Annotated in this window: 53 protein-coding genes and 1 riboswitch (2 of these 54 cut by a window edge); of the genes, 38 read left to right on the forward strand and 15 right to left on the reverse strand. The window is 45.5% G+C overall.

The genetic code is table 11. The features are described from left to right. Positions 1 to 360, reverse strand: the 5' portion of a protein-coding gene (locus BK127_RS25010) for a LacI family DNA-binding transcriptional regulator (protein ID WP_076234256.1). 666 nt of this gene lie to the left of the window's left edge; only the first 360 of its 1,026 coding nucleotides appear in the window; it begins with the start codon at positions 358 to 360; its stop codon lies beyond the left edge, outside the window. 265 nt (positions 361 to 625) lie between these two features. Here BK127_RS25010 and BK127_RS25015 point away from each other — a divergent pair, with 265 nt between their 5' ends. The 14 genes from BK127_RS25015 (at position 626) to BK127_RS25085 (ending at position 13,444) form a co-directional block, all read left to right on the forward strand. Next, on the forward strand, positions 626 to 1,291 hold the full coding sequence (locus BK127_RS25015) for a TetR/AcrR family transcriptional regulator (RefSeq protein WP_076234257.1): 666 nt from the start codon (positions 626 to 628) through the stop codon (positions 1,289 to 1,291). Between the two features lie 285 nt (positions 1,292 to 1,576). Continuing rightward, positions 1,577 to 2,023, forward strand: coding sequence for a VOC family protein (locus BK127_RS25020; protein ID WP_076234258.1), 447 nt, complete (start codon positions 1,577 to 1,579; stop codon positions 2,021 to 2,023). Positions 2,024 to 2,128: 105 nt separating this feature from the next. After that, positions 2,129 to 2,578: a MarR family winged helix-turn-helix transcriptional regulator gene (locus tag BK127_RS25025; protein ID WP_076234259.1), complete on the forward strand. Its 450-nt coding sequence runs from the start codon at positions 2,129 to 2,131 to the stop codon at positions 2,576 to 2,578. A 51-nt stretch (positions 2,579 to 2,629) separates the two neighbouring features. Continuing rightward, positions 2,630 to 4,021 (forward strand): NAD(P)-binding domain-containing protein, encoded by a 1,392-nt coding sequence (locus BK127_RS25030; protein ID WP_083689561.1) that lies wholly within the window; start codon positions 2,630 to 2,632, stop codon positions 4,019 to 4,021. Positions 4,022 to 4,123: 102 nt separating this feature from the next. Then, entirely contained in the window at positions 4,124 to 4,639 is a 516-nt protein-coding gene (locus tag BK127_RS25035) for a TetR/AcrR family transcriptional regulator (RefSeq protein ID WP_076234260.1), read from the forward strand. A gap of 483 nt (positions 4,640 to 5,122) precedes the next feature. After that, the gene (locus BK127_RS25045; protein ID WP_083689562.1) at positions 5,123 to 5,545 is read left to right on the forward strand and encodes a DUF3995 domain-containing protein; all 423 of its coding nucleotides are present in this window, start codon (positions 5,123 to 5,125) and stop codon (positions 5,543 to 5,545) included. 124 nt (positions 5,546 to 5,669) lie between these two features. Further along, entirely contained in the window at positions 5,670 to 6,527 is an 858-nt protein-coding gene (locus BK127_RS25050; protein WP_076234262.1) for an ankyrin repeat domain-containing protein, read from the forward strand. A gap of 169 nt (positions 6,528 to 6,696) precedes the next feature. Beyond that, a complete protein-coding gene (locus BK127_RS25055; RefSeq protein WP_076234263.1) occupies positions 6,697 to 7,683 on the forward strand; it encodes an aldo/keto reductase in 987 nt (328 codons plus the stop codon). A 14-nt stretch (positions 7,684 to 7,697) separates the two neighbouring features. Further along, positions 7,698 to 9,065: an LLM class flavin-dependent oxidoreductase gene (locus tag BK127_RS25060; RefSeq protein ID WP_076234264.1), complete on the forward strand. Its 1,368-nt coding sequence runs from the start codon at positions 7,698 to 7,700 to the stop codon at positions 9,063 to 9,065. A 71-nt stretch (positions 9,066 to 9,136) separates the two neighbouring features. Then, complete coding sequence (locus BK127_RS25065) at positions 9,137 to 9,913, forward strand: ABC transporter permease (protein WP_076234265.1); 777 nt, start codon at positions 9,137 to 9,139, stop codon at positions 9,911 to 9,913. Between the two features lie 50 nt (positions 9,914 to 9,963). Then, entirely contained in the window at positions 9,964 to 11,004 is a 1,041-nt protein-coding gene (locus BK127_RS25070) for an ABC transporter substrate-binding protein (protein WP_076234266.1), read from the forward strand. Positions 11,005 to 11,025: 21 nt separating this feature from the next. Further along, positions 11,026 to 11,799 carry an ABC transporter ATP-binding protein gene (locus tag BK127_RS25075; protein ID WP_076234267.1) on the forward strand — a complete coding sequence of 258 codons (774 nt, stop codon included), beginning with the start codon at positions 11,026 to 11,028 and terminating at the stop codon, positions 11,797 to 11,799. A 22-nt stretch (positions 11,800 to 11,821) separates the two neighbouring features. Then, positions 11,822 to 12,658, forward strand: coding sequence for a sulfurtransferase (locus BK127_RS25080; protein WP_076234268.1), 837 nt, complete (start codon positions 11,822 to 11,824; stop codon positions 12,656 to 12,658). Between the two features lie 240 nt (positions 12,659 to 12,898). Next, positions 12,899 to 13,444 (forward strand): protein kinase family protein, encoded by a 546-nt coding sequence (locus BK127_RS25085; protein WP_076234269.1) that lies wholly within the window; start codon positions 12,899 to 12,901, stop codon positions 13,442 to 13,444. Between the two features lie 753 nt (positions 13,445 to 14,197). Here BK127_RS25085 and pssA read toward each other — a convergent pair. From pssA to BK127_RS25110, 6 genes are all read right to left on the reverse strand, one after another. Continuing rightward, the gene (gene pssA / locus BK127_RS25090; protein WP_256711437.1) at positions 14,198 to 14,689 is read right to left on the reverse strand and encodes a CDP-diacylglycerol--serine O-phosphatidyltransferase; all 492 of its coding nucleotides are present in this window, start codon (positions 14,687 to 14,689) and stop codon (positions 14,198 to 14,200) included. Between the two features lie 108 nt (positions 14,690 to 14,797). Further along, a complete protein-coding gene (locus tag BK127_RS25095) occupies positions 14,798 to 15,355 on the reverse strand; it encodes a GNAT family N-acetyltransferase (protein ID WP_076234271.1) in 558 nt (185 codons plus the stop codon). A gap of 69 nt (positions 15,356 to 15,424) precedes the next feature. Then, on the reverse strand, positions 15,425 to 16,123 hold the full coding sequence (locus BK127_RS25100; RefSeq protein ID WP_076234272.1) for a TVP38/TMEM64 family protein: 699 nt from the start codon (positions 16,121 to 16,123) through the stop codon (positions 15,425 to 15,427). A 62-nt stretch (positions 16,124 to 16,185) separates the two neighbouring features. Beyond that, positions 16,186 to 16,773: an ABC transporter ATP-binding protein gene (locus tag BK127_RS44910; protein WP_256711443.1), complete on the reverse strand. Its 588-nt coding sequence runs from the start codon at positions 16,771 to 16,773 to the stop codon at positions 16,186 to 16,188. Positions 16,774 to 16,808: 35 nt separating this feature from the next. Then, positions 16,809 to 18,005, reverse strand: a complete 1,197-nt coding sequence (locus tag BK127_RS25105; protein ID WP_256711438.1) for an ABC transporter permease — start codon at positions 18,003 to 18,005, stop codon at positions 16,809 to 16,811. Further along, positions 17,980 to 19,731 (reverse strand): ABC transporter ATP-binding protein, encoded by a 1,752-nt coding sequence (locus BK127_RS25110; RefSeq protein WP_076234273.1) that lies wholly within the window; start codon positions 19,729 to 19,731, stop codon positions 17,980 to 17,982. The genes BK127_RS25105 and BK127_RS25110 overlap by 26 nt, the downstream gene beginning before the upstream one ends. Before the next feature lie 130 nt (positions 19,732 to 19,861). Here BK127_RS25110 and BK127_RS25115 point away from each other — a divergent pair, with 130 nt between their 5' ends. From BK127_RS25115 to BK127_RS25160, 11 genes are all read left to right on the forward strand, one after another. Then, entirely contained in the window at positions 19,862 to 20,689 is an 828-nt protein-coding gene (locus BK127_RS25115) for a MerR family transcriptional regulator (RefSeq protein WP_076234274.1), read from the forward strand. Between the two features lie 455 nt (positions 20,690 to 21,144). Beyond that, positions 21,145 to 22,128, forward strand: coding sequence for an ABC transporter permease (locus tag BK127_RS25120; protein ID WP_076234275.1), 984 nt, complete (start codon positions 21,145 to 21,147; stop codon positions 22,126 to 22,128). Between the two features lie 59 nt (positions 22,129 to 22,187). Next, entirely contained in the window at positions 22,188 to 23,027 is an 840-nt protein-coding gene (locus BK127_RS25125) for a carbohydrate ABC transporter permease (RefSeq protein WP_076234339.1), read from the forward strand. A 65-nt stretch (positions 23,028 to 23,092) separates the two neighbouring features. Continuing rightward, complete coding sequence (locus BK127_RS25130; protein ID WP_076234340.1) at positions 23,093 to 24,667, forward strand: extracellular solute-binding protein; 1,575 nt, start codon at positions 23,093 to 23,095, stop codon at positions 24,665 to 24,667. Positions 24,668 to 24,765: 98 nt separating this feature from the next. Next, positions 24,766 to 26,502 (forward strand): sensor histidine kinase, encoded by a 1,737-nt coding sequence (locus BK127_RS25135; protein ID WP_256711439.1) that lies wholly within the window; start codon positions 24,766 to 24,768, stop codon positions 26,500 to 26,502. Between the two features lie 3 nt (positions 26,503 to 26,505). After that, positions 26,506 to 27,240, forward strand: a complete 735-nt coding sequence (locus BK127_RS25140) for a response regulator transcription factor (RefSeq protein WP_076234276.1) — start codon at positions 26,506 to 26,508, stop codon at positions 27,238 to 27,240. Beyond that, positions 27,237 to 29,231 carry a glycoside hydrolase family 95 protein gene (locus BK127_RS25145; protein WP_305954323.1) on the forward strand — a complete coding sequence of 665 codons (1,995 nt, stop codon included), beginning with the start codon at positions 27,237 to 27,239 and terminating at the stop codon, positions 29,229 to 29,231. Before BK127_RS25140 ends, BK127_RS25145 begins: the two co-directional genes overlap by 4 nt. Positions 29,232 to 29,286: 55 nt before the next feature. Beyond that, a complete protein-coding gene (locus BK127_RS45570) occupies positions 29,287 to 29,565 on the forward strand; it encodes a glycoside hydrolase family 95-like protein (RefSeq protein ID WP_305954324.1) in 279 nt (92 codons plus the stop codon). Between the two features lie 492 nt (positions 29,566 to 30,057). Beyond that, a complete protein-coding gene (locus BK127_RS25150; protein WP_076234277.1) occupies positions 30,058 to 30,339 on the forward strand; it encodes a hypothetical protein in 282 nt (93 codons plus the stop codon). Continuing rightward, positions 30,333 to 30,677, forward strand: coding sequence for a hypothetical protein (locus BK127_RS25155; RefSeq protein WP_076234278.1), 345 nt, complete (start codon positions 30,333 to 30,335; stop codon positions 30,675 to 30,677). The genes BK127_RS25150 and BK127_RS25155 overlap by 7 nt, the downstream gene beginning before the upstream one ends. A 748-nt stretch (positions 30,678 to 31,425) precedes the next feature. After that, complete coding sequence (locus tag BK127_RS25160) at positions 31,426 to 32,478, forward strand: glycoside hydrolase family 88 protein (RefSeq protein ID WP_083689570.1); 1,053 nt, start codon at positions 31,426 to 31,428, stop codon at positions 32,476 to 32,478. Positions 32,479 to 32,613: 135 nt separating this feature from the next. On the opposite strand, the gene BK127_RS25165 is transcribed toward BK127_RS25160, so the two are convergent. Further along, entirely contained in the window at positions 32,614 to 33,666 is a 1,053-nt protein-coding gene (locus BK127_RS25165) for an aromatic ring-hydroxylating oxygenase subunit alpha (RefSeq protein WP_076234279.1), read from the reverse strand. Positions 33,667 to 33,791: 125 nt separating this feature from the next. Beyond that, positions 33,792 to 33,894: riboswitch (purine riboswitch) on the reverse strand. A 310-nt stretch (positions 33,895 to 34,204) separates the two neighbouring features. Here BK127_RS25165 and BK127_RS25170 point away from each other — a divergent pair. Both BK127_RS25170 and purM read left to right on the forward strand, forming a co-directional pair. Further along, entirely contained in the window at positions 34,205 to 35,191 is a 987-nt protein-coding gene (locus tag BK127_RS25170) for a phosphotransferase (protein ID WP_076234342.1), read from the forward strand. A gap of 247 nt (positions 35,192 to 35,438) precedes the next feature. Then, a complete protein-coding gene (gene purM, locus BK127_RS25175; RefSeq protein WP_076234280.1) occupies positions 35,439 to 36,482 on the forward strand; it encodes a phosphoribosylformylglycinamidine cyclo-ligase in 1,044 nt (347 codons plus the stop codon). Positions 36,483 to 36,859: 377 nt separating this feature from the next. Here the strand turns inward: purM and BK127_RS25180 are convergent, their stop codons facing one another. Next, positions 36,860 to 37,714: a helix-turn-helix domain-containing protein gene (locus BK127_RS25180; protein WP_076234281.1), complete on the reverse strand. Its 855-nt coding sequence runs from the start codon at positions 37,712 to 37,714 to the stop codon at positions 36,860 to 36,862. A gap of 186 nt (positions 37,715 to 37,900) precedes the next feature. Here BK127_RS25180 and BK127_RS25185 point away from each other — a divergent pair, with 186 nt between their 5' ends. The 6 genes from BK127_RS25185 to BK127_RS25210 all read left to right on the forward strand — a co-directional run bounded on the left by BK127_RS25185 (position 37,901) and on the right by BK127_RS25210 (position 43,485). Beyond that, the gene (locus BK127_RS25185) at positions 37,901 to 39,088 is read left to right on the forward strand and encodes an epoxide hydrolase family protein (RefSeq protein ID WP_076234282.1); all 1,188 of its coding nucleotides are present in this window, start codon (positions 37,901 to 37,903) and stop codon (positions 39,086 to 39,088) included. A gap of 318 nt (positions 39,089 to 39,406) precedes the next feature. After that, positions 39,407 to 39,616: a hypothetical protein gene (locus tag BK127_RS25190; RefSeq protein ID WP_076234283.1), complete on the forward strand. Its 210-nt coding sequence runs from the start codon at positions 39,407 to 39,409 to the stop codon at positions 39,614 to 39,616. A gap of 215 nt (positions 39,617 to 39,831) precedes the next feature. Next, positions 39,832 to 41,133: a helix-turn-helix domain-containing protein gene (locus BK127_RS25195; RefSeq protein ID WP_076234284.1), complete on the forward strand. Its 1,302-nt coding sequence runs from the start codon at positions 39,832 to 39,834 to the stop codon at positions 41,131 to 41,133. Between the two features lie 225 nt (positions 41,134 to 41,358). Further along, positions 41,359 to 41,772 (forward strand): hypothetical protein, encoded by a 414-nt coding sequence (locus tag BK127_RS25200; protein WP_076234285.1) that lies wholly within the window; start codon positions 41,359 to 41,361, stop codon positions 41,770 to 41,772. 211 nt (positions 41,773 to 41,983) lie between these two features. Continuing rightward, positions 41,984 to 42,214: a tautomerase family protein gene (locus BK127_RS25205; RefSeq protein WP_076234286.1), complete on the forward strand. Its 231-nt coding sequence runs from the start codon at positions 41,984 to 41,986 to the stop codon at positions 42,212 to 42,214. A 74-nt stretch (positions 42,215 to 42,288) separates the two neighbouring features. Next, a complete protein-coding gene (locus tag BK127_RS25210; RefSeq protein WP_076234287.1) occupies positions 42,289 to 43,485 on the forward strand; it encodes an MFS transporter in 1,197 nt (398 codons plus the stop codon). 211 nt (positions 43,486 to 43,696) lie between these two features. Here BK127_RS25210 and BK127_RS25215 read toward each other — a convergent pair whose 3' ends face one another. The 5 genes from BK127_RS25215 to BK127_RS25235 all read right to left on the reverse strand — a co-directional run bounded on the left by BK127_RS25215 (position 43,697) and on the right by BK127_RS25235 (position 49,523). After that, positions 43,697 to 44,512 (reverse strand): sugar phosphate isomerase/epimerase family protein, encoded by an 816-nt coding sequence (locus BK127_RS25215; protein ID WP_076234288.1) that lies wholly within the window; start codon positions 44,510 to 44,512, stop codon positions 43,697 to 43,699. 48 nt (positions 44,513 to 44,560) lie between these two features. Beyond that, positions 44,561 to 45,598 carry a FecCD family ABC transporter permease gene (locus tag BK127_RS25220; protein WP_076234289.1) on the reverse strand — a complete coding sequence of 346 codons (1,038 nt, stop codon included), beginning with the start codon at positions 45,596 to 45,598 and terminating at the stop codon, positions 44,561 to 44,563. After that, positions 45,598 to 46,590: a FecCD family ABC transporter permease gene (locus tag BK127_RS25225; protein WP_076234343.1), complete on the reverse strand. Its 993-nt coding sequence runs from the start codon at positions 46,588 to 46,590 to the stop codon at positions 45,598 to 45,600. The genes BK127_RS25220 and BK127_RS25225 overlap by 1 nt, the downstream gene beginning before the upstream one ends. Before the next feature lie 117 nt (positions 46,591 to 46,707). Then, entirely contained in the window at positions 46,708 to 47,757 is a 1,050-nt protein-coding gene (locus BK127_RS25230; RefSeq protein WP_076234290.1) for an ABC transporter substrate-binding protein, read from the reverse strand. 104 nt (positions 47,758 to 47,861) lie between these two features. Further along, the gene (locus tag BK127_RS25235) at positions 47,862 to 49,523 is read right to left on the reverse strand and encodes an AraC family transcriptional regulator (protein ID WP_076234291.1); all 1,662 of its coding nucleotides are present in this window, start codon (positions 49,521 to 49,523) and stop codon (positions 47,862 to 47,864) included. Positions 49,524 to 49,824: 301 nt separating this feature from the next. Here BK127_RS25235 and BK127_RS25240 point away from each other — a divergent pair, with 301 nt between their 5' ends. From BK127_RS25240 to BK127_RS25260, 5 genes are all read left to right on the forward strand, one after another. Then, entirely contained in the window at positions 49,825 to 50,124 is a 300-nt protein-coding gene (locus tag BK127_RS25240) for a heterocycloanthracin/sonorensin family bacteriocin (RefSeq protein ID WP_076234292.1), read from the forward strand. Positions 50,125 to 50,310: 186 nt separating this feature from the next. Beyond that, complete coding sequence (locus tag BK127_RS25245; protein ID WP_076234293.1) at positions 50,311 to 52,239, forward strand: putative thiazole-containing bacteriocin maturation protein; 1,929 nt, start codon at positions 50,311 to 50,313, stop codon at positions 52,237 to 52,239. Beyond that, positions 52,236 to 54,176 carry a TOMM precursor leader peptide-binding protein gene (locus tag BK127_RS25250; RefSeq protein ID WP_076234294.1) on the forward strand — a complete coding sequence of 647 codons (1,941 nt, stop codon included), beginning with the start codon at positions 52,236 to 52,238 and terminating at the stop codon, positions 54,174 to 54,176. The genes BK127_RS25245 and BK127_RS25250 overlap by 4 nt, the downstream gene beginning before the upstream one ends. A gap of 21 nt (positions 54,177 to 54,197) precedes the next feature. Then, positions 54,198 to 55,775 carry a SagB family peptide dehydrogenase gene (locus tag BK127_RS25255; RefSeq protein ID WP_076234295.1) on the forward strand — a complete coding sequence of 526 codons (1,578 nt, stop codon included), beginning with the start codon at positions 54,198 to 54,200 and terminating at the stop codon, positions 55,773 to 55,775. A 233-nt stretch (positions 55,776 to 56,008) separates the two neighbouring features. Next, positions 56,009 to 56,914, forward strand: a complete 906-nt coding sequence (locus BK127_RS25260; RefSeq protein ID WP_076234296.1) for a hypothetical protein — start codon at positions 56,009 to 56,011, stop codon at positions 56,912 to 56,914. 288 nt (positions 56,915 to 57,202) lie between these two features. On the opposite strand, the gene BK127_RS25265 is transcribed toward BK127_RS25260, so the two are convergent. Then, positions 57,203 to 57,671, reverse strand: the 3' portion of a protein-coding gene (locus BK127_RS25265; RefSeq protein ID WP_076234297.1) for a TetR/AcrR family transcriptional regulator. It continues 152 nt past the right edge of the window; 469 of the gene's 621 nt are visible here — the last part of the coding sequence; the start codon falls outside the window, past its right edge — the gene reads right to left on this strand; its stop codon occupies positions 57,203 to 57,205.

Consider the following 57,671-nt stretch of genomic DNA (forward strand, 5'->3'; position numbering starts at 1 on the left):
ATGCTGAAACCGGTCTTTTAAAATTTCCAACAGGCGCTCATCGTTCGCTTCATTATCATTCGTAGTAACTAATACAATGTTATAACCAAGTTGATTGGCTTCTTCCTCAATGGATTTAATCAATTCGGTATTAATCATGATATGAATATTGGAGATTACCAAGCCAATCAGCTTAATCGAGTTATGGACCAGAGCTCTCGCGAAATTATTAGGGTAATAATCCAATTCCTTAATCGCTTGTTCAATACGCTTGCGTGTTTCATCCGATACATACGGAATATTGTTCAAATATTTAGAAACAGCTGATTTGGAAACACCAGCTAACTTGGCCACATCCGAGATGGTCGATTTCTGTTTCATAGTGTGAACTCCTAATGAAAAAGTATGGAAAACTTAGTTTTAGTATAACGGTTTATGAGTGTTTGACTAAGCTAATTTTAATTGTGTTGTTCATTGAAGTCAAATTATTTCAACCCATCCCGATTCACATATCTCTCCTAATAATAAACCGGTACACGAATACAAATTAATTATTACATACAAATGCAGGGTTTAGTACCAATATCATCATTGAAACTTTCAGCTGATGGTTTACTATTTCAAACGAACATGTTATAAGGGAATTATGAATAATTCAAATCGAACCGTAATCAGTCGTCGTTCGCGGCCAGCCAAGGAGCCGCTCAGCAAAGATCTTATTGTGAAGACAGCCTTGGAATTACTGAAGAACGAAGGCTCGTCCGGGCTGAGCATGCGTAAAATCGCCAAAGCATTGGATACAGGTCCCTCTTCGCTATATGTGTATGTCACGAACCTCCAGGAGCTAAGCGCTTATGTGTTGGACTATGGGCTGGATAAAGTCGTATTGCCGGATGCTCAAGATGGATCCTGGAAAACGAATCTGTTCGATGCTCTGAACTCGTATCTAACGGTTCTATATGAATCTCCGGGTATTGCCGAGCTCGCTCTAACGACGATTCCCGTAGGACCACACTCGTTAGCGCTCATGGAGTATATCCTTGGACGGTTGTATGAAGGAGGAATTCGTTCCACGTCCGCAGCATGGGGAGTGGATTTATTACTTCTCTATGCGACTTCAGTTGCATTCGAACAAGCTTCCCGTGATCAGAAAGGGACAACGCTGAATACAATTTTAACCTCTTATGAATCGTTGGATGTTATGCGATATCCGATGATTGCCAATTTGAGGGACGAGCTACTCTCCTCGGGAGAGCGGTTTCGTTGGGGGCTAGAGGTGATCTTGCAAGGGATTTTACAAAGGCAGGATTAGATTTGTCGGATCATACGTCAGAAATTATGTGCCCATGAGGATTGGGGAAGGGAAAATTGATGAAATGGAAGAAAAGTCGCTTAAATTGCGGCTTTTTTTGTTGTTGGAAAAGGAATGTATTAAAGGAAATAGCACTTCGTCATAGAATACATATTAGGATCATATAAACCCATATTATTCCAATGTAGCATGATGATTACAAGCGATCTCAAGGGATACCGTTGATGTGACACAAGATGTTTGATCCTAAGCTAGAACGAATAAACAATCGAAGGGATGATGTGGATGTCACAAATTTCAAATGTATTTCAAGGAACTGCATTGAAGGGGATATGTTCGGTATATGTGCCTGCTAGCAACCCGATCAAGTCAGCTCAATGGTGGCAGCAACATTTTGGATTGGAATATGCAGTACCTTTCAATCCTGCAGAAGCTCAAGCAATTATGAAGCTTTCTGATGGACAATGGCTGCACTTGGTCGAAACAGAGGGTGAGATCTATAGCCAATTCCCTAATAAGTTGGGTAATGAAATGTTCAGGTTCACCTTTGAGGTGAGTGGCATAGAAGTGCTTCATGACCACCTGAAATCCAGTGGCGTAAGAATTGAACAGCTTCATGACCGTGGTAGTTGCGGCTTCAACTTTGTATTTTTTGATTTGGACGGAAATAAGTTTGACGTCAACGAAGTTGTCCTTGTTCATGGAACACTCGAGGATGAGTTCATTGAATAGAATGTGAGAATGTTCAGAATCCCCTTAACCCGAGGGTTGAGGGGGAATTAAATACTTGCAAAATGCAAATATATATTGTATAACTAATTCATGAGGTGAGCTGCCATGGATAATACTCGCGAACTATTTCAAATCATGACACGTCGTTTTGGTTTTCTCAATAAAAATTGCTGTACTGCCGGTGGTTTTGATATTTCATTAGTTCAAAGTCACATCCTGTATGAGATTGACCATCAGCATAAGCCATCCATCCAGCAGATAGCAGAGGCTTTGGGAACCGACATTACGACCTTTAGTCGCCAGATTCAAGTATTAATCAAAATGAATCTAGTAAAAAAGTTACCCGATCCTGACGACAGAAGGGTATATGTTCTTTCATTAACGACAGAAGGTAAATACGTAGCAACGACGATTGACCAACAGATGAATGCCTATCTGAATGAAGTTTTTTCACACATGAACGATTTTGAAAAAGAAACCGTCATTCGCTCGATCCAGCTTTTAAATGATGCCATGGCTAAATCCAGCCAATGCTGCACAACCCCTTTGGGGTAATTTTTTTCGTTAATACTTGCAAAATGCAAATAAAAATTGGGAGGAATCATTATGAACTTTTATGAAACTAACAAGCAGGACAATGGGAAGGCGACTTGTTGTGGAGGAGATATTGTTAAGGGGAATCAGCATACGGAGCAGTCATTGCCAGTTGCGATTATTGGTGGGGGACCAGTGGGTTTGGCAGCTGCGGCTCATTTATCCTTACGAGGTGAGTCTTTTGTGATATTTGAAGCAGGGGCTGCCGTAGGCTCCAATATCTTAAAATGGGGGCATGTTCGTTTATTCTCACCCTGGCAGTACAACGTGGATAAGGCCGCAAGAAAACTTCTCGAATCGAATGGCTGGAAAGCCCCGGACGACGCTGGACTTCCGACGGGACAACAATTGGTAGAGACCTATTTAGCACCACTTGCAGAGATACCCGAGATTAAAAATCATATTTGGTATCATTCAAACGTTAAAGCCATTAGCAGGAAAGGCTTAAGTAAAATAAAAACAAGCGGCCGTGATGAATTGCCATTTTCCGTGTATGTGGAGATCGATGGAGAACCTAAGCAATTTGAGGCAAGGGCTATTATCGACGCCACGGGTACCTGGGATCATCCGAATCCGTCACTCTCCGATGGAGTCTGGACCGAATCAGAAAAGTCGAACGCTGCGCATTTTTTTTATGGAATACCTGATATTCTCGGATCGCACAAGCAGCGTTATGTAGGCAAACATGTCCTTGTAGTAGGAGGAGGCCATTCTGCTATTAATACCTTGCTGGAGCTTCAGGTTTTAAAGATAGAGGAGCCGCGAACGCATATCACCTGGGTGATGCGAAAACAAAGTGTTACAGAAGCTTACGGTGGTCAAGATAACGATAGTCTCCCCGCCCGCGGTGACCTTGGGACACGCATACAAAAAATGGTGGATGAAGGATTTGTTGATGTCGTGACTCCGTTTCATATCAGGAATTTTGAATTAGAGAATGGACAGATTAACGTCATAGGAGCTGGAAAGGCCGATAAGATCGTAGGCGTAGACGAAATTATTAGCAATACAGGTAGCAGACCGGATTTTGCTTTCTTAAGGGAGCTTAGAATCAATATTGATGCTGCTATTGAAAGTGTTGTAGAGCTCGCTCCCCTGATCGATCCTAATGAGCATAGCTGTGGAACCGTTCGTCCTCATGGGGAAAAGGAACTGCGTCAGCCTGAGAAAAACTTGTATATCGTCGGTGTAAAAAGTTATGGAAGAGCTCCAACCTTTCTTTTGGCAACAGGATATGAACAGGTTCGGTCTGTTGTCGCAGGTCTAACCGGAGATTGGGTGGCCGCCCGCAGCGTAGAATTGGACTTGCCAGAGACAGGCGTATGCAGCCTTCAAATAACATCCACATGTTGTGAGGAGAAGCCAAGTAACGAATCAAGCTGCTGCGCGACTGAAATTAAATGAACAATTCCATAATCAAAGTTGAGAGGTTCATACGCTATTGACAAAATAAAAATGAAAGAGTAACCTTATAAAAACATACGCTACCGTATCTAGAGGTGAATCATGCAATTAACAAGGGAAGACTGGGTAAAGGCTGGACTCAATAAATTAGCTGAAGCTGGAATCCATGAAGTACGTGTCGAAGTACTAGCTCGGACGCTGAAAATAAGTAAAGGGAGTTTTTACCACTACTTTCAGGACCGACAGGAACTGCTGAATTCCATGTTGGATTATTGGGAGGAGCATGCAACTAAACGAATTATTCAAAGCATGGAGCAAAATAACTCCTCATTGGAGCAGCTGCTTCAGATCAGTATTTCTCGAGACAAACAAATTGAGATTGGCATTTATGGTTGGTCCCATCACGATCCTTTCGTGGCATCTCGTTTAGTAGATATTGAGGAACAAAGAATTAATTTTATGGCTATACTGTATCAAAGGCAAGGTCTGGCGCCTTTAGAGGCATTAGACAGGGCCAGACTTACTTATTTAACTTATGTAGGATGGATGACCCGGTTTGAGGCTAATACCAATTTTGATATAGGCAAAATGTTTGCGATGCTATTAAAAAATATATGATTTTGCGTGTCCCTAATGGAGTTGTCGTACAATTCATAGGGACATAAAAAAACCATCAACATACGGATGCGTATGTTTGAAAGTTTGCTAATAAACCCCAAAAAAAATGTAGAAAGGAGCTTATCTATACAAGCATTATACCTGATTGTAGCACTGATGATTATGCTTTTGGGGATTATTCACATCTGGATAACACCCCGAGTATACAAATCGATGACCCAAGAATCGATATGGTTCGTAAGTGGCGGGTTGGCCGTAATCTCAAACGCTAGCCTTAATTTAGCCATGATTAACGTTAAGCTGGAAACCAGTTTGCTGAATTATATTTGCATATTCAATAATGTACTGATATTCATATTTTCAATTCTTTTAGTTCGTGTACTCCCAAGGCCGCAAACGAAATTATTAGTAGGCTTCATGTTTTTGGAAACTGTGTTAGGGCTATGGAGCAAAGTGAAATAAGGTGATCAGGGAGGCGTTCAATTGAAATTTGTGATGACTTTATCAACTGTAAGTCTTTTAGGTATCATTAGTATCCTGCATGTTTATTGGGCGTATGGGGGTCGCTGGGGTACACATGCCGTTATACCCTCGAGAGCGGGGGAGTATAAACCTGCTTTTGTTCCTGGTAGGCAGGGTACATTATTTGTGGCTATGCTTCTTCTTGTTGTGTGTTTCATTCTTCTGGTTCAAGGAGGTTTTGTAGCTTACTTTGTACCCAATACCCTTACAAGAGTTGGGTGTTTCGTTTGCGCAGCCGTCTTCTTTCTTCGTGCGATAGGTGATTTTAAACATGTAGGATTTTTTAAGAACATCAATCACACTTCATTCGCTAAAAATGATACATGGTTATATAGTCCGCTTTGTTTGTATTTCGGCTTCACATGTGCGATTCTTTTGTTGTGATCAAGGTATAACGATCTTCACGCAAATTCCGTGTAAAACAATGTGAATAAGGGGTAGTATTTCAAGAGATAATGTGATATTGTAATTTTGTAATCAAAAATACAGTGTGTAAATGGAGGCGTATATGGCTAAGAAAAAGCCAAGTATCGTAATCTCCATAAGATTGGACGATACGGCACTTCAAGCGGTGGACCTGCTCGTTGATTCAGGATTGGAGACCAATCGATCGAGGGCTGTTTCTCACTTTGTCAATGTTGGTATTCAATCTTCGGAGAAACTGTTGCGCAGGGCTCAACTCCTTGCTGACAACGTTCAGCAATTGCGCAATGAGATGGTCGAGGCCGTTAAGCTGAATAACCTTGAGAAGGTTGCCCAACTGATTCATCAGGATTCTACGCTCGTGAACGCTACGAATAGCAAGGGAGAAACGGCTGTTCTAATGGCTGCCTACATGCGTGCGAACGATATCAAAGAGCTGCTTATCGACAACGGTGCAGAGCTCGATGTGTTTGAAGCTTCGGTGGTCGGTAGCACAGGGCGGGTTAAGGAATTGCTCGAGCAATCACCCGAGCTCATCTCCGCATATAGTCCAGATGGATTTATGCCGCTGTCGATGGCAGCGCATTTTGGAAATGAGGAAATTGTCAAATTGCTACTCGAACTGGGTGCAGACGTAAATGCCAGGAGCAAGGATGGGAGTCTGAACAACACGGCGATCCATGCTGCGATTCTCGGCAACTACGAGCATATCATTAAGCTGCTGATCAGCCATGGCGCAGATGTCAACGCCAAATGTGAAGGCAGTATCCGGCTAGGCTACAGCGCACTTCACGTAGCAGCCTACTTCGGCCGTGAGTCGCTAATCAGGATATTTCTGCAGCACGGAGCAGACCGAACTGCTATAAATGCCGATGGACAGACGCCTTATGAGCTTGCTGTAAGTAAAGGACAACAAGCAGCAGCCGATATGCTGAGAGAATAAGGAAACTTATAGCATATAGACAATAGGATAACTCCATGCTATTATCCTACTAAACACATCGGAATAATTAATGTAATATATGAACTCTACCGGACAGCCGGAGAGACGCGAATGGGAACAAGGCGTCTTTCTGGCTGTTTATTATGTTGTATAAGGAGTGTACTTAGGAATGGAATACAGAAAATTAGGCCGAACTGGCCTGAAAGTGTCCGAGGTTAGTTTGGGAACGATGGCTTTTGGTCGCTGGATCGATGAGCAAGCCTCAGCAGCTGTGCTGGATCAGGCGCTGGAAGCCGGCATTAATCTAATAGATACCGCCGATGTATACGGATCTGGCATGGACCTTGGTGATCCCAACCGGACTGGGGAATCGGAAGCGATCCTGGGTCGGCTTTTGAAGGGGAGAAGAAACGATATTGTGTTGGCTACAAAGGTGCAGGCACCTGTTGGTACGGGTGTGAATGACTCAGGCTTGAGCCGCTATCACATTTATCGTGCACTGGAAAACAGCCTTCGTCGGTTACAGACCGATCATATTGATCTGTACCAGGTGCACGGATTTGATGCAGCCACTCCAATAGAGGAAACGCTTGGCGTTCTGGATGAACTGGTTAAGCAGGGGAAAGTCCGATACATCGGGTGCTCAAATTATGCGGCATGGCAGCTTGCCAAGGCGCATGGAATCAGTGCGTTGAACCGGTTGGGTCGGTTCGAGAGTGTACAGCCGGAATACAGTCTGATCTCACGAGGTATTGAACAGGAGCTAGTCCCATTCGCTGAATCGGAGAAGGTTGGCATGATTGTCTACAGTCCGCTTGGCCGTGGTATTCTGACCGGTAAATACAAGCAGGGTGAGCAACCGCAGGAAGGTACACGATTGGCAGCGGGAGAGCAGCGACTGAAGCTGCTTTTGCAGAAGAATCCGGCTTATGAACTCGTTGAAGCCATTCGCCCGCTCGCTGAAGCACGGGGCTGGACATTAGCGCAGTTTTCACTCGCTTGGGTACTTAGTCACAGCTACGTATCTTCTGCAATCCTGGGTGCTTCTAAGCCTGAGCAAGTCCGCGATTCCTTACGATTTGCGGATCAACGACTGACCATTGAAGAATTGAACACGATTGACCAATTTTCACAAAATATTTCATTAATTCGTTAGGAGGATGAATCATTATGAGCCATTCAAATCAACCACGTCAACTTCATCTCGGCCTGTTCCTTTTCTCGACCGGTTACCATCCGGCAGGCTGGAGACTTCCTGAATCGGTAACCGATGGTGCTTTCGATCCCAAGTTCCTGCAAGGAGTGGCCCAACGTCTGGAGGCAGCAAAGTTCGACTTCTTTTTTCTTGGAGACGCGTTGGCATCCAGTGCGGATATGCAGTATCAATTCCCATCCCAGATGGTTAGGCTAGAGCCATTCACCATGATTGCCCATTTAGCCGCAGTTACAGAAAAAATCGGGTTAATCGTGACCGCCAACACGACTTATGCAGAGCCTTATCACATTGCACGGATGACCGCTTCACTCGATTATTTGAGCCAAGGACGAACAGCCTGGAACGTGGTTACAGGAGCCGATGCCCGTGCAGCGCAAAATTTTAGCCGTGACAAGCATTGGGATAATACGAAGCGCTATGATTACGCTGATGAATTCGTGCAAATCGTGAAGGATTTGTGGGATACCTGGGAGGACGGCGCTTTCGTAAGGGACAAGGCGTCCGGCGTCTTTGTAGATGAAAGCAAGGTTCACGCGATTCATCATAAGGGTGACCATTTCTCTGTCGCCGGACCGCTTAATGTGGCGAGACCACCACAAGGGCAGCTGCCGCTTTTGTCCGCTGGAACCTCAGAACGGAGTCAGGAGCTGGGTGCGCAATTCTCTAATGTCATCTTTACCGGACAATTCCTGTTTGAGGAAGCCCGCGCATTTTATGCCGGAATTAAGAGCAAGCTGGCCAAGTACGGTCGGAAGCAGGACGAGCTGTTCATTATGCCCGGATTGGTGCCCATTGTTGGCAAAACTGACGAAGAGGCGTATGCCAAATATCGGGAGCTAAGCTCTCTTCTGGTTACAAATTTTGATTTGAAGCCATTGTCTGCACGTATCGGCATCGATCTATCCGCGTATCCGTTCGATGGTCCGCTGCCGGATCTGGCACTGTCTACCCTGCCTGGAGAAGGGGCGAGACCTTTCATACAGCTGGCTCAGAACGCATCAGGTCATGACGATATTTCAATCCGCGAATTATACCATTATTTTGCAGCAACGGTTCGTGGACATCTGCTTCTGGTGGGTGGACCGGAGCGAATAGCCGATCAAATCGAGTATTGGTTTCAAGGGGAGGCTGCGGACGGTTTTAACCTGTGCGCGCCTTACATGCCTGATGGCTTGAATCTGTTCATCGACCTTGTCGTGCCCGAGCTGCAGCGACGTGGATTGTTCCGTACAGAGTATGAGGGAAGCACGTTCCGCGATCATTTTGGACTGGCACGTCCCGAGAATCGTTTCGCTCGTAAAGACTTGTTACAGCAAAGCTAAATCATAAGCAAATACGTAGGGCTGCCCCGTCTCAAAGGAGCATGGGATTCAAGGTGCAAGGGAGGCTAGAGATGAACAACAAGAAAACAAAACGATTTGGCATCATTCTCATCGGACAAATTGCACTCGCGCTGCTCCTTTTAGGTGCTATTGAGCTAGTTGTTCGAATGGGGATCGTAGGGAAACTGTATTTGTCGGAGCCGACAGAGGTTGTGAAGCAGATTTATGTGCTGCTGACCCATAGTGAGATCTATCACCATCTTCGTGTGACGATGCAGGAATTTTTCATCGGTTATTTGTTAGCTGCAGGGTTAGGGATTGCTACTGGCATGTTTCTTGTACTCGTACGACACGCGGAGGATTTATTCAGACCGTTTCTATCCGCTCTGATGGCTGTGCCGAAGGTTACCATCATTCCGCTCATTATGCTGTGGATGGGTATTGGTATTCCGCATAAGATCGCTGTCGTGTTTCTGTTTTGCTACTTTACGATTGCATTCAGCACGATTACCGGAATCAAGCAAACGGCAGATAATCATCTGAAGGTAGCGCGAGTGTTTCAGGCTTCCAGATGGCAAACGATTATCAAGGTTATTTTGCCCTCAGCTGCGCCAACGATCTTCGTGGCTCTGCGGGTATCGGCAGCAACCGGGATTGTAGGTGCCTTATTCGGCGAGATGATCGCATCGCAGGACGGTTTAGGGAATATTCTGGTCAAGGCGACGTCGTTGTATGACACTGCGCAGGCTTTTGCCATTATTACGATTGTAACAGTTGTCTCGGTAGCTATTATTGCACTCATCGATCTACTGGAGAAAAAGGTAGTCCTCAAGTGGAAGTCCAACTGAAGATTTACAGAAATTTGCAGATTTATTCACACATAGGGAGAGATCATAGGATGGTTAAAAGAAACAAGAAACGCATGGGAACTATGTTGATGAGTCTGTTTGCCTTAATCCTGTTCGCAGGCTGCGGAAACAACGCAACTAATAACGCAACTCAGGCAGCTCCAGCTTCCGGGGGTTCATCCTCCAATTCGACCTCTGCTCCTGCCGCCAGCAGCCAACAGCTGCAGAAGGTTAAGTACGCGGCCTTCAATGGAGTGAGTGGCATGGCCGTTCAATTCGGAGCAGAGAAAGGGTTCTTTAAAGAAGAGGGTCTGGACGTTGAATTCATTTCGACCCAGAATCCAGTTCCGGGTCTGACGAGCAAGGATATCGATATTGCCGATCTCGCCACAACACAAGCTATAGTAGCAGCGGGCAAAGGGGCGCCTCTCAAAATCGTATCCTCCATGTTCCGCACAAAAGGTGCATTTTATTTGATCGCACGTCCAGAAATTCAAAAAATTGAGGATTTAAAAGGTAAAAAGGTGGGAGCAGCCGTTTTTGGCTCAGGGCTTGATGTGTATACGCAAGTAATTTTGAAAAAGCATGGTCTTGCTAAAAATGATGTTACTCTGATTGCGAATGGTGTAAACGATGCTGCGTTCGCCAGTCTGACGTCAGGACAAGTGGATGCCACCATCATTCATGAGCCATTCGTTTCCCTCAGTGAGCTCAGCGGTAAGGCAACTCTACTGGCCAAGGGATGGGATTATCTGCCGAACTTCCACACAGGCGTTCTGGTATCCCAAAATGATTTTATTGCCAAGCATCCTGATGCGGTGGAGAAGCTGCTGCGCGCTTATTTTAAATCCCAGGAATATGCCAAGAGCCATCTCGATGAGTATAAGAAATTTTTCCTGACGCAAGTGAAGATTGACCCAGCCGCGGTTGACAAAGCGTTCGAGCGTGAGATGGTACTGTGGGAGAACAAGCCTGACGTGAACAAGCAGTCACTGCAGGAAACCCAACAAACTCAGCTTGAATTAGGTTTCCAGGATCAGATATATGATATCGACAAGATTCTTGATCTTCGTTATGTGCCAAAAAAATAATTAGGAAGAGGAGGTGGGCGTATGGCGGGGTTCTCCATCAACCATATGTCGATGGTATACGGCGAAACTGCGCCGGCGGTAATACTATCTGATATCAACCTGACTATTGAGGACGGAGAATTTCTTTGCATTCTTGGACCCAGTGGCTGCGGAAAAAGTACATTGCTGGAGATTCTCGCAGGACTGCAAGCACCTACCCAGGGAGATGTGCGATTCGGTGACAGTCCTCTGGAAGGTACGGATAAGCGGAGAGGGGTCGTTTTTCAGGATCCCTCGCTTTACCCGTGGCGCACGGTGCAGCGTAATGTCGAACTGGGTCTGGAGATCAGAGGAACGGATAAGCGCGAACGAAGTGCGGCCGCGCGGAGATACCTGGAAATGGTAGGGCTCAGTGGATTCGAGCAAAAGTATCCCCATCAGCTGTCAGGCGGTATGAAGCAGCGAGCGGGTCTGGCACGCGCCTTCGCTAATCGCCCTGAGGTGCTGCTTATGGACGAGCCGTTTGGTGCAGTAGATCATCTCACCAGGCTGCAGCTGCAGGACGATCTGCTGCAAATCTGGGAATCGGAAAAAAAGACTGTAGTTTTTATTACCCATGACGTAGCAGAAGCCGTCTTTCTGGCTGATCGTGTTGTGATCTTATCGCCGCGTCCAGGCCGAGTTAATGCCATATTCCAGGTACCGCAGGCTCGTCCGCGCAAACGAGACGATGCCGGGCTGCTGAAAATTCAAAACGACATCTATGCATCGCTTCATCAGGTAAAGACAGAAGACAGCATTGAATTTACGATATAAACCGAAGGGAGTTAAGAAGTACATGTCAAACATTGTAAACGTTGATTGGGTGCGTTCAAGAATCTTGGCAGGAGATACGGTAATAGCCGATGTTCGCTTTTCGCCGAAAGAGCCGCTTTATGGGAAGGAAGCCTATGAGAGAGGCCATTTGCCGGGTGCAGTGTTCGTTGATTTTAAACGTGATTTGACCGATTCCCCTCAAGAACACGGAGGGCGCAGCCCGATCCCGTCGTCAGAGGATCTGGCGAAGACTTTTGGAAATCTGGGGATTGACCGATCAACAACAGTGGTTGTTTATGAAGATGTGAATGGACCGGCAGCGTCGCGCTTATGGTGGCTATTAAAATATGTAGGCGTCGAAGACGTACGCATACTGGATGGCGGTTATGAGGCGTGGGTCCAAGCGGGCCAACCCGTGACGAGCGAACAGCCCACATTGACCTCGCGTAAGCTGGAGCCTATCGTCCAAGAACACCTCCTGGCAGATGTGAATGCCGTACGGGCTGCTATCAAAGCCAATGGGACCAAGCTTGTTGACTCCCGTGATTCCAATCAGTATCTGGGCTTGGAAGCGCCGTTCGACCCTATTGCCGGACATATCCCGAGTGCATTGAACTACTTCTGGAAGGACGGACTGGAGCACACCGGAAATTGGAAATCCCCAGAAGAACTGAAGGCGCACTTCGCTGGGCTGGAGCGAGAAGAAGAGATTATTGTTTATTGCGGCTCGGGCATTTCCGCTACGCCTAATGTCCTTGCGCTGCAGGAAGCGGGCTTTACGAATGTGAAGCTCTACGCAGGCAGCTGGAGCGACTGGATTAGTTATGAGGACAATCCGATAGCAGTTGGGGAAGAGTAGACTCAGTCTCTCTAACCCGCTTGGTGATAAACAAATAACCATTCACACAGCCTGATGGAGGTAACGTGAATGGTTATTTGTGTTGGACTGTTATATAGATGGAGTGAGATGGTAGTCCCAGATGATCATAGTGAAATTATTAGAAAAATGTTAGTAAAAATCGTGGTCAAATGGTAAAATTCATTACAATATTATTCAGATATGTAAAGTAAGGATAGTATTGCTCAGGAGGTACTCGATATGAAATTACAATCACTATTCAAAGAAGAAATACTTACACAGTCTTCTTTAGGAGGCCATGCAAGCGATGTCTGGCTTGTCCATACGATTTCTGGTGAATATGTTGTAAGATCATCGGGAGTGGATGAAAGTGTGGAAGCACCGTTTCTGTGGGTATACAGGAACTTATTCGGAATTGAATTAAGTCATACATACGATATTGAAGAAACTAATATTTTTTTACAGCAAACAACAACCAAATTTTTTGTGCCACGAGTTCTTTCAAAGGGATTAATTGGCGAAAGACAATTTGTAGTCGTAGAAAAAGCGCAGGGCTCTTCTTTAAATTTCTTAAATAAGCCAGTCGAGATGATGGAAGAGTTTGGAAGATCAATTGCTGAAATACATGCCTGCGAATTCAATGAATGCGGTGCCCTGAACGAGACCTATCGTTATTCCTTAATGGATTTCCCTCAAAAACTTAGTCAAGCCATTCGTACTCTTTCCTCTCGATATTACTTTTCTAATGATGCTGTTACCCAAAGACAGAGTATTACTGCGCATTAGCCTCTGCATTACCGATCCCGAAAAGTTCATCATACATCATGTTAGATATGGACCCAAGACAATTCCTTTCGGACCAGGGAAGAGTAAGCGCAATAGTGGATACAGAAGCCTATGTACTAGGACCGCGTGAATACGAACTCTCTCTTTTGGAATGTTCTCTTGATCAATTCGGTGCTGCCTTTCCCTGATTTAACCCCTGTCCGTGATATGTATCGGTTCATGTTCTGCTTAATGGAGATAAAGGGGCCTTCTTTTGATTATGATAAGTGGTTGTCAGTTCCACATTACTTTAACACAGTTGAAAAAGTGAGCGACGTTCCTCAATCTAAGGAAAATTTCGGCTCTTCTTTATTGTTGCGTATCTATTTAAGTAATCTATCCAATTATCAATAACTGTGTTATTTATTGGAAATTAGTGGTATATAATTCTGGCACCATGGGGTTTGATGAACTCGGGAGTTCTTCATATGCCCGGATAACTAAGCCAACTGAACCAATTGCGGTTATTATATCACCGACAGTCCACAACTTCGGTTGGACGGATTTTATTGGGGAGAGCCTGTTCCGGTTTTCTTGTTAAGCGTTTTGGTCTTCAGTGCATATTTTTTAGTAACGGGACTTACCATCTCATATGTTTATCTCTACAAAGAGTATAGATAATCCAACCTTATGGGATAATTGGACTTAATAAAATTGAAGAACAAAAGAAATACACAACTTTCGTCAAAACTAGGTCCTCCGCGACTTCAGCGTTCATTTTTTCAGACTCGGAAAAGAAATCTTGCTGATCATCAATACTCCAATCAGAAGGGTGCCGAACGCCACAACAGACGGACGCGGCGACGCGGTCAACAGCAGCATGAACACGGCCGCCAGTGGTGTCGGCATCCCGACAAATCCAGAAATATGGCTTTGCGTAGCATTGAAACGCGCCAGTCGCAGAGCGCCACAGCAGACGTAAATCAGGCAGCAAGCAGTTCCAAACATGCGGATCTCATGCAGTGAAGCGACATAAGCCATTATAGCAGGCGCAACCGCGAACGTCACAAGATCTGCCAGTGAATCAAGCTCTTTACCCAGCAACGATACGGCATTCAACTTCCTTGCACAGTAACCGTCCAAAAAATCGCAGAATAATCCCAGCATCACTAGCAATATAGCGGCTAAGATCTCGCCTTTAAAGGTAAACAAAATTGCAGTGAAGCCTAGCAGTAGATTACTCAGTGTTAGTATCGACGGAATCAATTTCTTCATGTTTGTCACTCCAAAATGTTTAATCGCTGTCATTTTTAATTATCTTCTCTTTTGACCGCGTGGGACCGAATGGTTGAGTTTCATGCATGTGCCCGCAAACTATTCAAAACCATTCCGGTTTGAAACATTTTTGAGCCACTCTTTTTCTAACAATGCATATTGAAAAGTGTTTTCATATTTTGGTGTCCCATCCTCGTAATTAGTAAAAGAAACAAATTCTATAAAACAACCTTCTTTACGCATACCTAATTTTTCACATAATTTTTGTGATCTCATGTTATCATCCTCTACATACGCATACAGCCTTCTTGCTTCTTTTTGCGTAAAGAGATAATTGAAGAAAGCTTCCGCGCTTTCACGTGCATATCCCGCTCCTTCATATCTAGCATTGAAATTCCACCCAATACTAAAAGTATCAGGTTCTTCTTTCAGATAGAATAGTTCTCCAATTAGATCATTGCTCTCTTTCAGGCAGACTGCAATATGAGAGTCTTCACAGCTTCTTTTTTGAAGCTCTAAAGCTGCTTCTTCCAATGTCGAAACTTTATTACTAAGGAAGCAGTTCACTCTGGGATTAGCCGAATATTCCAAAAATTTTTGAGCATCTGTCACGGAAAAATTTCTTAACCTCAATCGATTGGTTTCCATTATTTTCATGGGTAGTTCATCTCCTTCGACTCATGGTAAAAATATTTTATGTGATGAATTTTTCGTCACATATGCGTACTACGATTTTTCTTCTTTCTTTTCAGATTTTGAAAAAAGTTCAATCCATTTATTCTTGTAAAAGTACCCGATCATGAAAGCAACAATAGAGATGAGTGTAATAATGATAGCGACTACATATTGTTCCTGATGAATTGTGGTTCCAACAACAGAGGCTACGATCCATGGAAGACGTCCAACAAGAAGCAAAGTGAAGAAACGTAAAGACCCGATCGGTGTAAGGGCTGCTACAAATACTAGTAGATCTTTTGGTAAGCCAGGAATAAGGAAAAAGATAAATAAAAATACTGACAGCTTTTTCTCATTTTTCAAAACGGACATCCACTTGTATTTCTTATTTTCTAGTAAGCGTTCAATCCAAGAACGGCCGATAAAACGAGTGAAGTAAAAAGCTATTGCTGCGCCTAACAACATGCCAATTGTCGCATAAAGTGTTCCAAGACTTACACCATAAATGTATCCCCCTGCAATTTGCACAACTTCCCCTGGAATAGGAGCAACCACAACTTGAAGTATTTGGAAAAATATAAACAATACTGGCCCCCAGTTTCCTGAAGATCGAATAAAATCTCTGAAATTATCCATGGATGATAATATTTCGAAAATAGCAGGGGCATACCGAATAAATAGAAAAATCAACACAATGGCTAATAAGAGTAAAATTATTTTTAGTAGTTTGTTCTTTTTTTGTTGTGTCATTTATAACTACTCCTTAATTTTTGATAACGGGTACTTAAGCGAGATAATTGCATGGACTCCCGTTACTCCAATTCAAAAGCTCCCGTATACAATTGATGATAAATTCCACTTTGCTCTATCAATTGATCGTGGTTACCGCGTTCCTTAATCTGGCCTTTTTCCATCACCATAATCACATCAGAATTCCGTACGGTAGACAAACGGTGAGCGATGACAAATACAGTTCTGCCTTCCATCAGGTTGTCCATTCCCAATTGTACTAACGCTTCCGTTCGTGAATCGATTGATGATGTTGCTTCATCCAAAATCATAACAGGCGGATTAGCAATAGCCGCTCGGGCGATGGCCAGCAATTGGCTCTGACCCTGGGAAAGCCCATTACCGCTACCATCCAGCCGGGTATCATATCCTTCCGGTAAGCGTTCAATGAAGCTGGCAGCGTGGGACAGCTTGGCAGCTTTCTTTACTTCCTCGTCACTCGCATCCAGGCGCCCGTAAGCAATGTTATCGGCCACAGTCCCGGAAAAAAGATGAGTATCTTGCAGAACGATTCCTAGTGAACGGCGTAAATCAGCTTTTCGGATGCGTTGAATATTGATGCCATCATAAAGGATTTCACCTCCTGTAATATCGTAGAAGCGGTTAAGCAGGTTGGAGACAGTGGTTTTCCCCGCACCCGTAGCACCTACAAAAGCAAGTTTTGTCCAGGCTTAGCATAAAGCGTTAGATTCTGAAGCACCTGCTTTTTATCGCCATACGAAAAGGATACTTGCCTGAACTCAACTTTTCCCTTCAAAGCCACAACGGAACCGTCTTCCAGCCTCCACGACCATCCGGCATGATGCTGATTTTTTTCTAGCGTCACGCGCCCATCATCCTCTTCGGGACTTTCATCCATCAAATTGAAAATCCGTTGTGCTCCCGCAAGGGCCACCACAAACATATGCATCTGCGAGGAGATTTCGGTGATCGGCATGGTGAAATTTCTGGACAAGCTCAGAAAGGCTGCGATGCTCCCCAGTGTCAAACCTGTATTCCAGCCAGATATCGCCATAGCTCCGCCGACAATGGCAACGAGCACATAAATTACGGTTGCAAGATTTTCATTAATAGGCATCAGGATGTTTGAATATTTATTTGCTGTAGTTGAGTTTTTAAACAATTCCTCGTTTAATCGAGAAAACTGTTCAATTGCTTTATCCTCGCGGCTGAACACTTGCACAACTTTTTGACCATGTATCATTTCCTCAATATAACCGTCTACAACGCCAATCGATTCCTGCTGCTGGAAAAAGTGCTTAGTTGCTTTTGTGCCCACTGTCTTGGTCACCCATAACATCACAATTGCGCCAATTACCACTACAATCGTTAACGGTACATCGAGATAAAGCATAGTCCCAAGCACCGCTAAAATGGTCACAACGGTTGATAGCAATTGTGGCAATCCGTCGGTCAGCATCAGGTTAAGCGTATCCACATCATTCGTATAGTGGCTCATAATATCGCCATGTGCTTTTCGGTCAAAATACTTAATGGGAAGCTTTTGCATTTGGCTGAACAAATGGTCGCGAATTTTTTTCAAGATTTGTTGCGAGATCGTAATCATCAATCTCTTGGAGGCAAACGTACTGATGACCCCAGCAGCGTAGACCACAGCAAGAATCGTTAATGCCTGCAGCAAGGCATCAAACACCGGATTTTGATCGCCCAGCAAAGGCACGATAAAGTCGTCAATAAGCAGCTTTAAAAATGTAGCAGATACTACCGATACGGCGGCGCTAATCAGCACGAACAGCAACACCAGGCAAGATCTGAATTTAAAATACCTGAAGTAGGCCAATAGCCGCATAATGGTTTTACCGTAATTCGTGCTGTCCGACATATTCTCCACCACCCTTCGTTTGCGTATAATAAGTCTCCTGATAAATAGCACTTCTGCTCAGGAGTTCCTGGTGAGAGCCTATATCCACCATTTTGCCTTCGTGCAGCAGGATAATCTGATCTGCTTCCTCTACGGAAGCGATGCGTTGTGCAATGATGATTTTGGTTGTGTCGGGGATGCTTTCCTTGAAGACTTTCCTGATCATGGCATCTGTTCGTGTATCGACAGCGCTGGTCGAATCATCCAGGATAAGAATCTTGGGCTTTTTAAGCAAGGCTCTTGCAATACAAAGCCGCTGCTTCTGACCTCCGGAAACGTTGTTTCCTCCTTGAGTCAGGTGAGTATCATATCCGTTAGGGAAGGCCAAGATAAAGTCATGGGCCTGGGCTGCTTTGCATGCTTCAATCAGCTCATCATCGGTAGCCGATTCATTACCCCAAAGAAGGTTTTCCTTAATGGAGCCCTCAAACAAAACATTTTTTTGTAGCACCATCACAACTTGGTTTCTGAGCACGTGTAGATCGTACTGTTTCACATTCGTTCCACTAACGAGCACCTCGCCATCACTTGCGTCATAGAGGCGTGGAATCAATTGCACAAGTGTCGATTTTGCACTGCCGGCTCCTCCAATGATACCGATGGTTTGTCCCGAGTGGATTCGAAGATTAATGCCGGATAAAGCGTATTTCTCTACTTTGGTTGAGTAACGAAACGAAACGTTGCGAAATTCCACATCTCCCGTATGCAATTCCATTACTGGCGAATTCGGACTCGTAATGTCAGGCTGTTCGTTTAATAAATCATTGATTCGCCTGGTGGAAGCGCGGGCAATGGCGATCACAATGACTACGATACCGAGCGTCATCAGGCTCATCAGAATCTGCATGGAGTAGGCAAATACGCTCGTCAGCTCTCCGGGCGTCATTGTGCCACTGACAACCAGCTTGGCTCCAATCCATGAAAGGAGGAGCATCACGGCATAAAGAACGACTTGCATCAGTGGCAGTTCATAAGATAGCATGCGTTCCGCTTTGACCATTTGCGTGAATATCTTTTGTGATACGGCCTGGAACTTTGAAACCTCGTAATTTTCCCGAACATAGGATTTGACTACACGAATACCCCGGACATTTTCCTGGACGACTTTATTTAGTTCATCATAGCTGTCAAAGGCTCGTTCGAAGATGGGGAAAGAATACTTCATAATGAGTAAAATCCCCACCGCAAGAACGGGAATGACTACTAAAAACCATACGGCAATGGTTGGGCTGATTTCAAAGGTCATTACGGTCGCAAAAATCATCATAACAGGGCTGCGAAACGCAATCCTTATGATCATTGAAAAGGCGTTTTGCACATGCGTAATATCGGTCGTCAGCCTCGTTACGATGCCGGAGGTTGAAAATTTGTCCATATTGGAATAGGATAGCCGCTGGACATGGCGAAACAGGTCGTAGCGCAGGTTTTTCCCAAACCCTGCCATGGCGATTGCGGAGTGTTTGCCAGCGAGTGCCCCAAACACAAGCGATACCAGCGCAAACAACACCAGGATCAAGCCATATTTCACAATCAGACTCATATTCCCGCCGCTAATTCCCCCATCAATTAATTCCGCCATAAACAATGGAATAGTGACTTCCATTGCAACCTCGCCAAGCAAAAACAAGGGAGTCAGCCATGTATCCTTCTTGTAATCCCTCACGCTTTGGAGCAATTTTCCTAACATAAACATTCTCCTCTTTTGTAGTTAAAACTTTTTTCCCCAATCCATTGTAGATGAAGTGTAGCAATAGATGCTATTATAAACTGTATAGTAACTATACAGTCAATCAGGTTTTTCTTTTTGGGAGGTTGCCATGTATCAAACCGATATGCTATCCATTAGTGCTTTTTCCAAAATGTCAGATGTTACACGCAAAACACTTATTTACTATGATCGTATTGGGCTGTTCAAGCCGGCATTTGTCGCCGACAACGGATATCGTTATTACCATCGTAGCCAGTTGGATACGATCGGTGTGATTCATATTTTCAAGGAGCTTGGCATGTCTCTTGAGGAAATTCGAGGGCATCTGGGCAATCGTACTCCTGCTAGCACACTTGAACTTCTGCGAAAACAGGAAGAGATTATCCAATTGCAGATCGCCAAGCTTGAACAAACCCGGCAAATGATCATCATGCAAGCTGAGAATATTGAACTTTCGATCAACGTAAACACAAGCCATATGCAGGTGATCTGGCAATCCAGGATTCCTTTGCTGTTGAGTTGCCGCGTTCACGCATCCAAGAAGCAATTTCCCGAATATCTCTGGGATGATTTTCAACTGCGTCTGCAGAGGGAGAATGCGCCAATCGGATATCCGAATGGCGTAATTGTTAAAAAGGAGGATTTACTGAAGAGAGACGGAGATATGGTGTCCCATATGTTTAGTCGCATGGCAACTCATTTTCAAGAAAAAGTATATATGCCGGAGGGGTTCTACTTGGTTTCGTACACTAGGGCGGATTATGGAGATACAGATAAAATCTATCCGCAAATTTTTGATTACATTGAGAAGAAACAATATGTTGTACTTGGTGATGCTTACGAGGAGTACTTGCAGGATGAGGTGTCGCTACAAAATCCGGAGGAGTATCTGGTCAGAATTATGGTGCATATTAAGGAACCGTCGAACGATAAGTGAAAAGGTTCTACTCAGAACGTCTCAAATAAAAAATGCTTACCATTAACGAAGCTTTGTTAAATCAATGTTCTTTGTGTTTGTAGGGATATTCTTAACGTTTTTCTTATGACATGAATATCCCTACAAAGCGTGCAATAAGTGTTGAATTGTAGTTATAAATGGAAAATAACCTTAATTGAAAAAAAAGCACGTCTTCAATTAAAGGGGGAAATTCGAATTATGATGCAGTATTTAATGATATTACTATTACTGAATGTTAATGTCTTCTGGAAGCATATAGACAACTGTAGGGTGAAGTGAGTGATCAGAGCCACGGGCGGGTATAGTGTCGATGGAGGGGAGTTGCATTTTAGTGCGGATGAGATTTGATCAAAAATTGACAACGCTTTCTCAAAAATTTTGGCTTACCGGTGAGTACTGCAGGGATGTAATATGGGATTAAGGGAGGAACGAACATGGAATTGGATTCGCAGCTAGCAAGACCCGCAGCCAAAGCCGATCGGAAAGCGTTTTTATGGAAGCGGTTTAAACAGCAAAAGATGCTTCATTTATTTGTTGGCCTAGGGATGATTTTCTTTCTGATTTTTTCCTACACGCCTATGTTCGGCATCATCATGGCGTTTAAGGATTACAGCATTTCATCTGGCATTAAGGGCATTTTCACCAGCGAATGGGTCGGTTTAAAATATTTCGACGAATTCGTAAATGATTATCAATTTGGAACAATTGTTCGTAATACACTCGTGTTAAGCTTGCTGAAGGTAATCTTCACCTTCCCCGCGCCGATCATTTTTGCGATCATGCTTAACGAAGTGAAACACATGGCCTTCAAACGATTAGTGCAAACGGTCAGCTACCTACCTCACTTCATCTCTTGGATTGTCGTCGTCAGCCTCGCCTTTTTCTTTCTATCAGCAGACGTCGGACTTGTGAACAAGGCGCTTTTGGGACTTGGTCTCATCGACAAGCAGCTCGACATTCTGACCAATGCGAACTACTTTTGGGGACTCGCGGTCGGAAGTGCCGTGTGGAAGGAGATGGGCTGGTGGACAATCATCTTCCTGGCGGCCATCACTGGCATCAGTCCGGCTCTTTACGAAGCGGCGCAAATCGACGGTGCCGGAAGGCTGGCACGTATCCGCCACATCACGATTCCAGGCATGAAGGGTACGATCATTGTCGTACTTATTCTCACAATCGGAAGTATTCTCGGCGGTGGTCTGGTCGGCTCGAACTTCGAGCAGGCGTATCTTCTTGGCAACACCATCAACAATCCAACCTCGGAGATTGTTCAGACCTATGCGTTTAAAGTCGGCCTGCGGGATGGTCGTTTCTCATACGCAGCAGCCATTGACCTGATCCAATCCGTCATCTCGGTTTTGTTGATCTTCTCCAGCAATTACATCGCCAAGCGAAAGTCGGATTCAAGCCTATTCTAGTGAAAGGAGGAACGTTCGTGCTCCATAACCAAAAACAGAAGGACATTCTTCTAGACAGCATGATTTACGTGGTTCTACTCATCATCATGCTCGCCATGTTGTATCCGTTCTACTACGTTCTGATCATATCGTTCAACAGGGGATCCGATTCGCTTCTCGGAGGCGTATACTTGTGGCCCCGAAGTGTTACTTTAGAAAATTACAAAACATTCTTGGCAGATCCAAAATGGTTTCACGCTTTTCTGGTTACGGTTTCCCGAACGGTGCTGGGCACCACGCTGGGTGTTCTATTTACATGTCTGGTTGCTTATGGTCTTTCACATCGCAATCTGTTATTCAGCAAATTTTACTTCACGGTTATTATTTTTGCGATGTATTTCTCCGGCGGCCTCATTCCGTACTACGTAGTGCTACGCTCGATCGGTTTACTGAATACGTTCGGTGTATACATAATCCCGTCCATGCTCAGTACTTTCTTCCTGCTTATTGCTATCTCGTTCTTCCGTGAGATTCCCGGCGAACTGAAGGAATCCGCTCACATGGACGGCGCGAGCGAATTTGTCGTTTTTTTCCGGATCGTCCTGCCGGTTTCGATGCCGCTCATCGCGACGATGTCCTTGTTCATGGGCGTAGGTCAATGGAACTCATGGCTGGATTCGGCTTACTTTGTACAATCGGAGAGCCTGCGTACGCTCACATACCGCATGATGGAAATCATCAACAAGTTCAATTCGCCGATGGATGCGCTCGCAGTCGCGAACGGCTCCTCGTCGGGAGTAACGAGCTTCTCGCTTCAGGTGACGGCGATGGTCGTCTCGATAGCGCCTATCGTGTGCATATACCCGTTCCTGCAGAAGTACTTCGTCCAAGGAATCATGCTTGGCTCTGTCAAAGGATGAAAGCTTGCATCGATATTAAAGCATTTGCTTTAAATATACAAATCAACAACATTGGAGGGGTCGTCTTGACAAAAACAAAAGGTTACAAAGTACTTGTCGCGGCACTGGCATTTGTACTCGTTCTGATGCTGTTGTCCGCCTGCAGTGAGGACAATAACAGTGGCTCGAATACAAACCAGGGAGCCGAAAAGAACAATGCGTCTTCCGTGGGGAATACGGCGGAGGAGCTAACACTGTTTATCGATGCACCATGGTACCCTGTCAAGGAGTGGAAAGGTCCAATCACTGAGAAAATCACCGAGAAGACGGGAATTAAGCTGAAGGTGACAGTAGCGACGGACGACAAGCAATTGCCGCTGATGATCGCATCGGGAGATCTACCGGACTTAGTGTTTACGTATGGCAACGTTAGCCGGCTGTCCGACTCGAAACTGTCTTATCCCTGGAATGAGCTGATCGAAAAGTATGCGCCTGACTTTAAGATTGATAAGACGCGGATTGCAATCCATACGATGGATGACGGCAACTTCTATACGATCCGCAATGCTTTCGCGACTCAGGAAGAATGGGCGGCAAATAAATACGCACTGGGCAACAACGGCAATCCGGGCATTGCCGTACGTGAGGATATCTTGAAGCAGCTCGGGAACCCACCGATTAAGACGTTGGACGATTTTGTCAACGTGCTGGGCATGGTTAAGGATAAGTATCCAGACATGGTACCGCTGATTATGGACAAGGAATGGATCGAGCAATACTTTTTGATGCAGTTTGGCGTGGATGCGACCTTTGGCAGCCCCTGGTTCGAACAAGGAGGCAAAGTAGACTTTTTCATTCGCCATCAGAAGATGAAGGATTATTTCAAGTTTATGAACAAGCTATACCGAAGCGGCTACATCATGGCGGAAAACTTCGCACATGCCAACGATAAGATCGACGATCAGTACGCGACAAGCGGTAGAGCGTTTGCCCACATGTATACGGTGAGTGTCGCCGACAGCGACAATGCCGTGGTCAAGCGAGAAGGGGGCGCCTTCACATTCAAGATGCTGCCGACCTCTCTGTCGAGTGATGCGAAAATTATCAGCGGAGGGGTTGGCTTCGCAGGTACGTTCATTACGAAGAAAAATAAAAATCCTGAGAAGTCGATCAAATTGCTGCAGTACTTGGCAACCGACGAAGGTAAGAAGCTCACGATGTTCGGAATAGAGGGAGAGCATTGGACCTGGAACGAAGAAGGTTATCCGAATCTGAAGTATGATCCGAATAACGGACAATTTGTCGAAAGCAACGGGATTAAATGGTGGTATCTGTATAACGATGGCATAACGGAAGGGCTGTGGAGCTACGTACCGGGTACGATGACGACCCAATCGCTCATGGAAATCAAGAAAATTACCAAGTATAAGCCTGAGCTTGGCCTGATTCAGGCAGGGCCGGACTCAAAAGAGAGAACAATGAGGACCAAGATTGATGAAATGATCAAAAACGAGAAGGTCAAGGTATATCTAGCCAAATCCGAGGAGGAAGCGATGGCCAACTACGAGAACATGGTCAAGAATGCAGAGCAGCTCGGACTGCAAAAACTCGTTGAATGGGCTAATGAGACCTACCAGAAAAGGAAAGATTTATTCAAGTAAGCAAACGGTAACCGGTAGAGGAAATTATGCCTCTACCGGATTTTGGTTGCTCATGATATGGTTATAAGGAAATTCCGAAGGCAGAGGTATCTGTGATCATGAGCATAGTCCGTAAAATTATTGTTGGTTACATCGTACTGATTTTTATTCCAGTCATCGTTTTTGGATACTACTACTACAATCAAATCTATGGAAATCTGACAAAGCAATTCGTTGAAAGCCGGCAAAAGATACTGGAACAAGCATACTCAAATATGAAAGCAGATCTAACACGAATACAATCCATCCATCGTCTCCTACAGTACAATCCATATGTGACTGATTATCTGGATGGCATTTATGAATCGGACGCCGAGAGTATCTTTGCTTATACACGTTATATCAATCCGATATTCACACAATCTTTTTTTTCCAACCCGGAGATAGAATCGCTGAGAATTTATAAGATAAAGCAACAGGTACTCACAATCACCGATCGGTTTATCGACACATCCTTGCAAGGGGGAGAAGCTGATGAGATTTCCCTTTCGTTGAAGCCGGGTTATGGAAAGTGGATACTGCTCGAGCCACAAGCTTCGGAACCACAGCTAATCTATTATCAGAATATTTATAATAACAATATAACCGAGAAACTTGGACTTCTAGAGATACGTATCAACAGCGATTTGATTCATAGGTTCTATAAAGCAGCAGGGGTTGAAGGGAACTGGAAGTCCTCTTTACTGTCTGAGATCGGCAAGCCATTTTTCAATGGAGAAGCTACTTCGAGACTTGATGATAAAACACTGAAACTGCTAGAAGCGAATGAAAGCAATCCTTACGTTATCACTAGGCAAACGATCGTGAATCAACTGGATATCAAGGAACTTGGGGTTCGAATCGTCATTATGGGGAAGGTAGAAGATGTATTTCGCGCTGTAAAAGAAAAGGAAGTTGTACTGATCTTAACAATATTCGCTTTTCTGGCAGCCTTGTCCTTTGCTTACTATCTGCTTGCTTCAACCATCACAAAGCGTATCCTTCGACTTGCAAGACATATGCGCAATCTTGGTGACGATAATATGAAGTTGATTGTCAACCGCCATGACAATCAAGATGAAATAGGATTTCTCATCAACACATACAATAACATGATCAACCGAATGGATGAGCTTATCAACAACGTCCATCGCGCTGAATTACGAAATAAAGAAGCCGCCTATCAAGTGCTTCAGGCGCAGATCAAGCCGCATTTCTTGTATAATACCCTGGAAACGATCCGGATGCTCGCCGAAATCGCCAATAACAAAGAGGTGGCGAACATCTCGTTCTGGTTCGGGAAACTGATGCGCTACAGCTTGTCTTCTCAAAAGGAAGAAACGGTGCTCGCGAGGGAAATTGAGACGGTAACCTTTTATCTCAACATTCATAAAATGCGGCTTCTTGACAGGCTGACCTACGAAATTAATGTTAATGTGAATGCAGATAAAATTGCATGTCCGAGATTCATGCTTCAGCCTCTTATTGAGAATAGTATTGTTCACGGAGCGTCAACTGTGATTCGACCCGTTCATATTCAGGTTCAAGCAGAAGAAACCGCGGATGAAACTCGTATCTACATTATTGACAACGGGGCAGGCATCCCACAAGAGAGATTGGACACCATTCAGAGTAAATTGTATCGGGACATTGAGACGAAACCAATGAGTGAGGGAGAGGGGGGAGGGCTAGGGCTCTATAATGTTAGTGAGCGTATCAAATCTTTCTATCGCGGCGCGTCGCGGCTGGAACTTACAAGCGAACAGGGAAAGGGCACATGCCTGACCATCATTATTGATAAAAGGGATGGCGAGTAAACGATGAAAATACTGATTGTCGATGACGAGCCACTGATTCTGAAGGGTCTTATGAAGGTTGTTAATGAAGCGGCGCCTCCTGGTACGGAAGTTCGTGTGGCAAATAACGTCTCTGAGGCACTTGTGGTCATGCAGGCATATTTGCCGGATGTCACGGTTACGGATCTCAATATGCCGGAGAGAAACGGATTTGAGTTGATCGAGGAAGCTCGAGAAGGCGGATTGTGTGATCGATTTATTATTTTGACTGGATATGAAGATTTTGATTATGTTCGTAGAGCACTTCGCGTGGGCGTCTTGGACTATTTATTGAAACCGATTGACAAGAATGAAATTGCGAATCTACTGGCGAGAATTGCAGAGGATCTTCCTCCCGATTCGGATTACACAATTCACGCCAAGCGGATCCTTCTTTACATGGAGGGACATTACATGCAGGACCTTTCGTTGGAGCATCTTGCAGATTTAATGAATCTTCATCCGCACTATATCAGCAGATTGTTCAAGAAGGAAACTGGTGATAACTTTGTAAATCATCTAAACACTCTGCGAATCCGTGAAGCGCAGAAATTGCTGAAAGCTCGCTGGCATCTTCCTGTAAACGTGATTGGACAGAGGGTAGGGTTCGAGAACAAGCATTACTTCACGAAGGTTTTCAAAAAATACACGGGCATCACTCCAGGAGCATATCGTGAGGATGGAGTGACTGAATCTACGGATGGAGGGGATAGCTGTTGACAGATCTTAAGCTGTTATTTAAGAGTCCGGCAACGAAATGGGATGAGGCACTGCCGATCGGTAACGGCAGGCTGGGAGCGATGGTGTATGGACAAACTCATCAGGAGCGATTGCAATTAAACGAGGACTCCGTCTGGTACGGCGGATCACGGGACCGTAATAATCCGGATGCAAAGGCAAATCTTCCGGAAATCCGACGTTTGATATTTGAAGGAAAGTTGAAGGAAGCTGAGAGGCTCGCTGTCTTGGCGTTGTCCGGTTTGCCGGAATCACAGCGGCATTATTTGCCTCTTGGTCATCTTTTTCTTGACTTCTCTCTTCCAGATGGCGAACCGGATAATTACGAGCGTACACTAGATATGGAGAAAGGTACCGTTTCGGTTACCTTCAGTCAGGGCGGCGTTTTATTTAGGCGCGAGTTTTTTGCTAGTTACGTTGATCAGGCAATTATCATGAGGCTTACAGCAAATCGATCTGGTGCAATCGGTTTCACCTCACGCCTGGAGCGTGGCCGTTGGCGATACGCTGACCATGCCGGGCGAGAGGGAAACAACGCGATCTGGATGAGCGGTAATTGCGGCGGTGAGGGAGGCAGCCAGTATGGTGTAGTGCTGAGAGCAACAGCTGAAGGTGGCACGGTAAAAGCAGTCGGTGAGCACCTGGTCGTGGAGAACGCAAATAGTGTGACACTTGTTCTATCCGCCGCAACTACATTCCGTTTCCTTGATCCGTTGGCAGAAGCAAGTGAGAAAGCAGAGGATGCCATCCGTCTGGGTTATGCAGCGCTATATCGGCGACACATAGACGACTATTGCGAACTATTCGGACGAGTATCGTTGTCGATGGTTACGGAAGACGTGGAAATCGGACGGATGAGCCTATCACATCGCATGGACAGGCTCAGCGGTGGAGAGTCCGATCCAGACCTTTTTGCGCTTTATTTTCAGTTCGGCCGTTACTTGCTCATCTCCTCCAGCCGGCCTGGCTCGCTGCCCGCCAATTTGCAGGGCATCTGGAACGAGCACTTCCTTCCGCCGTGGGACAGCAAATATACGATCAACATCAACGCGCAGATGAATTACTGGCCGGCGGAATCGTGCGCGCTTTCCGAATGCCACGAGCCTCTCTTTGAGTTGCTGGAACGGATGCGCGAACCTGGCCGGCATACGGCGTCCGTCATGTACGGCTGCAGGGGGTTCACTGCTCACCATAATACCGATATCTGGGCGGATACTGCTCCACAGGATACATGGCTGCCCTCCACGTATTGGCCGATGGGTGCCGCATGGCTCTCGCTGCATCTATGGGAGCATTACCAATTTACAATGGATGTGGAATTTCTCGGCAGAGCGTACCACACCTTGCGGGAAGCTGCGTTGTTCTTGATCGATTACGTCGTGGAAACTCCGGGCGGCGAGCTGGTTACCTGCCCATCTGTGTCGCCGGAGAATACATATATCCTTCCAAACGGAGAATCTGGCGTACTATGTGCCGGACCATCGATGGACACGCAGATCATTCGTGAACTGTTCACAGCAGTACAAGAGACCGAACTGACACTCGGCATCCAGAAAAGTGAGGCACTAGGACCGGAGTTACAACGAGTACTGATGAAGCTTCCCCAGTCGAAAATTGGACGGTACGGCCAACTTCAGGAGTGGTATGAAGATTATGAAGAGGCGGAGCCGGGTCATCGCCACATCTCCCATTTATTTGCCTTGCATCCCGGGAGCCAGATCACGCCCGACGGTACACCCGAACTGGCGGCAGCGGCACTGCGCACGCTGGAGCGGCGGTTGGTGAACGGCGGAGGCCATACCGGATGGAGTCGAGCGTGGATCATCAATTTCTGGGCTAGGCTTAGGAATGGCGAGGAAGCGATAAACAATCTTATCGCGCTTCTCACGCATTCGACGCTACCAAATTTTTTTGACAATCATCCGCCATTCCAGATCGATGGAAATTTTAAGCGGTGCGGCTGCGATCGCTGAAATGCTTCTTCAGAGCCATGCCGGCGAGATTCATCTTTTGCCTGCGCTACCACAGATGTGGCATTCGGGGAAGGTGACAGGTCTTCGCGCCAGAGGCGACTTCTCGGTCGACATTGAGTGGGCGGAAGGAGCGCTGCAAGCCGCTCGAGTTGTTTCTGGTAAAGCCGCTGCCCTATGCAAGGTGCGTAGCAGCATCCAAGTCGCGGTAACGGCTAACGGAGCACCGGTCGATGTCTGGCAGGAGAATGGAGTCGTCATCTTCGAGACCGTTGTTGGAGGAGTTTATAACATCGAGGCGTCCATACCGAACATTTTTGGGCCATCTGGGCGGTGAAATTTCGGTACAACCTAATTTCCTTTTAAGAATCGGGATGATTTATCGAACGAATATCCGAGTAGCAGCTGATGCTAGAAGAAGTGAAGCAACGCTCCTATACGATTATGAAAGAGGCGCAGGAGGTGAGGTTTCTTATCCAGATACCGGTTATTGACTTAAAGGGAAAACGTTAGAACAAGAATTAGGGAGCAGTGGCAGCGGCTACTGCTCTTTTCATTTATTCGAAAAAATAGCTAAGCTTCGGTAGCCGCGCTGCGAGCGACACATGGTCATATTACTAGTTGCTTATATTAGGGGTATTTTCATTTCCCATTGTATGTAATAGCGGTATTTTCATGTCCAATATATAAAATGAATGTGCATTGTTAGGATAATCCTGTCGCTAATGGGAATGAAATCATTACTGTTCTTCAATCTGTCTGTGAATGGATTGAAGAGTGAGTTACAGGTGCGATTATTTTCGGTCGCCCTCGATTAGGAAAAACCTATATGATCGAGTATTTGATAGAGAATATCTCAAAAGTAATTGGTGAGGAAATACCAATTTTCCATATAATAAGTCTTCATCCTAAAATCGTAAAGGAAGAAGAATTTATCGAAACAATACTTTATGACATGAAACATAAATTTGCTTTTAATGGAAAATTGGTTCCTAAGCGTGAAAGGCTTATGAACTTTATGCTGGAGAGAGGAACATCAAATCGGTATAAAGTAGTCGTGTTCCTAATTGATGAAGCCCAGTGCCTAACGGAACAGCATTACGAATGGTAGATGGATTACTACAACAAGCTGCAGAAAGAAAAAAATTTATTGCTGACTTATCTTGTAGGACTACAACAATTAAGCGCACAGAAGATTATTTTAAAACAGCTAATGCTGATCAAATTGTAGAACATTTTATGACCATGGAACATAAGTTTTTCGGTATAAGATCGGAAGAAGATATTCAAACACTTTTAACCTGTTACGTTGATCCAGACAAGAGCGAATATCCCGCCGGTAGTGGATGGTCGTTTACGAGATATTATTTTCCAGAAGCATATGCAACCGGCAGCAGGTTAGCCGACTTCTCTTCAACAGTTTATGCATTGCTAAAAAGTGTTCGGTAGAAGGAGAACATTAAGACTGCTTTTGAAATTCCGTGTATAGCGACATTAAAATAGGATCATTGAATTCCTCTATATCAAGGGTTTTGGGCTTTATGGGAGTAGTTTAGTGTCACGTTTTAATGACATTAACTTGAGGGGATTTTTTTGTTGTATGTACAAAATACGTCTTTTTAATATATCGTATTGATATTATCAATACGATAATTATGAGGGGAGATCAAAACTCACCGAATACGTTTTGCTCTTAGCTCCTTCGGTATAGCATCCCGCTTTAAACGGACACCTCTTGCACATCTCTACATCGAAGTAATAAGTATCCTTTTGGTTAGTCTCGCTAACCCGCAAGGTTACAAACAAATAACCATTCACTCAGCCTGATAGGGGTTGTGTGAATGGTTATTTGTTTAAGAGTTTGGCAAATGTGAGCGACGGTCCTAAATCATAGGGAGCGTCGCTTTTCCTTTTCCTAAGTTGAGGCACATTTGAGCTGCGTATAGTTGTGCTTGGCTTGAAGAAGGTGAGAACAGACAAAAACATCTGAGGATTGTAGATATTCCCCATGTAAGAGTTGCTTTATAATTAAAATCATCTGTCAGCGACTTTACTTAGGAGAGATACGATTCATGTGATGCTCGACTGCACAACTGCAAATTAAAAAGGAGGACTGACATTGAATCATAACTTGATCCAACTTAAGGAGAAACCCTGGTCAGACTGTTGGAGTCGGATTCAAATCAAGGTGGACTGTATGATAAAGCAGCTGGGGGAGCGTAGTCCTCACGTATCTGTTTCAGGCATTTACGACGATGATGCCTTGGACTGGTGGACCTCCGGTTTTTGGCCGGGTATGCTTTGGATATTGAACGATATGACAGGCAAAGCGATATATCGTGATGCAGCGTGGTCCTGGGATGAACGAATAGAACAATGCTTTATGCGGGACAACCGCTTTCATCATGACGTCGGGTTTCAATTCCTGGCTACGGCTGTAATTAAATACAAGCTGACGGGTGACACGGACGCAAAGCGCAGAGGGTTGCAGGCTGCGAACATATTAGCTGGCAGGTTTAATTTAGCCGGAGGCTTTATAAGGGCTCAGAATCAGGCGTCACGTCCAGGAGCTTCAATTATCGATACGATGATGAACCTGTCGATCTTATTTTGGGCTTCAAAGGAGCTCGGTGATCCCCGGTTTGCACAAATTGCACGTGCACATGCGGATACTGTTTTGCAGCATACGATCAGAGAGGATGGATCGTCCCATCACATCACTATATTCGATGCGGATACGGGAAATGTCGAGGAATACGTGGCAGGCCAAGGGTATTCGCCGACATCATCCTGGAGCCGTGGACAGGCCTGGGCGATATATGGAATGGCCAACACTTATAAATATACAGGAGACGTTAAGTATTTGAGCGCCGCCAAACGGACGGCTCACTACTTTATGAGCTGCCTTCCTGATGATTTTGTTGCCTATTGGGATTTTCGGCTTCCGGATTTCACCCATGAGCCGAGAGATACTTCTGCATCAAGCATTGCTGCATCCGGTTTACTCGAAATCGCGGCTCAGGTTCCGGCTGAAGAGAGCTGGATATACCGGACTGCGGCTGAATCCATACTGCTGTCTTTGACGCACAATTATAGCACACTGGACCAACCGGAATACGAAGGTATTCTACTGGAAGCTACTGGACATAAGCCAGCCGGGCGTGATATCCAGGTTTCTTTAATTTACGGGGATTATTATTATGTAGAAGCGATAGCCAAGCTGGTAGGCTGGAACAGTCGAATATTTTAATGCTGTCATTAACTGTTTTCTAAAGAAAATGCCAAGTGAAAAGTCGGCTTTTCGGCTTTGTGGAATTACAAAAAAACCTCACCCACGTTAATAGTGGTTTGAGGTTTTTTGTACCTATTGTGTGAATCAGTCATCCTAAGACGTGTACGATCTTCCCAGCCCGATCTCACTAAGCAGCTGCCGATAAGCGATGGATGTACGGTCTGCTGGTATATGGGCTTCGGCTTGGAGGTCAAGCGGCAAATCTTCGGGAGTCTGTGCTTCGACCATATCCCGGTCCTCTTGAAACACCTGTAGATTAAACTTGATTGTATCCTCTACAGGAGCATTTTTGTCGAAATTACGAGAAATCGGACAAAATAGCCGAGTATAGCGGGCCGAAACCGGAGAAGCGCAGTTCAGAATCATCAGCTTTCCGTCGTTTGGAAAATGTACGGTAAGGGAAGCTGCAAACGGCGGGAATACACGGAATGCGCGCAGCCACATGAATCCCTCTTCAGCGATATTTTCCTGTCCTTTACCATAATTGCTAACGGTGCTCCAATAGTCGGCAATTAGCTGGTCACCCTCCCGTTTGACCTTATATTGCGGAACCTCGGTATTGTTGCGGTCTCCGAAGGTCTCGATGTGTACGTAAGCGAAGTGTGATACATCCAGAAAACCTTCCATCTGGCGTCCGGCAGAACCTGCAATATCAAAGCTCGGCAGTGTAATATTGATGAAATCCGGATCGTCCCATCCAGATAAATCCGGAATCTGCTCGCTGGTAGAAGACAGAGAAGTCCAGATCAGACCGTACCGTTCGACGGTCGGGTACACGATTAATTTCAGCTTTGGTGAAATTTTGGTATTCGGGTGTGCCGGAACAGAGGTGCAGGTTCCTTCACAATTGTAGCGGAAGCCATGATAAGGGCATACGATTTCTTCGTTTTCCACCCAGCCCTTGCTGAGGGGAGCTCCACGATGGAAGCAAAGATCACGAGCAACAATGACCTTGCCGTGGCTCCGGTAGCAGACGAGCTTCACATCCAACAGTGTGACACCCACAGGTTTATCCGCAATATCACTTGCAATAGCGACCGGGAACCAGTATTGGGAAAGCACCTGCCAGTCATTAGGTGTGAATGTACAGTCTCGTGGGAGTTGGATTTGGGCAGGTTCAGCAGATAATTGTGGATTCATACTCATCTTTTATCACCTCATGGATTATTGGGTCTTGCAACTTAACGCGGAAAACCCCAGACGCAAGAGGTGCATAATGAAGCTGACCTTATACTTCGGTGCCTGGATGGGCGTTCGAAATAAAGGGACCTCCAATTTATGCAGCCTCTTGTAGCCTGGGGCAATTTACGGTTGCCTGGTCGAGACGCTCATACCCATTAATGAGCTTATACAAGAGAATAACAGTTAAGATTTTAAGTCATGTTTTATAACATATAATTATCATAAACGCTCGATTAACATCTGTCAATATAACATTTGAAGTTATTTATATTATTATTTGCAGTAATTAGTATCTTGATTTGCAGTGTTTCTAATTCTAAATTACATTTTTGACTGAACAATCTGTAAATTATGTTATGTATCCTTACAATCAATCAATGAGCTACTAGACGCGAAGAGGTAAACGGTCAGGATAATGAAAAAATTTGTATTTATCAAAAAGGTTATTGTGGTCTCTCTAAAGAATATACAATTGGACATTGTAAATTTAGGAGCTGGGCAAATGGGAACATTATGGACAGAGGAAATGATCTTGGATGACCTGCTTCAATCATTTCATCGTTTCTTCGGTTTGGATGTAATTGAATCGGCTCCAATCAAACGAGGATGGCTAAACTTAAAATGGAAAATAAAAACTGAAGCCGGGGATTTTGTACTCAAGCAATATAACAAGGAAAGATATAAAAAATATATACCAGACGAGCTGTTGTTTGCGCTTTCTCAACAGGTTAGAATGTATAACCAAGGTCTGGCGTGTCCCAATGTGTTATCGTATAACGAAAAAATATTGCTTGAGTCGGATCATGGAGAACTTTTCATGGTGATGGAATATTGCCAGGGCAAGCTAATTGAGCCAGGTAAAGCCAATGTTCATCAAATATACGATTTGGGTCGAACTACAGGAAAAATGCATCGATTGTTAAACGACGGGACCATTGGTATTAAAAATAGCCCTCAGTTTATCCCTCCCAGCCGTGAGGAACGTATAGCACATTGGAACTCAGTTTGGGTAAAAACAAAGGAATCTGGTAAAACTCATTTACTTGCCAACATAGAAACACAAATAAAAGCAACGGAAGACATGCATATGGAAATCCTGGAGTTACTTCAATTGGGATGGGCACATCGTGACCTGTGGGTGGATAACCTTTTATTTGATGACCACCGTTTAACGGCAATTCTGGATTTTGATCGACTCAAATATGACTATCCGCAGCTTGATGTAGCTCGAGCTGTGATGTCCTGTGCCGTAGATGATCATTTAGAAGTCTCACTGGCCGCAGCGTTTATGGAAGGGTACAAGGAGGAACGCAACGTGGAAGAGGGTTACTTAACCTATTCATTACAGTTGTTATGGTATATGGAAAGTACATGGTGGATTAATGCTAACATGGATCAACATAGTGTACCTCCCGCTCGGTTTGCAAAAGAAATGATTTGGCTTGCTGAAAATCAAAAAAATATACCGACTTTACTAGCAAATATGTAGACAATGCAACACAATGAGGAGAAAAGAGTGCGCGTGATTGTGGAAACTGCTTGTGTAGAAGCTTGCTTTCGGGTTAGCTTACAGGTCTTACAATCGAAAGCGAGCAGGGTCGGCACGGTAGTTTCGTTTGTTGTGACGAAAAACTAAAGTTCGTGCTTGCTCTGGATGCCTCTCTCCAGAACTTTTGTTAACTAATTAGGTGTGTTACTATAATTGGAAATACAAGTAAATGAGAGGCGGCAAATCCATGGGAAATGACAAGCTCACTTATGCAGAAACCGGTATTAATATTGACGATACCGATGCTGTCAAACAGAATATGGCCAAAAGTCTGCAGACGAACAATAGTCGAGTATTAAACTCGCTGGGTGCGTTCGCGTCACTGTACGATTTTAAATTTCCGGAGTATGATCATCCCGTATTGGTCATGAAAACTGAGGAGCCTGGGTCCAAGCAAAAGCTGGCTTTTCAACATGGACGGGTACGTTCAATTTGCTACGATATGATTAACCATTTGATCAATGACATCATTGTTATGGGTGCCAAACCGCTTGCAGTTCAGGACGCAATCATTAGTGGCGCCGTTGATAAAGAAACCATCAGCGAAATTGTCGACGCTGTTTCTGCGGCTTGTAAGGAACAGGATTGTGTGCTCACTGGTGGCGAGACATCGATCCAGCCGGGAGTGCTGGAGAAAGGCTCCTATATACTTACGTCCAGTATTGTTGGCATCGTCGACAAATCGAAAATCATAGACGGGTCAGCCATACGCAAGGGAGATGTTATTGTAGCTGTCGCGTCTAATGGAGTTCATACGAACGGGTATACACTTGTTCGGGCTATAATGGACAAGCATCCAGAAGTTCTGAACCAGAGGGTAGGTGATGAGAGTTTTTTGGATGCCATTATGAAGCCGCACTTATGTTATTACAAACCTCTGAGAGATTTGTTTGGGATGGATGGACTTCATGGAATGGCTCATATTACGGGTGGCGGTATTGAAGGAAACTTGAACCGGGTAATTCCGGAACATTTGAACGCGCTCATTGACTTATCCCGTATTGATATTCTGCCCTTATTCCAAATCATTCGTAATATGGGGAACGTGGATGAACAGGACATGCTGCGCACATTCAATATGGGTGTTGGCCTAGTGCTGGTTGTAGATTCAGAAATAGCCCAAAGTGTGATGGAGCACGTAGCTGCATTCGGGTTGAAAAGTTATGTTATCGGTGAAATCGTTGAGGGGAACAAGCGGGTTGTGTACCAACAAGAATTACAATGGTATTAAATTTACAGTCAAGAGTTTATTGAATTAGCAGGCTGCCGGGATCGGCAGTTTTTTTGCGTTATCGGGCATGCTTGTGTGGCGGCACTGATGCTTGGCTAAAAAGCCATATCGTCCCCATTGTGGCTTTGAACTCCATAAGGACAAGAAGCTATTAAAGCAAGCTATTTCCGTAATGGATGAGGGGTTTCAGGTATTAGAAAAATAGCGGACTTATATGATTCGTTCGATAAGTTGAGACAACAATCCAACATTTCGACCCCCAATTGGGACGATTTTAGAAAACAAACGTTTGCCAAATTTCAGGCCCGTTGATTAACCCCTAAATGGTAGAAAAAGAGCCGTCAACAAGGTAAAATGTTCAATCAACAGGCCTGTTGTTATTGAGCAGTACCAAACTTGCGGGATGTAATTCGATACGTTGTAGGTGACATCCCTTTTCTAGCTGTAAACTGTTTGATAAAGTAGGTGTCATACTCGAATCCAGTGGAATGTGCAATTTCATTAAGGCTCATATCGGTATGTGTCAAAAGATCACTCGCAACCTTCAAGCGATGTGTAAGCAAGTAACCAAATGCTGTTTTTCCACATCTCTCCTGAAACAATTTATTCAGAGTCACACGGTTCAAATGAGCACAATTCGTCAAATCGTTTAATGAAATCTTTCGCGAATAATTAGTGTGTATATAATCTAATACTTTATCGACAGGTGAATGTTCACTATTTTGATTTAATTCCTCCATCAAACCTAAAATTTGGATGAGATACTTTTTTATTCTGCACACCCAAAGTGCATCACTTTGCGCCTGCACTTCGGTGCCAAGTACGAAAAACCATTCAAACAATAGGGGGTATGCTTTCTCGGTTACACGAGGTACACCAGTATACAAATGATCCCTTTGAAAAAGGGAAAGTCCAGTTTGGATTCTAGGAGCTGCAGGAAAATAATCTTTCGTTTCGGTAAGAGTAATGGTGTTAAGAAATTCGGGATGAAAACTAAAGGATTGAGCAGATACATTAATCTTTTCAACCACTTGCACATTATCGTCTTCAGCCAAGCAAAGGACACCAGGAGCGCTAATGGATATGGGACGTTCATTCAATATCCCATTTATACTTCCTGACGTAATAAAAATCAGCGTATACCGTTCAGGATAAGGAAGAATACTGAAATCCTCCACTGCGACAAATTCTATTTTCACCGTACGTTCTTTGTGTCGGTCCATTTGCGGCATTTTTTTCACCTATCAAATAGTATAGTTGGTTGCTTCACTTATAACAGTGTAGCATACAAATTCAAAGGTTATAATTAGATTGTGAATCAACCCCAAATGAGCAGCTAAAGGACTACATTCCATAAGCCACATTTTCCACGACAGCTGCTCAAACTGTCAAGATTAAACGATTGGGAGGAAATCATTATGGCTGTTGAACGTTTTCAAATCCAGGTATCCGATGAAGTGCTTGACGATCTACAATACAGGCTGAATCACGTCCGCTGGCCGGATCAATTAGAAGATTCCGCTTGGGAGCAAGGCACTGAATTAAGTTATTTACAGTCGCTCGTTGCCTATTGGCGAGACCATTTTGACTGGCGTGTTCAAGAAGCGAAATTAAACCGCTTTTCTCAATTTCGCAGTAATGTTGATGGGATAGATGTTCACTTCGTGCATGAGCGCGGTAAAGGACCTAATCCGTTGCCTATTATCCTTACTCACGGATGGCCGGACAGTTATCTGCGTTACCAGAAGATTATCCCGTTTCTTACTGATCCCGCTGCCCACGGTGGTGACCCTGAGGACGTTTTTGATGTTATTGTCCCTTCGCTGCCAGGGTTTGGCTTTTCTAGCCGTCCTGACCATCGTGGCGTCAATAATTTTCATGTCTCCGAGATGTGGGCTAAACTAATGACACAAGAACTTGGCTATAACAAATTCGCTGCTGCAGGCGGGGATATTGGCTCCGGTGTTACCAGATATCTTGCGGCGAACCATCCTGAGCTGCTTGTCGGAATCCACTTAACCGATATCGGGATCATTAGAGATCTCATGACTGCACAAGATCCGGCAGGGCTTTCAGAGCAAGAACTGCAATATAAGAAGAATGCTCAGGAATGGCTTGCCCATGAAGGTGGCTATATCTCCATTCAATCGACAAGACCCCAGACTCTTGCCTACGGACTGTCCGACTCGCCAGCAGGTCTGGCTGGTTGGATTATTGATAAATTCCGTGCTTGGAGCGATTGTAAGGGGGACCTGCGGCAACGATTCAGCGAGGATGAACTGCTCACGCATATTATGATCTATTGGGTTACCAATACTATAGGATCAACAGCACGTATGTATTATGAGAATTCGCATTCTTTGCCGCCTCTTGGTCGCATAGAGGTACCAACAGCCGTCGCTCTTTTCCCGGCAGATATATTATTGCCACCCAGGGAATGGGCTGTACGCAACCTGAATATAACTCGCTGGAATGCAATGCCCCGCGGTGGCCATTTTCCTGCTCTGGAAGAACCGGAATTGCTGGTTAAGGACATTCGCGAATTTTACAGACCCTTTAGAACAATAAGCAATTCTTTAGGAAAGGCCGGCTTGCGGGTGGTTTGACGATTACAGATTCGGACGAGCCGATGCAAAAGCTCCTCGAATACAGCAAATTGCCGAATCGATTTCTTCTTTAGATAGAACGGATTGAAGGATGGACAGGATGGTGGTAGATTTTTCATGAAGTCGCCACCTTACTTCGGTTAAGTTGCAGGGGTACAAACATTTACCGGGGGTGTGGCTATTTTTCTGCGATTTTGTGGTTGATCAACAGGTGTGTTCAAATTTAATTAAATAATCATCAAATTCCAAAAATATGAATTGCTAATGAACATTTTGACCATATTAACTTTGCTGTAAAACTTGAAGGAGGAATGTTCAATGACAGACCAACAAACGAACGAACAAGAACAAAGTGCAAGGACACAAGCCCAAAATGCTATGAATCAAGCATTACACGCACTAAATGAAGCCAGACATAGTAATGTTGATCAAGACCAAGATGTTCAGGATGCCAAAGAACAGCTGTATAAAGCCCGACAAGAACATATGCAGGCTGATAATTCGGAGAGCGAAGATACGCTTTCCTAGACGATATGCCCCACAAGAGGAGTATTTGTACTCTGGTACTCAAAAGGAAGTTCATACGCATAAATAGCGGATTTCCCCGTAGGTATCACTTTTACAGTGTCTCTACGGGGATTTTTTCTGCTGTCCTCATACGATACCACGAATAGGACTGTTTGCACTTGGATTTAGGACCTGCTAGCTTGTACAATAGGTTTCAGAAAGCGGGGGAGAGCCTCATGCTCAAGGAACGTATCGAGCTTCTGTGCAAAAAGAAGCAAATATCACGGAAAGAACTCGTGGAGGGACTCGTCACGCAGTCTCATTTTGCCAACATTTTGGCTGGAAGGTATCCATTCGCTGATGATTTGGTGGAGCATATCGCGGGCCGTCTCGGCGTCCCTGTTACCTATTTGACCAAAGCGGCGGCAACCGATGAGCCTACGATGCAGCGGGCGGAGAATATTTTCCAGACCATGTCCGAGCAGTCTGTATCCGATAGTTACGTGGATGCCCAAGACGATCGGGATGATGCACTCGTCGTCGAGCTGACAACTTCCTTAATGAAGGCTGTCTACTATCAACAGATGAACAATCAGAGCGCTTATGACTATTTGCATCAGTCTTACTTGAACCATTATTTAGAGAAATACGGAAAGTCCGAAGAAGTCGATCTGCCGTTGCCCTTGAAGAAAGCGCTTTTGCTATATAGAATCCAACATTTTCGCTCCAAAAGCAGCTACAACGACGTGCTGAACGATGTGCAACGCTTGAACAGTCTTGTGGAACCGGGGACGGAAATATGGCTGACGGTACAAAACATCAGGATGGAGGCATACGTTCTACTGAAGCAGTTCGAACAGGCGAAGCAGGTGTTCGAGCAGACGATGCAGCAAATCATCGATGATCGAGTGTTCCATCGTCTATCCGGGCTGTATGTGGCTTACAGCGGCTACTGCTTTGCGATGGGGCTTGTACAGGAAGCGTTACGTGCTCTTTCCATGGCAGAAGCTAACCTCGTTTATTTACAACAGCCGGGTGATGTTTACACGACAATTATGAACAACCGGATCGTCATGCTAACAATGACGGGAGAGTCCGATAAAGCGTTGGACGAAATCGCCCGATTCGAGTCCATACTCGCCAATGAGCCAGTGGAATCCCAACAGCTGCTCGAGCCGGTTATAACCATTTATCGCTGTGAAGCCGCTTTTGCCCAGAAAAATTGGGGATTGCTTTCACAAGGAATTGAGCGGCTGCGAATTTCCCACACAGGCACGGATCAGAGAATGGCGCTGGCCTTTTATGAAAGTCAACTGGCGCTTGCGCTAGAGGATATGGAGATGTTTCAAAGCCACGCACTGGAATGCTTGCCTTATTTCGAAGCCAGTCAGCATGCATTGCGTCTCGAGCAACTTTATGAATCATTGGCAGTCGTCTCTGAGGAAGGTCGTCGTTACAAGGAATCATCTATGTATTATCGGAAGCTTGTGTATTTGTTAAGAAATAGTGGAGGAGGGGGGTCTTCCAGTCCAATGTAAACAAAATGCAAACAAAACTTAGGAGCGACAGGGACCAATGAATGGTGTTTTAGACCCAAATTTTTGCAAAATAAGCGCTTTTTGAAAAAAAACGAAGCGTGAACAACAGGAAAACTCGCCTTATCCCTGACTTGTTTGTATGTCGCTGATACTATTGTCAGCTTAATGACGGTCGTTTACACTTAATATACAACGACAAACCAAACAATGAGAGGTGTGATGCGTATGTTCGGATTCGGAAAAAATAAAAAACCGCAGGACGCTCTGGAGCAGGCAGATAATCTGATGAATAAAGGATTGACGGGGCTGTTTATGAAAAGCACGGTTTCCAAGGAGCATAGGAATCTCATCAACCAAAGCCTGGAATCGGCGAAACAGGCACAATTAGCATCAAGCGGCACCGTGCCGATTAGCGCAACTGCCATTGTTGTATCGGTAACAGATACGGGCAAGCTCATCAATTACGATCCGGTTGTTGTCCTCGTGTTGAATGTGATAGAGAACGACGGGAGCACATCCCAGAAGACATTGGAAACAATCGTATCAAAAATCCAAATTCCGCGTGCGGGAGATCGGGTCGGCTTGGGCCACAACCCCGCTAATCCATCAGAGCTTATGTACATGGGACTGCTGCCATAAAGTCTTTGGTCCATATGTCCTGTTAAGGATTAAAAGCAACACTCAGAGCATTTTCGAAAATCTAATTCACCATTACAGGAAGAGTCGCGTAAATCGTGACTCTTTTTAATTTACTCATACGAAAATAATTGACTTAGTTTGTAAATATGTTACAATAAATGCAGCTAATTTATTAAGTTGATTTAGCTAGACTAATAAGGGAGATGATGTTATGCCAATTATCAATATTGACTGCTGGGAAGGATTCAACGAGGAACAAAAGAAAGAATGGATTAAGGAGTTAACTGTCGTCACAAACAAGCTGTTCAATATCCCTCCTGATAAAATTTTGGTGATCTTGCGCGACACTCCCTTGATAAATTGGGGACAGGCAGGTGCTGTCGCAGCTGATCCTGACTTTTTGGAAAACAGTCGAATTACTGAATTGAAATTGGAAGCATAATCGCTTGCTCAGAAGAAGCCCCTTCTCATTTGACATATAGAGGGGGCTTCTTCAGATGAAAGAGGGGGTTGTTCATGACGGAATGGGTTGCAAAACAACGTAAATCACTTGCCAATAACTATCCTTTGATGACGGGTATACTTGTATGGTGCAGCCTGATTGTTGTGTCCAGCTTATATATCACCTTGCCATTGGTATCTGTTTTTGTAAGTAGTTTCCACGTTACACCGTCCACAGCGGCATGGACCAGCAGCGCGTTTTCATTCTTTTACGCAATAGGGTTTTTATTATTCAGTCCTTTATCTGATCGTTATGGCCGCAAACAAATGATGATGTCCGGTTTGGTTGCGTTATTACTCATTACGCCAACCTTGGGTTTCGTGACAAACCTGTCCAGTTTAATTGTTCTTCGTGCGTTACAGGGCCTGGCTGCGGCAACATTCGCCCCCGCTGTACTTGCCTATGTTGTGGAAATGTTTCCTGCGCATAAAAGGGTAACCACAATCGGGTTTGTAAGCACTGGCTTTTTGTTGGCGGGGATTGCTGGACAGCTGTTTAGCAGTATCATTAGTCAAAGCTTAGGCTGGCCTTATGTGTTTTACTTTCTTGGTGGCTTATATTTAGTATGTGCCATTCTGCTCGGCAGTCTTGTTCCCAATGGAGCAATTCATCAGACAACTGCAGGTGCAAGAGCCCCACTCAAACAAATAGCAGCAGTGTTATTCCGAAAATCACTATTTGTCTGCTATATCATAACCGTGACTCTACTATTCTCGTTTGTAGGGATGTATACGGCGCTTGGAAGCTACCTGACGCAGACCCCGTTTCAATTAAATCCTGATCAGATTTTACTGGTACGTGCAGCGGGGATCTTAGGCATGATCTTATCTCTATTTGCAGGTCGTTTGGTAGCCAAATTCGGCGTGAAGAGGGTACTGCAGGCAGGATTGGGGCTGGCGGCAGCAGGTCTTTCCATAGTTGGATTTAGCTCTAACCTATCCATTCTTATTGTTATGAGTGTTATTTTTGTTGGCGGGATTTCAGTAACGGTTCCAACGCTTATTTCGCTTGTTGGAAGCACTGTGGGTCATGCACGCGGTACCGCGATCAGCCTATACTCTTTTATTTTATTCATAGGAGCAACTCTTGGCCCGATTGTCGTACTGAACCTGCTGAAGCTTGGAAGCTACTTCCTAACATTTGAAGCACTGGCGGTTGTTTTGTGCATTGCCTTATGTTCATCCTTTTTCATCAAAATACAAGAAGTATAAAGTTAGTACGAACCTGATATTAACGATCTCGTGGGATCTGCATATTTACGGGGTTCGTTGCTGTTGTTTGGTCAAAATGAAATAAGAGGGTAAGGAAGAAAGGCGCAGCGATTCCTTTCTGATATTAAAAAGATTGCCAATGATGTCGGTCGGAGGACCGGTTAATTGGCAATCTTTTTATTGATTTCAACTTATGTGTAATGAGCTCATCCTAGTCGAGAGAGGGATGGGCAGCGCGCTCTACAAAGGATTGGAAGGCTTTCAGCTCACGAGGCAAATGTGTCTGGTAAGGCTCCTCCCATCCAGACCATTCTCCGCTGGCATAACCCTTATAGTGGATACTTTGAAGTGCGGCGGCAATTTTGGCAAAATCGAGATCGCCTTCTCCGATCGGCTTGTGTTCCTTGTGCTCTGAATCAAATGAAGCATCGTGAAAATGAACATGCTGGATCCATGGCCCCAAATGGGTGATGACTTCCGCCGGCTCAGCCAGTCCACGACGCTTCGTGTGCAGTACGTCCCATAGGACGACCACCTGTGGATCATCGACTGCTCGCATCAGGCTGGCCATCTGTACAGGATCTGACCAATCATCATGGGTTTCGATCGCAATCGTGATGCCATGCTCACGGGCAGATGGCAAGATGGCATTCAGCACTCTCTCAATGGCGGCCAGTGTTTGCTCGCGTGTGCCGCCAGCAGGAATTTTGCCACCAGCCACCCTCAGAATCGGAGCGCCGACGTCGGAGGCGAGTTTAATATAATCCAAGGCCGAAGCGATTTCTTTGTCGGAATCGGGCCGTGAGCATATGATCGAAACGCCAAGGCAGATGATGGGGATTCCACTCTCTACAGCCAGACGTTTCCATTCTGCTCTTTGGTGTGAGTCGGCAGAAAGCTCCACACCATGAGCATGTCCAACGCCGACCCGCAGCTCTACTCCTGCATAGCCGTAGGTTGTGGCAGAATCCATCAATTGGGAAAGTGTAAGAGTTGGTCCTGAAAATGAGTGAACAGCATATTGCATTTAATAATTCCTCCTTAGGATGGTTAGATATGCTTGCATAGGAACAGGTTATCTGCGTCTGGAATGACGCCAGAGCAGGAACAGAAAGTAAGGTCCGCCAATTACCGATACGATTAAGCCTGCCGGAATTTCCAGAGGCGGAAGCAACCCGCGGCCGAGCGCATCGGCGATTAGCACCAACAAGCCTCCCAGCAGTGCCGCAACCGGCATTAATATTCGATGTTTGGCACCGACAAGACGCCTTGCCATATGCGGAGTAATGAGTCCGACAAAACCGATCGTTCCAGCAGCTGCAACAGCGGCAGCGGTCAGCAGAACAGCCATGACCAGCAGCAGGACGCGGGTTCCCTCAAGATGGATGCCCAAGCCTTTGGCAGACAGATCGCCAAGCCTGATGATGTCAAGCCGAAGCCCCATCAGCCAGGCCAAGGGAATGACGATTGCTACCCATGGCAGCATATGAAGGACCTGATCCCATGTTCGGCCCCAGAGGCTTCCGCTCAGCCAAATTAAAGCCGCATTGACATTCGGCAGTGATTTGGACACCAGCAATTGAATGCCTGCTGAACAAAATGCGCTGATTGCTACACCTACAAGCGCCAGCCGAACCGGAATGATACCATGCCGGTAGGCTAACGCATATACCGCGCAGGCCGCAATAATGCCGCCCATAAATGCTGCTGTAGTTAATGTAGAGGGCACCGAATGCGGGAGCAGCAGCGTAACGATAACCGCAGCCAGTCCCGCACCCCCGGTTAGTCCCAGTGTATCAGGAGCAGCAAGCGGATTTCTCATGACGCCTTGGGCGATAACACCGGCTACCGCCAGACTGGCTCCGACCAAGAGAGCCAGTGCTACCCGAGGCAGCCGATAGCTGACAATAATCGAGCTTAGCTGCGGATCGCCCGAGCCCGTCAGAATACGGAGTAATTGCTCGGGGTGGATTCGCACATCACCGATGGCGATGTTAATCAGGACACTAACCGCAACAGCGATAATGAGAAACGTAATAATGGCAGAGTTGCGGCGATCCGCGCCGTGTCGGTTAACGGATTTATGCAACGAATTGGAGGCAGGAAACGACATTATTTCCCCTCCTTTTTACGTCTTCTAGCCAGATAAATAAAAAAAGGAGTACCGATTAAGGCAGTTACTACACCTACGGGTGTTTCATAAGGAAACACGATATAACGGGAAGCCAGATCTGCAAGCACCAGCATGATCGAGCCGAACAGTGCGGATAATGGAAGGACAAGCCTGTAGTCGACCCCGATCAAATATCTGACGATATGAGGTACAATCAAACCGACAAATCCGATCGGGCCGGCAATGGATACAGAAACTCCGGCCAGCACGATAACTATGATCGCCATAAGGCTTCGTGTGATCATAATCCGCTGCCCCAGCGCACGTGCCAGCTCCTCACCCAGGCTGAGCACGGAAGCTGCACGCCCGAAGGAAAAAGCAGCGAGCAGAGCAGGCACACTCCATAACATAATCAATTCGGCATGCTCCCATTTCCGCGACGACACTGAACCAGCTAACCAGAACAGCACTCTATCCATTTGTGTCTCGTTAAATATAATCATTCCCTGGGTAAGCGCAGAGAGTATCGCTTGAACGGCAACTCCAGTAAGCGCAAGATGAACCTCCATATGGTTGCCCTTGAAGACCGAAGCCATGGCATAGACAACGACAGCCGCAGAAGCCCCACCAACAAAAGCTGCATACACCATATTGCCGCTGGAAAGAAAGGGGACCTGAACAGTGAAAAACACGACGGCTGCTGCTGCTCCGGCGTTAATTCCGAATATGCCAGGGGATGCCAACACATTGCGTGTGACAGCCTGCATCAAGGCACCGGCGACCGCCAGGTTGGCTCCAACAAAGGCCGTCACGATCATCCTCGGAATTCGCACATTTTGGAGAATGATATGTGCACGTGAGCCGTCATTATGAAAGATGGAGGCCCAGATGGTCGAGAGTGACAGGTTGGTCGAACCCAAAGAGACTGATAAAAACAAGACAATGAGCAGGATGATTAACCCGGCCGCTGAAATCCATAGGGCTTTGCCGATTTGCTGCCAGGTAGATAAGGGTGCAACTTGTTGTGCTGGACGGCTCACTTCAATACTTCCTTCCCGACAAAATTAGCAAAAGATCAGTTCATAAAAGTGTGTACCACCTATTAGTGGTTATTTCAGCTTCAAAATCTCTTTCTCGGTTTGGTCCAACATCACATTAGCACCCTGCACACTGCGACGAAGTGACCACGCATACCGATCCACATCAAACATTTGTTTGGTTTTGACTGCTTTCAATTCTTGCCATAAGGGATCTTTATGAACCGGTCTATTGCCATCCTTATCTTTCTTGTCAATATCACCTGACATTAAAATAACGATGTCCGGATCAAGCTCCAGCAGCTGTTCAATTGTCATTTTTACATTTCGGTCGACCGTTCCGAATTTGGAGTTATTATTCAATAAATAGTTAAATCCGATCGTGCTCAGCAGCTGTGATGAGAAAAACTCAGCATGGCGGACTGTCATTTCCGTATCCGTGTTGCCGATCAGCAGCACACTTTTTTTGATGCCGGCTGCTTTGGTCTGTAATGCTTTCAGCTTGGCTTTATGGGTTTCGAGGACCTTGTCCATTTCACTTTTTTTACCCACAGCATTGCCTATCGTTGCCGCAGCATCCAGTGTTTCCTGATAATTGGCATTAAGATTTTTGAGTGAAAGGGTCGGCGCGATTTTTGATAATTCCGCGTAAACGTTTTTGTGGCGATCGGTATCGGCAATAATTAAATCGGGGTTCAGTACTTTAATTTTCTCCAGACTTGGCTGGGCTCGCATACCGACGGCTGTGTAGCCTTCAATCTTTTTGAGCGCATCCTCCACAATCAGGTTAGGTTTGTTATCGTCAGCGACACCGAGAGGCTTCAGCCCTACATCAAGAAGTGCATCAATAAAACCAAGCTCGAGCACAACGATCCTTTGTGGTGTGCCCTGGATCGTCGTTTCTCCGAGATCATGCTTAATGATCCGGCTTCCTTGTGGGGCTGCTGCTGTTTCCTTAGTCCCGCTTGCTGCGCTGTCAGAAGTCGGAGTGCTAGCAGGTGGTGGTGTTGGAGCTGGGTTAGAGCCTGAAGCCTGATTGCTGCCTGTGCTGCCGCAGGCAAGTATGAGTACAGCCATCATGACATAGGTGATGGCGATACCAAGCTGTTTTCCGTATCTCATTCATGATCCTCCTCTTATAATAATGATAATCATTCTCGTTGATTATACAGGGAATGTGACAAGTATTCCATGACACAAGGGGGATTATTTTGCATGGATTATTTTTAGATGAGCTGCCTTCCACCCGAACCGGCCAACAGGGTGACAGCTTCTTCCAGCTGCCGGTCAATTGAATCCGGTGCGTAAATCAGCCATTGATTGAAGCTCATGAAGAACACTCTGCCGGACTTTACAGCCGGATGACGAAGCCATGCCTCAGTGGCCTGAAGCTGCTTCATGCCAGCTCTTGCCTCCTGCTCTGACTTTGCGATAAGCAATAGGTAATCCGCTTCGTAATCGCCGATCTCCTCAGCAGAAGCGGCTACCCAGACCAGTCCGGTTCCAATATCATACTTATCGATTTGCCTTTGCAGCTTTTCAGGGGGGCGCATTTGCAAGGAACGATAGAAAACATGACCCATATTGCGCGCACCGTATATTCGAAGTCCATTGGCAGTAAAGGTGCATATTACAACGGATTTACTGCCGGTAGCGGACCCGATTTTTTTGCGTGCAAGCTCTACTCGCTGTTCGTGGCGCTCCCGCCATTCCTTGGCCGCCTGTTCTTTATCTACAAGCTGGGCAATTTCTTGTATATGATAGAAAATATCCTTTTGCATCCAGGGGATCACAATAATAGGGGCGATGTCGCCTATGTTGTTTCTGGCTTGGAGGGATATATTTTCTTTGCACATAATCATATCGGGCTTCACCCGGATCAGCTTCTGTCTCCAGATGTCCCAGGACTGGGAGCTTTCCAGCGGCTCCGACACACGGTCCGTAATGGAAGTCGGTCCTTTATCGATTCTGGCCGCATAGGGGACGATGCCAAGTGTGTATAAATGATCAGTGCAAGCGTAAGAAAGCGAGGCCACATTCCTGTGGTGATGCTTCAGATAGACGGATGGCGCGACGCCATACTGGGCTTTGAACCGACGGCTGAAATAAAATTCATCCTTGTAACCGACCTCACGGGCCACATTGCGAATTTTGTCTTGTGAGAGCAGCAGCAGTTCCTTGGCTCTATTCATTCGCAAGCCGGTTAAGTATTCAATCGGGCTTTTATCCATCTTTTGCTTGAACAGTGTCGAATAATAGGAGGGATTCAAGCCTGCCAGGTCGGCCAGCTTATCCAGAGTGATATCCGTGTGATAAGCATCCTGCATATAGCGTACCGACTGATCAAACGCATTCCAGGTATCGATGGTGATCACGGACTGTGCTTCTTTAAGCAGCATACGCAAAATTGCGTACATGTAAATGGACTGCTGCAGCTTCATGGCCACATCCAGTGAGTGGTGATTATCGTATAAAAGCTTGATCAGTCTGGAAAATAAGCCATACTGATGTATCGCAATTTGTCCTTGAACGGGAAAGGAGCGTTCTTTTTCATACCCTCTGTAAGAATCGGTTGATTCGGACTGGCGATATAGCTCAAACGAGACCCGATATAGTTTTAGATTAGGCTGATGCATGCTGTTGATTACAGCTTTCATCCCGGACAGCAGTAAGAACGCATGTTTACGTGAAAGCTGCAGCATCTGACCATTTAACAACATTTCACCGCTGCCCCCAACAATAAACAACAGCACATGGTGGTCAAGCTCTGAGGATTCTTCAGACCGATAAGTACCGTAATCGAGATATTCGATAGTGCTGACTTCAAGCAGTGTTTGTTGGAACAGGATCTCGATATCTGTTTCCGTATTATGTAAACCCATACTCATTTGGTTGTCCTCCCAGACAATAATGAGAATAATTCTCATTTAATATGGCTAATTGTACAGCAATAAGAGCTTTCTTTCAATTCCTATAGATACCCATTTGCGCGAAACATCGGTTCATTTGGGTGATACCCGCGATGTTCCTCTGTCCACAATAGCTTGCTTTGGTACAAATGCCCATAAAATGGGCGTTTGAATCAGTAACAGATGCGGATATTTACCATAGACTGAATGTATGTTATGTTCATTCCTTCCTTCATGGTTGTATCTGTGAACAGAAAAAAAATTATAGGAGGCTTTTACAATGAATCAATTTCAAAATGATCTGCAACAATTAAGTGTTTCCCAGTTTCAGGCTGGAGAGATGACACCTTGGAACCAGCAAGGCCAGTACCCGGGAGTTCAATATCCAAATGGCGTTAATCAGGTGGATCCGTCACGGCTGTGCGTTGGCTTCGGGGGCTTTTGCGTAGGTTTTTGCGGTGGTTTTTGCGTTGGATCTTGTGTAGGTTTTTGCGGCGGTTTTCAATGCGGTGGATTTCGTTGTGGTGGATGCGGCGGCTTTCGCTGTGGTGGATGTGGCGGCTTTCATCGTTGTCGTTAATTCTATTGTTTCAGGGTTGTTAAATAAAATTGCTTCGGCTGTCGAGAAGAGCCCGCCCCTTACAACAACAGGTTGTCAGGGGCATTTATTCATTACAGGCAAGGCATGTGGGACGAATTGACGTACATACAATATGGAAGAGAGGGTTCCACATTAGGGTAATTCGCAACAATTAGGAGGAGACAAATGACAAGTCTAACCCCTGCTGCACGCCTAAAAGTTAAGGATGACACGTTTTTTCTCCCTGTTCCGAACGACGGTGTGTACTTCCGTAATAACGTAGGCACATTCCGCATGGAGGGCGGGATGATCGACCGGTGGATTGAAAAGTTGGTTCCTATGTTCAGTGGAGAACATACTTTGGAGGATTTGACAGACGGATTGTCGTACACGCACCGTGAACGGGTTTATGAAATCGCAAATGTGTTATACCAACAAGGCTTTGTTCGGGATGTAAGTAAGGACCTAACGCATCAATTAACGGACGGAATTATCCAAAAGTACGCTGGACAAATAGCCTTTTTAGAAAGTTTCGGCGATTCCGGCGCATACCGGTTTCAGTGTTATCGGCGGGCTGACATATTAGCGGTCGGGTCAGGTCCGATCTTCGTTGCATTAATTTCCGCATTAATGGAGTCAGGGCTGCCTAAAATCAATATGCTGATAACCGATTCGGTGCCGACGAACCGGGAACGGCTTGTGGAATTGGCAGAACAGGCCCACCGTATGGATCCTGATGTAGTTCTTAAGGAAATCATGAAGCAAAGGGAAGGAGCAGACGGTTGGAGGGACGTTGTCCAGCCATTCCAATCGGTTTTGTATGTATCTCAAGAGGGGGATATCGAGGAGTTCCGGCACCTCCATACAGCTTGCAAAACGGAGAAGAAGATTTTGCTGCCGGCAATGTGTCTGCATCAGACAGGAATGGCAGGTCCGGTTGTACATTCGGATGCGGAGGGATGCTGGGAATCAGCGTGGCGTCGGGTCCACCAGCCAGCCGTTATTAAGGACCCGGAGCTGCACATTTTCTCATCCACAGCGGGAGCGATGCTTGCCAATGTGATTGTGTTCGAGCTGTTTAAAACCGTTACGGGGGATTCAGAGCTGAGAAATTCGTTTTTTCTGCTGGATCTGGAAACGTTGGAGGGCAGCTGGCACCCATTCATGCCGCATCCTCTGATTCATGGATTTGAGGAAGCCCGAACGGTTCAAGCATCGAAGCTTCAGTTGAAGCTGCAGCTTGATGGGAGTGAAGGGAACGCGGACAAAAGTGTACTGCTGACTTATTTGAACCGATTGACTTCCGCACAATCAGGGATTCTCCATGTTTGGGAAGAAGGGGATTTGAGACAGCTGCCACTCTCGCAGTGTCGTGTTCAGACGGTTGATCCATTATCACAGGGTCCTGCTGACCTGCTGCCGGAGCTGATCGGTACAGGATTGACACACGAGGAAGCCCGGCGGGAATCGGGACTGCTTGGGCTTGAAGCTTATGTATCACGATTGGCCGACATCATCCTTAAAACGCAAGAGGTTGTCGGTATCGGTGTAGGGGAAACGGCAGCAGAAGGCGTTTTGCGAGGATTAAAAGCCAATTTGGCCATGCAGCACGCCATGCAGCAGGTTCATGAGCAAACTGTCACTCGGGTTCAGTTAAATAGGGTGGAGGATCAGCGCAGCCGGTATTATTTACAGGCTTTGACCACTATGAGGGGAGAGCCGGTGATCGCCTTGGGAGAGCCAGTGTTGGGCTTCCCAGCAGTATGGGTCGGTACAGGGGAATACTGGTATGGCAGTACGGACTTGAATACAACTATGGCGCTGCAGAAGGGACTACAAGCTGCACTCCAGAAGGTGCAAAATAATTCCGTATATCCTGCGAATCAGGTGCTGGAGCTGGAAGCTTCATCCCTGAGATTTGGCAAGGATACCGTGGACCTTGTGATTCCCTCAAGTGAAGGAAATTTAAAGTCCGAAATTTTACAGGATGCTTTGCAACTATTGAAAAAGAACGGCAAACAGCTCTTTGTTATGGATCTGGCCGTAGAACCGTTTTTGCAAGAAGAACTCAAAGGAGTGTTTGGCGTGCTGCTGCGAGAGGGGGAGTCCCGGTGAACAGAGGGCTGGCTATTATTGGAAAGGGAGGGTTGGCGGATCTTGTGACCCGCGAGCTGTCCGCCCTATGCAGGATTGTATGTCTGAGCGACTTTAAGGAGGGAGTACCGGAAGACGTCGATTTCGCCTTGGTGCTGCACGATGCATGGCATCCCTCTGTTCATCAGGAAGCGGAAGAGCTTTTCCGGAAAGCAGCTATTCCATGGCTGAGAGGTTTTGTTGCATTCGGCGAAGGTGTGATCGGACCGCTAGTCCGACCTGATTTATCCGGGTGTACACAATGCGCTGACACTCGGCGCCTCTTGGCGGGACGTGACCGCAAAGAGACGTGGATGCTGCAGCAGCGTCTGAAGACCGGTGCGAATTCTCGTGACGCCTGGTCATCAAGTACAGGACTATTGCAGATGGCACACCTGATTGTGAAAGATACGATGGATGTGCTTCAGGGCAACACTTCCCGCTTGGAAGAACGAGTGTTTTTCATGGATATGAAAACATTAAGGAGCACCAGCCACTGTTTTCTGCCGGACCCACTCTGTACATTTTGCAGCTATATGCCTGAAGATACACCAGCAAGGGCCCGCATCTCTCTTCAATCAAGTCCCAAGATTAGCTCCAAAAGCTACCGCAGTCGGTCGTTAGAGGAACTTGCAGGCTTTCTGGTGAAAGATTATCTGGATTATAAGACCGGCTTCTTGAATGGAAAAATGGTTGATCTTATGTCTCCTTTTGCTGATGTGAGTGTAAATCTACCGATGTTCGACCATGATGAAGCTACAGCAGGCCGTACGCACTCGTATGCGGAAAGCGAACTGACTGCTATTATGGAGGGCTTGGAGCGATATTGCGGTATGGCGCCCCGCGGTAAAAGGCCGGTGGTCAACGACAGTTACCGTAATCTGGCGGAGCATGCCCTTCATCCAGCTACGGTAGGCTTGTATGCGAAGGAGCAGTATGAGCGGCCTCATTTTCCTTTCAAGCCATTTCATCCTGACGAGCCGATCGATTGGGTATGGGGCTATTCGTTTGAGCGGCAAAATCCAATATTAATTCCGCAGCAGCTTGCATATTACAGTTCGAGCTGTGGTCAAGGATTTATCTATGAAACGTCCAACGGCTGCGCATTGGGAGGAAGCTTAGAAGAGGCTATATTTTACGGCATCATGGAAGTGGTGGAACGCGATTCTTTTCTGTTGACCTGGTACGCAGAACTGCCGCTCCCTAGGCTGGATCCTTATTCTGCAGGGGATATGGAACTGGAGCTCATGATCCAACGCTTGCAGACGGTAGCCGGATTTGATGTATATTTGTATAACGCAACGATGGAAAATGGAATTCCAAGCGTGTGGGCAATGGCCAAAAACATGAAATCAAAGGGAGTCAACCTGATTTGCGCTGCAGGAGCTCACCCGGACCCCGTTCGTGCTGCGAAAAGTGCGGTTCATGAATTATCGGGGATGACGTTGACACTCGATGGCAAGTTCGAAGAAAACCGCGAGCAGTATAGGCAAATGCTGCATGACCCATCCCTGGTGACCGGTATGGAAGACCACTCGATGCTTTACAGCTTACCGGAAGCAGAAGATCGTCTGCAATTTCTGTTGGAAGAAAACCGACCTCTGCGGGCATTTCAGGAGGAATTCGATAGGGTGCCGACGCATTCGGATTTGACCGATGACCTGAAGGACGGTCTTCAGGCGTTCCACCGATTGAATCTCGATGTGATCGTGGTAGATCAGACAACGCCTGAATTACAACGAAATGAATTGTACTGCGTGAAGGTGCTGATTCCAGGCATGCTTCCAATGACGTTCGGTCAACATCTCACCCGTGTGATAGGGTTGGACAGAGTGTTAAAGGTACCGGCGCTGCTCGGGTATGTCAAACAGCCGCTGCTTTTGAACCAACTGAATCCACATCCGCATCCGTTCCCTTAAAACGACTGAGGAGGAAGGAAGATGAGTCTGGAAACATTCCTGCGTAGTCTCCATGAGGATGCTAATGAGTCCAGACCTCAGGACTGGCAAGTGGACTGGGATGACGCGCCTCTTCCATATAAGCTATATCGCAGATTGCCAGTCTTTCCTTTATCCCTGGAAATCCCGTTGTCACTGTATAGAAATCGATCGCCCGCCAATCCCGATCTGACAACAATCGGTCATTTTCTATGGCATGTATACGGCCTGACCCGATTGAGCCAATACCCTGCGGCCCATTCCATGAACCAAAAGTTGGGCCCGTTGCAGATGTATCGGCGTTTTGTCCCTTCAGGCGGCGGGTTGTATCCAAACGAGCTATATGTATATCTGAAGACGGCCGATTCTCCTCTTGGTGTCTATCATTACGATGTGGCACACCATCGGCTGGTTTTGCTTCGTGAGGGGAACTTTGATTCCTACCTGAATCAGGCACTCGGAAGTCGATGTGATATATCGGGTTGTTTTGCAACGGTTTTGGTTTCCGTCATGTTTTGGAAAAATTTTTATAAATACAATAATTTTGCTTATCGATTGCAAGGATTGGATACGGGTGTAATGATTGGTCAATTACTTGAAGTGACCCGACAGTATGGTTACGAATCACGGGTGTATTTTCAATTTCTGGATCGGGCGGTTAATCATCTGCTTGGGATATCCGATAGGGATGAGAGTGTGTATGCGGTGATCCCACTTTCGACGAAGCCCATGACATCTTGGTTGCACAACGGGATTGATGTAGTGGGGGGAAGCTATGCGGTTCAATTGTGCAGGGAACTACCGGAAGTTCGACATGAAAGCTTCGAGCGGTCGCTTAAAGTCAAAGCATACCCGAAGCTGACACAGATGAACGAAGCGTCCATGCTGGACTCAATAGGTTCGTTTCGACACATTGGGGAGACGAAGCATGTTGAAAGCCGACTACAGTCGGTATATATGCCCCACGTGAAGCGGTTATCCTATGATCTGACCTCGATTTGCCAAAATCGGTATTCACCAGAATCGGATTTCGTATTGAGCAAGGTGACCCATTCCGAAGTGGCGGCTTTGTTACAACAGGCGATGGCTTCTTTATCTTATTATAATGACCTGAATGCTCCCAATGAAAATCCTGCAGCTCGTATGTCCTTGTACTGTTGTTTGTATAACGTTGAAGGCATTCCTGACGGTGCCTATCGCTATGATCGCACGGCTCATTTATTGTGCCGGGTACGTTCGGGAGATCATCGGCTAAGGCTGCAGCTTGGAATGTCGATGAATAACGTCAACTTGTTTCAAGTACCCCTCTGCCTGCATGTGGTAAGCGCACAGGACTACAACAAATCGGCACTAGGGTATCGGGGATATCGTATTCAGCAGATGGAAGCGGGGATACTTGTACAAAATTTACTGTTAGCGGCGTCCGCCATGGGTATGGGAGGGCGGCCATTGCTCGGATTTAATACTGCTATCTGTGATGAGCTGTACAAATTAGCTGAGCGTGGCAAGACCAGTCTGATTCAGATCCCGATCGGTCACCATCGTCAGCGTCCTCGTTTGGAAGGAGGTTTGCACAGCTAATACAACATGGTTACATAAAAAGTCGCCTAACTTAAATGGCGGCTTTTTGGTTATGTCATGAGGTTTTTACCATTCCACATTGACTTGACGGTGACGAAATATTAAGAAAATAGTCGGATTCGGCATCGGTGTCATCCAAAAAAACGTAGATCCGCATTTGTAACAGTTGCTCTTGGTCAAAACACCACGTATGATACAGCATCTTATAGAAGTCTGGGAGGCTGAAAATAAAAATGAAACGATTAGTTGCTAAAAGCAGAAGAACTGGGTTTTGTATGCAATTATTTAACCCCAGAGTCGTTACTCTATCAGCACGTTCAGCAGTATATAATTTTGACAAGCCATCAGAAGATGTTGTCATAGTGTGCATTAGTGGCTTTCGTGGTGGAAATAGCAATGGAATGACCAGCCTAAGGGACACTTTAAGAGAAAAACTCACCGCAAAATACGGGATTAATCCGAACAACATTTTTCACATCAAATGGAACCAAGAAAATGACAGCAACCGTAGAAATATTCCTTTAATAAGTGACATAAATAAAGAAATTCTTAGACGTACTAAAAACCCAAGGTATGTCGCACTTATTGGACATTCATTTGGTGGGTGGGCAGCAAGTAGACTCTCCAGAGTGACTCTAAAAATCCCTGATTTTGTTGGTCTTGTTGATCCAGTATACGGGCCTGCCAATACATTAAAAAAACCAGGAGATGTGCCCCGTGGGAAAAAGATCATTGAGTGGTTTCAAAATAACGGGATTACTGGATTAACGGATTGTCCACCGTATTTAAGAGTGCCATGTACATCCGATCGAGAAGGTTTTTCGTGTGGTTTTCAAGGTGTGCCAGGTGCAGTGCAAAGACCTGTTAAATACATGCGAACTTGGAGTGGAGCAAATATCCCATGCAGTAAAACGGATAAGGCTCCACTTCTTGCCTACCATACGAGCATTGACGATGATCAAAGAGTTCATCATGAAATATTTAATCAAATAAATCGCGACTTAAGTAAGATTATTAAAAAGAGTTCGGTTCATAGAAGGTTAGTCATGGCAAAAATAAACGTTAAGAGACGCTCTGAATGCAAATGCCATAATAAGAAAGTTCGTGTTATATCAAATTGTAGGTGTCAGAAAAAGTAGTCAGATCAATATATCGTGATGGAAATGACGGGTATCGCTTCGGACACGCTAACGTCGTATTTTCCATGGATCGAGTATCACATTGCTAGCCGATAGAAGAAAATAGATTTATGGTCTGCATTATTAGTAATTATTACTAATTAGTTTCAATTGAATTCATATTTTCAAAAAAGAGGTATCTCTACATATGTGGAGACACCTCTTTTAACTTGTATCGAAAATAACAACGAACGTACGGAAAATGATTTGAGCGTTAAAGTGTAGATAACTAACATTGCAAACTCGTAGTCAGTCTGTCAGGTTTTGACGGTGATCGGATGATTTAGCGCGAACAGCCAGTTTAGCGAGAGCCGATGCGGTCTGCCGAGCCACGCTGAGAACTTCGTTAAAGTCGATATCCGTGCCGCGTGAAGCGGACAGGGCAGAAGATATAGTATCCAAGGTCATGCGGACCAAAAGACGTGCTTCAGCACTGCTATTGTTGTCTACGAAGTGGTCGATGATAGCCTGAAAGCCAGTACGAATATCCTGACCTGTTTCATGGAGGCGTAGCATGATCGGCTGATTGGCTTGAGAGAGAATCATAACCTGTAATCTTTCAGGAGTGGTGCATTCAATCCATCGGTGTGCAGTACGTTCGAGTAGATCAGGAACAGACGGCTGGTTTTCCAGCCATTCCTGCAGCTCCTCAAGCTGAGCGTGGCGCAGCTGAATAAGGCTAATCAGGATATCTTCTTTATTGCGGAAATGATAATAC

Source organism: Paenibacillus sp. FSL H7-0331 (assembly GCF_001956045.1).

Excerpts from the sequence above, each read along its gene's own strand:
- BK127_RS25155 (WP_076234278.1), top strand. The coding sequence starts at position 30,333 with ATGGTAGATGGATTACTACAACAAGCTGCAGAAAGAAAAAAATTTATT.
- BK127_RS25180 (WP_076234281.1), bottom strand. The coding sequence starts at position 37,714 with ATGCCGCAAATGGACCGACACAAAGAACGTACGGTGAAAATAGAATTT.
- BK127_RS25080 (WP_076234268.1), top strand. The coding sequence starts at position 11,822 with ATGTCAAACATTGTAAACGTTGATTGGGTGCGTTCAAGAATCTTGGCA.
- BK127_RS25135 (WP_256711439.1), top strand. The coding sequence starts at position 24,766 with ATGAGCATAGTCCGTAAAATTATTGTTGGTTACATCGTACTGATTTTT.
- BK127_RS25165 (WP_076234279.1), bottom strand. The coding sequence starts at position 33,666 with ATGAGTATGAATCCACAATTATCTGCTGAACCTGCCCAAATCCAACTC.
- BK127_RS25255 (WP_076234295.1), top strand. The coding sequence starts at position 54,198 with ATGAGTCTGGAAACATTCCTGCGTAGTCTCCATGAGGATGCTAATGAG.
- BK127_RS25110 (WP_076234273.1), bottom strand. The coding sequence starts at position 19,731 with ATGTTAGGAAAATTGCTCCAAAGCGTGAGGGATTACAAGAAGGATACA.
- BK127_RS25120 (WP_076234275.1), top strand. The coding sequence starts at position 21,145 with ATGGAATTGGATTCGCAGCTAGCAAGACCCGCAGCCAAAGCCGATCGG.
- BK127_RS25065 (WP_076234265.1), top strand. The coding sequence starts at position 9,137 with ATGAACAACAAGAAAACAAAACGATTTGGCATCATTCTCATCGGACAA.
- BK127_RS25100 (WP_076234272.1), bottom strand. The coding sequence starts at position 16,123 with ATGACACAACAAAAAAAGAACAAACTACTAAAAATAATTTTACTCTTA.
- BK127_RS25230 (WP_076234290.1), bottom strand. The coding sequence starts at position 47,757 with ATGAGATACGGAAAACAGCTTGGTATCGCCATCACCTATGTCATGATG.
- BK127_RS25115 (WP_076234274.1), top strand. The coding sequence starts at position 19,862 with ATGTATCAAACCGATATGCTATCCATTAGTGCTTTTTCCAAAATGTCA.
- BK127_RS25150 (WP_076234277.1), top strand. The coding sequence starts at position 30,058 with ATGATCGAGTATTTGATAGAGAATATCTCAAAAGTAATTGGTGAGGAA.
- BK127_RS45570 (WP_305954324.1), top strand. The coding sequence starts at position 29,287 with ATGTGGCATTCGGGGAAGGTGACAGGTCTTCGCGCCAGAGGCGACTTC.
- BK127_RS25075 (WP_076234267.1), top strand. The coding sequence starts at position 11,026 with ATGGCGGGGTTCTCCATCAACCATATGTCGATGGTATACGGCGAAACT.
- BK127_RS25015 (WP_076234257.1), top strand. The coding sequence starts at position 626 with ATGAATAATTCAAATCGAACCGTAATCAGTCGTCGTTCGCGGCCAGCC.
- BK127_RS25260 (WP_076234296.1), top strand. The coding sequence starts at position 56,009 with ATGAAACGATTAGTTGCTAAAAGCAGAAGAACTGGGTTTTGTATGCAA.
- BK127_RS25210 (WP_076234287.1), top strand. The coding sequence starts at position 42,289 with ATGACGGAATGGGTTGCAAAACAACGTAAATCACTTGCCAATAACTAT.
- BK127_RS25095 (WP_076234271.1), bottom strand. The coding sequence starts at position 15,355 with ATGAAAATAATGGAAACCAATCGATTGAGGTTAAGAAATTTTTCCGTG.
- purM (WP_076234280.1), top strand. The coding sequence starts at position 35,439 with ATGGGAAATGACAAGCTCACTTATGCAGAAACCGGTATTAATATTGAC.
- BK127_RS25055 (WP_076234263.1), top strand. The coding sequence starts at position 6,697 with ATGGAATACAGAAAATTAGGCCGAACTGGCCTGAAAGTGTCCGAGGTT.
- BK127_RS25140 (WP_076234276.1), top strand. The coding sequence starts at position 26,506 with ATGAAAATACTGATTGTCGATGACGAGCCACTGATTCTGAAGGGTCTT.
- BK127_RS25035 (WP_076234260.1), top strand. The coding sequence starts at position 4,124 with ATGCAATTAACAAGGGAAGACTGGGTAAAGGCTGGACTCAATAAATTA.
- BK127_RS25030 (WP_083689561.1), top strand. The coding sequence starts at position 2,630 with ATGAACTTTTATGAAACTAACAAGCAGGACAATGGGAAGGCGACTTGT.
- BK127_RS25105 (WP_256711438.1), bottom strand. The coding sequence starts at position 18,005 with ATGTCGGACAGCACGAATTACGGTAAAACCATTATGCGGCTATTGGCC.
- BK127_RS25020 (WP_076234258.1), top strand. The coding sequence starts at position 1,577 with ATGTCACAAATTTCAAATGTATTTCAAGGAACTGCATTGAAGGGGATA.
- BK127_RS25125 (WP_076234339.1), top strand. The coding sequence starts at position 22,188 with ATGATTTACGTGGTTCTACTCATCATCATGCTCGCCATGTTGTATCCG.
- BK127_RS25205 (WP_076234286.1), top strand. The coding sequence starts at position 41,984 with ATGCCAATTATCAATATTGACTGCTGGGAAGGATTCAACGAGGAACAA.
- BK127_RS25070 (WP_076234266.1), top strand. The coding sequence starts at position 9,964 with ATGGTTAAAAGAAACAAGAAACGCATGGGAACTATGTTGATGAGTCTG.
- BK127_RS25085 (WP_076234269.1), top strand. The coding sequence starts at position 12,899 with ATGAAATTACAATCACTATTCAAAGAAGAAATACTTACACAGTCTTCT.
- BK127_RS25245 (WP_076234293.1), top strand. The coding sequence starts at position 50,311 with ATGACAAGTCTAACCCCTGCTGCACGCCTAAAAGTTAAGGATGACACG.
- BK127_RS25215 (WP_076234288.1), bottom strand. The coding sequence starts at position 44,512 with ATGCAATATGCTGTTCACTCATTTTCAGGACCAACTCTTACACTTTCC.
- BK127_RS25220 (WP_076234289.1), bottom strand. The coding sequence starts at position 45,598 with ATGTCGTTTCCTGCCTCCAATTCGTTGCATAAATCCGTTAACCGACAC.
- BK127_RS25240 (WP_076234292.1), top strand. The coding sequence starts at position 49,825 with ATGAATCAATTTCAAAATGATCTGCAACAATTAAGTGTTTCCCAGTTT.
- BK127_RS25170 (WP_076234342.1), top strand. The coding sequence starts at position 34,205 with ATGGGAACATTATGGACAGAGGAAATGATCTTGGATGACCTGCTTCAA.
- BK127_RS25025 (WP_076234259.1), top strand. The coding sequence starts at position 2,129 with ATGGATAATACTCGCGAACTATTTCAAATCATGACACGTCGTTTTGGT.
- BK127_RS25050 (WP_076234262.1), top strand. The coding sequence starts at position 5,670 with ATGGCTAAGAAAAAGCCAAGTATCGTAATCTCCATAAGATTGGACGAT.
- BK127_RS25160 (WP_083689570.1), top strand. The coding sequence starts at position 31,426 with ATGATAAAGCAGCTGGGGGAGCGTAGTCCTCACGTATCTGTTTCAGGC.
- BK127_RS25060 (WP_076234264.1), top strand. The coding sequence starts at position 7,698 with ATGAGCCATTCAAATCAACCACGTCAACTTCATCTCGGCCTGTTCCTT.
- BK127_RS25200 (WP_076234285.1), top strand. The coding sequence starts at position 41,359 with ATGTTCGGATTCGGAAAAAATAAAAAACCGCAGGACGCTCTGGAGCAG.
- BK127_RS25190 (WP_076234283.1), top strand. The coding sequence starts at position 39,407 with ATGACAGACCAACAAACGAACGAACAAGAACAAAGTGCAAGGACACAA.
- BK127_RS25185 (WP_076234282.1), top strand. The coding sequence starts at position 37,901 with ATGGCTGTTGAACGTTTTCAAATCCAGGTATCCGATGAAGTGCTTGAC.
- BK127_RS25195 (WP_076234284.1), top strand. The coding sequence starts at position 39,832 with ATGCTCAAGGAACGTATCGAGCTTCTGTGCAAAAAGAAGCAAATATCA.
- BK127_RS25235 (WP_076234291.1), bottom strand. The coding sequence starts at position 49,523 with ATGAGTATGGGTTTACATAATACGGAAACAGATATCGAGATCCTGTTC.